Source organism: Granulosicoccus sp. 3-233 (assembly GCF_052681095.1).
The window spans coordinates 1-57,671 of record NZ_JBQYLE010000003.1 but is presented as its reverse complement, the minus strand read 5'-3'; the positions used below and the strand labels follow the sequence as shown (position 1 = coordinate 57,671).

The following is a 57,671-nucleotide window of genomic DNA, read 5'->3' as shown; positions in this document are numbered from 1 at the left end:
AATGCCTCGATCATCCCGCTGCTGGATCTTCCGTGGACGCCGTTGTTCCTGCTATGCCTTGCCTTTCTTCATCCGCTGCTGGGGGTCGTAGGGCTTGTTGGCTGTCTGGTCATGCTGGGATTGGCCTTGTTCAACGAAAGGGCTACGCGTGAGAAGATCAACGACGCGAGCAATGAATCCAGACAATTGATGGATCGTGCTCAATCCTGGATTCGGAATGCTGATACCGTGCAGGCAATGGGGATGCAGAAGACATTGCTGGCTCAATGGAATGAGAACAATGCAAGATCATTGTTGGCAAATTATCAATCGAGTCAGTTGAATTCGCGGCTTGCCTCGGCTTCCAAGATGGTCCGCTTGTTCCTGCAGGTAGCCATCATCTGTACGGCTGCCTGGCTGATCATTTCCAAACAACTGACCCCGGGCATCACCATTGCCAGTGTCTTGTTGTTGCGTCGGGCTATCGACCCTCTGGAGCAGTCCATTCGCTCCTGGAAGTCGGTCATCAAGGCACGCCAGTCCTTCATGAATATCAGTGAATATCTGGATCACTCATCCTCGCTTGAACCTGATTCCTCGATGCCTACCCCGGCGGGACGAATGGTTGCCGAAAAAGTGAGCTATCGTCGGTCCGGACAGAGCAAAAGCCAGTTCAGCCGCATCGATCTATCAGTAGAACCCGGGAAAGTGACGGGACTGGTCGGCCCTACCGCCGCAGGCAAATCGACTCTGTTGCGGGTCATGTGCGGCATCGTTCCGCCCACTTCCGGTCGAGTGACTCTGGATGGCTTCGACCTTGCCCAGTGGGCGCCGGAGTTGCTGGGTCCTCACATCGGCTATCTGCCACAAGACGTCAGCCTGTTCCCGGGCACGGTAAAGGATAATATCTGCCGATTTACCGAAGCCTCCGTGGAAAGTGTCATCGAGGCTGCAAAGCTCGCCAATGCTCATGAAATGATTCAATTGCTACCGAATGGTTACGATACCGAGATTCAGGAAGACGGTGGCAATCTGTCAGGTGGTCAGCGCCAACGAATCGGTTTTGCTCGGGCGGTTTTCGGTTCACCCTGCATCGTGATACTGGATGAGCCCGACGCCAATCTGGACTCTCCCGGTCGGTCCAGATTGAGAAAATCATTGAGAGAGCTGCGAAAACGGAATGTTGCCATATTTGTCACCACGCACCATCGCAGTCTCGAAAAGCTGTGTGACCGGGTCTATCAACTGAAAGATGGCAAGGTGTCCAGGATCACTTCGGAGTCGGACGTGATAGAGAAGAGCACGCTGGTGCGAGTCAGTGAGGCGGCTGAGAAAGAGGCGATCAATGCCGCCACGCTGGCTGTCACGGAGTCCAGAGTGCCTGCCAGCGTTCACCTTATCTCGGCTGGCAACAAGACCCACACGGAAACCGCCATCGATACGACGGCCACTAGCGCTACGGTTGATACAAGCGCTACGGTTGATACGAGCGGTACGAGCGGTACGAGCGGTACCAGCGATACCAGCGATACCAGCGATACCAGCGATTCAGGCAATACCAGCGATACTACAAGCACGCTCGATTCGGATACCGCACCCCTTCGCCGCCTGCAAAGCAGGATGGCTCGTACGCGTCAGTACAAGCGAGGTTGATGAGCATGGCACGGCAATCGCACGCAACGCAAGTTCAGGCCGTGGAATCCGCCTGCGACACACGAGGCATCGTTCGTGGTGGCTATATGGTCATCGGCATGTTCCTGTTGCTGTTTGTGGTTTGGGCCAGCACCATGTCGTTGTCAACGGCCGCCATCGCACCAGGTATGGTTGGCGTCGAGGGGCAGAAGAAGCAGGTGCAACATCTGAACGGTGGTGTGGTCGAGGTCATACACGTCAGAAATGGTGACCAGGTGGAGGAAGGGCAGGTACTGGTCACTCTGGATTCTCTGACCAATCGCTCAAGATTGAACACCCTCGAAAACGAACGCATTCAGCTGGCGGCCGAGCTGGCTCGCTGGCAGGCCGTCTACGATTCCCTGCCGGAAATCGAATACCCGGCGTGGATGGTATCCGAAGCTTCCCAGGAGCGCGTCAGGCACATACAACTGAAGCAGGACGAAATCCTGAAAGCCCGTCGGCGCGTCTTTGAAGAGACCATGCGTGGTCTTGCCTATGTCCAGTCTCAGGCGGCCGAGGAAGGTTCCGCCGCGCAGCAGCGCCAGGAGACACTCACGGAAAAATACGCTCTGGTGCAGCGTGAGATTCGTGAATACCAGCGGCTCGAAAAGCAGGGTCTGGTGACGCGTGTGCAGGTTTTCGACTTGCAGAATGAGCTGACCGATCTGAAACTGGATCTGGACGAGGCGCGGTCGTTGGTGGGCTTGTCCGAACAGCGACGTGAACAGGCCGAATCACAGATCAAGGTGCTCGCCAATACGCTGCTGTCGGAGGCGGCTGAAAACAGCACGGCAATCGGTCTGCGGCTGACTGCCATCGAAGAAGAGCTGGCCACGGTAACGTCGGAAGTGTCACGCTCCGTGGTGCGGTCTCCGATCACGGGACAGATCCTGAATTCCGCCATCAATACGGTGGGTGGTGTGATCAGTCCGGGGCAAACACTGATGGAAGTCATGCCTACCGGTGAGCGATTGCTCATCGAAAGTCTGGTCGATCCGAAGGATCGGGATGCAATACACGTGGGGCAGCGGGCGGAGGTGCGCTTCAGCGCACTGGACAAGCGCACGACACTACCGGTTGAAGGCATCGTGACCATGATTTCCGCGGACAGCCAGGTTGCGCCCAATGCCCTGTTGCCGCGATACACCGCCACCATCGAACTGCAGGATGATGAAGCCTCGCCGCTGCAACAAGGCCAGATTCACCCGGGGATGCAGGCAGAGGTGCTGATCATCACGGGTAAGCAGACATTGCTGGATTATTTCATTTCGCCCATTGCCAATAGTGTCAATCGTGCTTTACGTGAGAGTTGAATAACCGTGGCAAAAACCAGGTCGCGCAGTAAGAGCAGGTCGCGCAGCAAACGTGAATCGGCCGATTACCGAAGGATTGCCCTGACCAGAGCAACCGAATCACTGTTGCAGAAGCAGGTTGTCGGCATCGAGTACCCGGGGGGAAAGTCGCGTGAGTCCTATCGCCTGTTGCTGGAGTGTGGCAGCTCGGTCATTGCGACACGTCGCTCCTCGTTGCAACTGGCTCGCCGGGAGGTCAGCACACTCGGCGCTCTGAATGTGCACGAAGCGCCGGTACCCCGCTTGCTGGGAACCAACCATTCTCAGATCCTGATTCAGGAGGATCTGGTCGGGCAACGATTGTCCGAGGCATTGAAAGGCGCAGATGCCGATCGCTATCGGCAGCTCATTGGTGCGGCTCTGACAGGGCTGGCCGCCATTCAAGTGGCGGCATCGGCGGAAGGTCTGGAGAGCAAGGTCGACGCACTGGGTGATGAGGACAGCTGGATTCATGGTCTGCTTCATCGACCGCAAGTCATCGGTGACTATCTGAAAGCACCGGCACCTGCACTTGATCAGGCGGCCTTGACCGAACTGCTGCGCATTCGGCAGCCGCGGTTCATCAAATGGGATTCACGGCCGGGAAATGCCCTGGTGACCGATGCGGGGACCGTCAAGTGGTTTGATTGGGAGCACGCTGGAAAACGCAATCGGCTGGATGATATGGCCTGGGTGATGGGGGATGAATTTCTGCCGGATCACCCGGCTGCCGAGCGATCGCTGATCGACCAGTTTCTGCCCCTGTACGCCGATGATCTGGATGAAGGTGAGGCCTACCGATATCTGATGGCCTATGGCAGTTTCCATATGGTTGTTCGCCTGGGGCTGATTCTCAAGCACATGACCGATGGTTGGTGGGACCTGGACAAATGCATTCAGGAAGACAAGGTCGGTGTGACACTCGAATGCGCAAACGCGCTCTGTCGTCGTGGTGCGCGCTGGTCTGCCGAGTGTGAACTGACTGCACCGCTGGCAGACTGGTTTGCTGCAGCCGAACGCAAGATCGCTGAGCTCTAGATCATGACTCATGCCTCATGTCATCTGCTGCGGTCACTGCCATGAACATCGAACTCGTCGATACACGCCAGCAGTTCGATGCGCTGGAGAAGGCCTGGACAGCGTTGTATCGGCAGGATCCGTCGGCCAATGTGTTCCTGTCCTGGCGTTGGCTGAAGCAATTGTTCGACAGACGGGCAGAACCCGTGTGCATTCTCGCCGCGCGTTCTGCCAGCGATAATCAGCAGTACCTTGCCTTCTTGCCACTGCGGTCGCGATTGTTCATCCACAAGGAGCGGCAGCGCTTTGTCCGCTCCTACGCTCTCGCCGGTAACGATTGGGCCGATCAAACGGGTTTGCTGTGTGCCCCGGAGTTCGAGCAAGAGGCCATCGAGGCACTGATTACGGCATTGTCCGACATGTGCTGGCAGTCCCTGTCATTCTCGGACATGTCGATGAGTGAAGATCGATATAGAGCGTTGACGGCAATGTTCTCCCGCCTGGATTATTCGGTACATGAACGCTATCAGACGGATAACGACGGCCAGACTCGGCTGGACGTTGCACCCTGTATTGCATTGCCGGACAGCCATGAACAGTATCTGGCGGGCCTGAGTGCCAATACTCGTCAGCGTTTGCGACGCATGGTTCGCGTGCTCGACAGCAGCGACGAACTGCGCATCGAATTTTCCGCCGCTGCCGATCACGAACAGGATCTGACAGCCTTTGTTCATCTGTGGCGCACGCAGTGGCGTGACAGAAAGGGCGCCAGGACGGATCTTCTGGCAGACAAGTATCGGCGAATCCTGCAGCAAGGGCTGGATGATGGAAATCTGGCGCTGCTGGTTCTGTATCAGGCGGACACACCGGTTGGCATGATTGCCTGTTATCTCGACAAGGCAAGCGAGACTGTCTCCTTCTTTGTTTCGGCACGTGATCTGCAGTTCGATGCGCTTGCCGGTGGACTGTTGTTGCACAGTCGCATGATCGAATGGGCCATTGCCAATCATTACCGGCATTATCACCTTCTGCGCGGAGACGAGCCTTACAAATATTCTCTCGGCGGTGTCGATCAGCCGGTTTATTCGATCAAGGTGCGTCGCAGCGCTGATGTGGAGAAAACCCGCTTTCTGTCTGAAGACTGCCGGACCGAGGCGCTGCAAAAACTGCTTCAATATCGTGAAAGACTCGGTACGAGACAGACACATCGCCTGTACGCACAGTTGCTGGAAAGTTGGCCGAATGATGCGCAGACGCTGACGCAGTATGCCCAGTGGCTGAAACAGATCGGTGAACATCAGCACGCCAACAGCATTGAAGCTTCCCTGTGCGCCGCGGACATCGCCAGCGGATTGCCAGAGGCGAGCTTGCGACACTCGGAGTGTCGGATACCCTGAATGGAATGCCACCCGCCGTAGACGACGGATCATCACTGGATTGACGGAATGAACAGCAAGATCAACATGACATCAGAAGCGGAATCAGACGCAAAAGTGGCGACCGATAAGGCGCTGGATTGGGCTGGGCAATTCGTGGATGTTTCCAGGCACACGATCGTCCGCGATTCCCCCTGGGCCACGACCTATCGAATCAGCGGCGAGGAGAGCGACAGCTGGCTGAAGATATTGCCAGCCAGTCTGGCACAGGCACCCGAGCGGCTTGCAAGGCTCGGCGAGCGATTCGGTCAGTATGTACCGACGGCCATCGCCAGTGATTCCGATCGCGGTCTGCTGCTCATGCGTGATTGCAAGGGCAGGGATCTGAGTCGCAAGGCGTCCGAGCAGGAGCGCACACGGTTGCTGCAGACCTATGCCCGTATCCAGGCGGACAGCTGCGGTGATGATGAACTGTTGCAGACCGCGCCGCTGCTTCAGCTTGATGGCATTGTGGATGAACTGCTGGATTTTCTGAGCCCGTCCGACAAGGCTGCGCGGAATCCGGTGCAAGGGGTTCAAGCCGACTTCTACCTGTCCACATCGCAGTGTGCAGCCTACCGCGCCTTGCTGGAAGCACGCGCGCCAGCGCTGCGTGCCTGGATCAAGCAGGCCGATTCGCTACCCGTGACACTCAATCATGGTGATCTGCGAACGGCGAATGCGTCCCGCTCACGTGACGGTAGCATCATGCTGTATGACTGGGACGAAGCGATGTCGGGTCCGGCGGGGCTCTCGTTGCACGGTCTTTTCAGTGGTTGTTCATCACTTGTTCAGTTGCATTTCCCGCAGATCCACCTGCTGGATCTCGAGGGTCTGCGTCAACCGCGTCGCGAATTCAGCGCTTATCGAGAGACACTGGAAAGCGCAGGCTATGCCGGAACATCGGATACCGGAAAGGCGCTGAGTGCGGCGGCCGTGGCTGGCATGATTCATTACATCATCAGTTTTGGCCGTTTCCCCCGGGATGATGAAAAGTATGTCGAAACGGTTGAGACCAATCTGAAGAAGCGTTTGAGTGATCTGCTGGATGTCTGTGATCTGCTCTGCATTGCCGAATCCGATTGCATCGTGGCATTGGCAGATGGTTATGAGCGACAGGGTCGTGCATGGCGTGCAGAACGGCTGCTTGCCCATCGTGTGCAGCTGCAGCCTGATGAGGTCGGCTCGCTGCAGGCGCTGGGACAGCTGCAGCTGCGGCGCAATCGCGTGTCTCAAGCCATCAAGAGCTTCGAAGCCTGCACGGTCATCGATATCAATGACGCCATTGCCCATGAGGGCTTGGGTAGCCTGCATGCACGCAACGGATGTTACAGCCAGTCGCTTCGACATCTGCATCGCGCCCACACGCAGGCCCCGTCTCCGGATCTGCAAGCCCGGATACAGCGCGTTTATGAACTGGAGCGGATGGAACGGGATGCCGATCTGGACGGTATGGTTCCCACGGTCTGGTTCTCCGATGCCGAGCGCGAAACCGGTCAGGTACTGCCGGAAACCCTGGCGCTGTGCGCCACTCTGTTTCGCAAGTATGGTGTCCTGATACTGAAAGGCGTATTCGATCCATCATTGCTTGATCAGTGCCACGGAACCTTCAAGGAACGATACCAGGCCTATCTGACCAATCAACGACACAAGGATGCCTTGCGCATCGGGGACAAGCGTTTCCAGATCACCATCGATATCAGCAAGCCATTCAATGAGCCTGCCTTGTATGGCAATGGGCTGACTCTGCCGTTGATGAAGGACATTCTGGGAGAAGCCTGCATCCTCGGCTGTTTCACCTCGGCAATGTCGCTGCCCGGTTCCATCGATCAGCGTCTGCACAAGGACCACAAGGCCCTGTTTCACGATGATCCCAAGCCGGTCAAGGAACCCAGCTTCGCTGTCACCATGATGGTCCCACTGGTCGATCTGGATGAACGTGTGGGAACGACTCGTGTCAAGAAAGGCTCACACGTGTACACGAGCAGTCGTTCCAAGGGGATGCCCTGGCAGACTCCGCTGACATCCGTCGGCGATTGCTACCTGATGGATTATCGACTCTCACATCATGGACAAGCGAACCAATCGGACAATCCGCGCCCGATACTGAGTCTGGTCTATCAAAGGCCCTGGTTTCGCGATTACATCAACTTCCACAATCAGCCATCCCTGAGGCTCGCTCCGGAAGAGTTCGAAAAGGTGCCCAAGGCGCTGAAATCGCTGTTGTCCTGGACGACCGAGCCAGGCCCTCGCGACTGACTCTGTGGCTGGCAAGCGCCTGTCCTGCAAGGGGGCAGGCAGTCTGTTGGCGGCAGGACCGGGATGATTCGGAAGTCTTCAGGCCTCATCTGTTGGCGATGATCACGTCAATGGCCTTGTCCAGAGCGGTGTCGCTCTCTCCGAGATAATCCGAGATGACCGGGGCTACGCGTATATCCACTTCAATGCCATGCCCGTCGTACAGGCGGCCGTCAGGGCGGTAGGATGCCATTGATGACAATGCAATCCGGATACCGGAGTAGGGTAGCTCGAACCGTTTGGTTGCGCCGCTGCCGCCGGCACTGGGCAAGCCGACAAGGGTGACTTGCGGCAGATCGGCAAAGGCACTCAGGAAGCCGTCGGTAGCACTGAACGAGCCTGCATTGGACAAGACGACGACAGGCCGATCATAGTGGATCCTTTCGTTTCGAGGCTGTTTCTCCAGCAACATGAAATGCCAGTCGCTGAATAGATTGTCGGGAAATCGCCATTGAGGCTCGAATCGCTGCAGTGCTGTCAGAATCGCAGCGCGCTGCTCCGCATTCCAGTCTGGATGATTCAGTCTGTAGGTTGGTCGATAATGCAGATGGTCATCATCAAATTGTTGGCTGCGGCGATACGCGGCAATATTCGACACATAGGGGGCGGCGTTCTCGGGCAGAAAGTAGCCATGGATTGCCTCCAGCATGCCGTAGCGGCCGCCTGAATTGTCTCTGACATCGATGATCAGGCCATCGGTGTCAAGAAAACCTTCCAGTTCGTTCAGTCTGTCGTCAACTCTGGAATTCTTCATCGCATCGATGCGCAGATAGCCGATATTGCCGTCAAGCAGGCGACTGTCACCCAGAGGCACCTTGCCGCTGCGCAGCCGCTCGGTACTCAAGGAAAAGGTCCGCGTGACTTGTTCCTTCGCATCGGCCGATTGCAGTGTGACGCTGATCTGCTGACTGGGTGGTAGGTCCAGCTCGGACCGCAGGATAGAGACCCGGCGTAGCTCTCGCAGCCCGCGGCGTCGCCTGAGCTGCAAGGAGGCCTGACTCACATGCTGATCGGCCGCTGCCAGCCAGTCATCCAATGCCACACCGTCCAGCCCGATCACAAAGGGGTGGTCGGCATCCAGCAGGCGATTGCTCTCGTCATCGATCGCGATCACTCCGGCGTCGCTGTCGGCCAGTACAAAGGGCAGATAACGTGTGTTCGCCTTCAGGGTCTCCAGGGAAACATCCGCGTGGGCATCACCAAGCCTGGCTATCACGCGGCTCAGCTGACGTGCGAACGCGTCGGTGCTCAGGGTCGGACCCGCATTGTCGCGTAATGCAGCGATCTCCTGTCGATAGTCGAATCCGGTCAGGGTCAGATAGGATGACTGGTCCTCCAGTCGCGACTCGAACGTATCCAGATCCGCCAGCAACTGCGCTCTGCTGAGCTGTGGTGGTATGCCGGGGTGATCCAGCTTGCTGGTGGCCAGTACCGGATCGAGAGAGAAGTCACTGCTGTCCAGCGAACGGTTGACACCGGCAATGGCGATGACGTTATTACCCGTTCGCAGCTGCCCCTTGCGCAGCTGAATGGTGAAATGTTCGAATTCATCCGCCTCATGATCGTCAGCAGTCCAATGTCCGGCCACGTCCGCTGCATGTGCCCTGACGACTTCCCGGCCATTGATATAACCGATGAAGCCATCGTCGTAACGAACGTGGAGGTGGAGTTCATCGACACGCTCGGGATGCTCGATGGTGAAGACATGCCGTATCCTGATACCGCGGTAATTGCCTTGCATGTCGGTCAATTCGGTCAGGTCGTCATCATCGCCATAGCCGAACCCGGCGGGTCCGGAAGGCCATGCGGAATCATCGAAATCGATGCGGCTCCAGGCGTTCGACGTGACCTCGGGTACGCCCTTGTCGAACTTCCAGATCGATCGCGCAGGGATCAGTATGTCGCCGGCGTGGCTGTCGGGCATTGCAAGGCCTCCGGCCATGATTGCCACCAGTAGTCCAATCGTTTGTGATTTCATGGCCCTGTACACGATACAGCCTTCCTGCCGATTTTATCCCACGTTCCCGGATTACAGCAGGTTCTGCAAGCGTTGTTGACAGCGCCGGTTCGCCGCTTGGCAGCCTGGACAAGGCGATGATTTCGTCAGGCGACGCTCCATCGTCGCATGCTTGGCGGAACGACGCTGACAGTCGGGGCCGAGGATGCAGTGTCGTACTGCGGTACGACAGGGCTCGGTGCTACTGGTACATGCGAATGGCAACACCACCGTCGATGACAATGTTCTCGCCGATGATGAATCGTGCTTCATCCGATGCCAGCAAGGTGGCCACGGCTGCTACCTCGGAGGGCTGGCACAGGCGTCCCACGGGCTGGCTGGCTTCAACCTGCGCACGAGCGGCGACGGGATCATCCATACCGGCCAGATAGTTGTCCACGATAGGGGTGTCCACATAGCCTGGAGAGATGGCATTGACTGCGATGCCACGATCCGCGTACTCCAGAGCCAAGGAACGAGTCAGGCCGAGCAGGGCATGCTTGGCGACCGGATAGGGGAAGGTCGACTTCATGATGCTGAAGGCATGGTTTGACGCAATATTGACGATGGCCCCCTTTTCCTGTCGCAACATGTCCGGCAGAACCTGCCGACAACACTGCCAGGCGCCTTCCAGATCGATGGACATGCACAATTGCCAGTCTGCCTGAGTGCTCTCGAGCGGCTCTCTGAAGACATTGATGCCGGCGTTGTTGACCAGCACATCGACAGTGCCGAAGGCGGCAACGGCTTGTTCATGCATGCTGGCGATACTGTCCGGATCGGCAATATCGGTGCCGATGTGGCGGATGCGGGGTCCCATGGACTGGCACAGTCGCTTGGCCGTCGCAGTGCCGATCTCGTCATTCAGTTCCGCGATCGTGACATTGGCGCCTTCGCTGGCGAAACGCTCGGCGATGGCCGCTCCGATACCCTGACCACCCCCTGTCACTACCGCATGTTTGCCTACCAGTCGTTCCATTTCGCGTCTGCCTTTGCTGTCTTGTTGACTTTATCTTATAAACAGATAATACTCCAAACACACTTGGAAACGGAAGAGGAAACACGGTATGCACCAATCAAGATCCATAGCTCTGGCCACGGCCATCGTTGCGATGACCGCGGGAGTCACCGGATCAGCACTGGCCGAGGACAAGCTGATCGTTGCTATCTACAAGAGCGGCACGCAGCAATACTTCATCGATCAAGGTGAGGGTTTTTCCCGTGCCGCCGAAGAGCTGGGCTATGAGGCGCGCATCATCAATGTGGAAATGGATTCGAACCTGGCAATCACTGCCGTGTCCGATGCCATCGCGGCAGGTGCCAGGGGCATCGGCATCACGGCGCCGGACCAGTCTCTGGGGCCTGCCATTGCCACCGCTGCGGCCGATGCCGGAGTGGCGCTTATCGCCACTGATGATCCATTGAGCAATGCACAGGGGGATGCCGTGCCATTTGCCGGTTTTGACGGCGTTGCCATGGGCACCAAGGTGGGTGAGCGGGCCGGTCAATTGCTGCAGGAGAGTGATTGGCTGAGTGGAGACAACTACGGCATCATGAGCGTCGAAGTACAGACATTGTCCGTCTGCAATGACCGTACAGGTGCGGCGCAGGCGCAAGTGATAGCGGCAGGCGGCAGTGCTGACAAGGTGGTAGCGGTGACTTACGACGGAACGGCAGATGCCGCTCTGACGGCAGCGGGTCCGGTCATCACGGCCAATCCCGGGGTTGATCACTGGGTGGTCTATGCATGCAATGACGAGGGCGTGCTCGGTGCAAGCAATGCCCTGAAGAATGCCGGATTCAGTGCGAACGATGTCATCGCCGTCGGGCTGGGTGCCTATGAGGCCTGCCGTCCCTGGAAAGCCGGTATCGACACGGGATTCAAGGCAGCACTGTACATCAGCGGCGTCGATGTCGGCGATGCGGCGGCCCGTGCACTCATCAACTCCATCGAAACCGGTGAGCCCCTGCCTGCCATGACGGTCGCGAACACCACGATAGTCGACCCGGATACCTATGCCGACATCATGTCATGTGACTGAAGGCGTCGTGAGTGGGGCTATCAGCCCCACTCTTGTGTTGTTGCGAGGAGACAATACCCATCATGCAAGACTCTGTTCTGGAAATACGCGACGTCGGCAAGTCCTTTCCCGGGGTAAAGGCATTGTCCGGGCTCTCGATGACTGTTCATCGTGGAGAAATCGTGGCCTTCGTCGGCGAGAATGGTGCGGGCAAGTCCACATTGCTGAAGATTCTCAGCGGTGACTACCAGCTGGACGAAGGTTCGGTACTGCTCGATGGCGTCGAAGCCAGTCATGCCAGTCCACTGGAGGCGCGCCTGGCCGGTTTTCGCCTGGTCAGGCAGGAGCCGGAGATCGTGCCCGACATCTCGGTGGCCGAGAATATCTTCATCGGTGAATACCCGAGACTGTCCGGTGGTCGAGTCGATTTTGCAGGCATGCGTCAGACCGTCAGCGACATGTTGCGTCGCTATGGTTTCTGGGGGCTGGTGGATATCGATGCGCACGGTCGCAGCCTGTCGCCGGCGCAGATGCATATCGTGGAAATCATGCGAGCGCTGAAGGAGGGCGTGAAGGTGGTCGCCTTCGATGAACCTACCTCCTCGCTGACACATGGCGAAACCGAGAGGTTGTTCGAATTGATCCGACAACTCAAGGACGATGGCCTGGGTATCATCTATGTCTCACACCGGCTCCACGAGGTCATGGAAATCTCCGATCGCGTGGCGGTGTTGAAGGATGGTGTCCCGACAGGCGACCTGAAGACTGCCGATACCACCGAAGCGGAGATTGTCGGTCTGATGGTCGGCAGGGAGCTGGAGCACGGATACAAGCGCGAAGAGACTACTCGCGAGGAGATCGTGCTGGAAGTCGAGGGTCTGAGCAGTCGCTGGCATGACGACATCAGTTTTCGCATACGTGCCGGTGAAATCGTCGGTTTTGCAGGTCTGGTGGGGGCAGGCCGCACGGAACTTGCCAAGGTGTTGTTCGGCGAATACCAGAAACAGTCTGGTGTGGTCCGCATCTGCGGCAAGGAGACTCGCATCACCAGTCCGGCTGACGCCATTGCCTCCAGCATCGGATTTGCCCCCGAGAATCGCAAGGCTGAAGGACTGATACTGGTTCGTTCGGTGATCGAAAATGCCTCCATGGCCGTGTATTCGGCATTGTCCCGCTGGGGCGTGCTGCGCAATCAGCAGATGATCTCCGCGGTATCGCCCTTCATCGAACGACTGGAAATCAAGACACCGTCGTTGACTCAGGATGTCGGCAAGCTCTCCGGCGGCAATCAGCAGAAAGTGGTATTGGCTCGCTGGCTGGCAGCCAACCCGCGCTTGTTGATTCTGGACGAGCCGACTCGCGCGGTTGATGTCGGCGCCAAGGTGGAGATCTATCGATTGATGGACATGCTGGCACGCGAGGGTATGGCCATCATGATGATTTCCTCCGAGATGCCGGAACTGATCGCGATGTCCGACCGCATCATCGTCATGAACAATCGAAAGATATCGCAGCCTGTCGAGAAGAGCGATGCCACCGAAGAGCGAATCGTGAACATGGCTCTGGGCACTGTCGCTGCGTGAACCAGTCAACGAACAATACACCTATGAGCGCAACCATCCAGGAAATCACAATGGGTCGAACCGACGGCTTGTTCAGGCGAATCACCAAGGCAATCGGGGCCGAGAACCTGTCTCTGATCATTGCCCTGGTGATCATGGTGACTCTGATCGCGTCACAGACAGAATTCTTCTTCTCCCCACGCAATCTGTTCAACATCGCCCAGAACATGGCGGTCGTCGGGCTGATTGCGGTGGGAATGACGCTGGTTATCGTCTCGGCGGGACTGGATATCTCGGTCGGGTCCATCGCCGGATGTGCATCGGTCATGACGGCTCTGGTGGTGGTCAGTACAGGTTCGGTGGTTGCCGGCATCGGCATCAGTCTGCTGGTCGGGCTGGCGCTGGGTCTGGTCAATGCCGGCATCATCAGTTTCCTGCGCGTCAACCCGGTGGTGGCAACCCTGGCGACGTTCTCGGCGTTCAGAGGTATTGCCTTTCTGGTGGCGCCCGGTGGCCGGCCGGTTGGCGTACTGGATCCCACCTTCGCTCAGCTCGGCTCGGGCCGACTGTTCCAGATGGGTGATTTCCCCGGTGTGCCGGTCGCCTTCGTCATTCTGCTGGTGGTGGCGCTCGGCGCGCACTTCGTCATGAGCTCGACAGTGTTCGGTCGTTCCATCTATTCCATGGGCGGCAATCCGGTTGCTGCACGGCTTGCCGGCATCAATCTGACCAGGATGCGTTTCGCCATCTATGCCATATCCGGAGCCTTGTCAGGACTGGCTGGTGCCATCGTGACGGCCCGTACCAGTTCCGGACAGCCGGCTTCAGGCACCCAGGGCCTGGAGCTGGAAGCCATCACGGCCGTTTTTCTCGGTGGCGCCCTGCTGGCCGGTGGCAAGGGTACGATTGTCGGGTCCATGCTTGCGGTACTGTTGTTGGCAACCCTGTCCAATGGCATGAACCTGCTGGGTATTCCCACCTTCTACCAGCTGGTAGCAAAGGGTCTGCTGCTGGTTCTGGCTGTTGCCATCGGTCAATGGCGCATGGCTCATGCGGAGCGAGTGCAGGCTCGCCTGACGGCGGCGGGGGCGAAGTGACCGATCCTGCGCTCATCACGCTTGCCAGCGACAGATTGCAGGTCAGTGTTGCGCCGACATTCGGTGCGCGGGTCACCGAGTTGCGGGACCTGGCAAGCGGACGAAACTGGTTGGTGTCGGGCCCGACCGTGGGTAGTCCCGACAACGATGCGCAGTACCTGGGAGAGCAGGCCCGAGGTTGGGATGAATGTTTTCCGACGGTCGCACCCTGTGTTCATCCCGACTGGCCGGAACCTCTGCGCGATCACGGTGAAATCTGGGGCAGGCGAACCCATTGTGAACTCTCCGATGCGTGCATCCTGTCCAGTAGCCAGGTCGGGGACTGCCTGTTCCAGCGCTGGTTGATAGTGACGGGCAGCACCATCCATCTTCGCTACCGGCTGACCAATGAGGGCAAGACTTCGCTGCCCTGGATGTGGAGCCAGCATTGTCTGCTGCGCAGTCGTACGGGAGATCGCCTGTTCCTGCAAGGGGTCGATGGTGCCTTGCAGCTGTCCGGCGCCACAGGGCAGGCAAGCGAGACGGATTCATCCTTCCACTGGCCTTGCTTCAACGCGGAGCGTCCCGACCTGAGGGACCCACAGGCACAGCCCTCTGCCTGGGCCTGCAAGGCTTACGGCTCAGTGGCTGAATTCTGTGAAGCCGGCATCCGCAACGAGCAGGAATCCATCCGTTTTCGTTGGGAAAGCTCGCAGATGCCTTTTGTCGGCGTCTGGCTCAACCATGGTGCCTGGCCTGCAGACAAGCCCGTTCATCAACTGGCCTTTGAACCCACCACGGCGCCGGCGGATGACTTGAACCACGCTGCTCTGGCTGGCCATGCCCGATGGCTTCCTGCCGGGCAGGAAGACGAGTGGACCTTGACGATTCAACTGAACGAACTACCCGGTAGACCAACGACAGCATGAAAATCACTGCACTCAAGACCTTTCTCGTGGCGCCACGCTGGCTGTTTCTCAAGATAGAGACCGATGAGGGACTCTCGGGCTGGGGCGAGCCGGTGCTCGAAGGGCATGCGCAGACGTTGATGGCAAAGATCGACGAATTGCAGGATTTTCTGCTCGGCCTCGATCCGCTGAATATCGAGGACACCTGGCAGATGCTGTATCGAAATGGTTGCTATCGAGGCGGGCCCGTGTTGATGAGTGCGCTTGCCGGCATCGACATGGCGTTGTGGGATATCAAGGGCAAGTATCACGATGCGCCAGTGCATGCCCTGCTGGGTGGGCCGGTTCGTCAGAAGGTTCGTTCCTATTGCTGGATTGGTGGTGATCGTCCGGAAAATCTGGCGGAAAACGCCAAGGCACTCATGGCCAGAGGCTACGATGCCTGCAAGATGAACGTCTGCAGTGAATTGCAGATCGTGGATCGGCATTCGGCCATCGATGCCATCATCAAACGGATGTTCGACTTGCGCGAGGCTGTCGGACCAGGGTTCGACCTGGCCTTCGATTTCCATGGTCGCGTGCATGCCCCGATGGCGCGCATTCTGTTGAAGGAGCTGGAGCCGCTGCGTCCCCTGTTCGTCGAGGATGCCGTGGTGTCCGCACAGCTGGATACCATGGCAGACCTGTCTCGAAGCACGACCATTCCCCTGTGTATCGGTGAGCGCCTGCATTCTCGATACGATTTCAAACCGGTCTTCGAAAAACGGGCTGCCAGCGTGATCAATCCCGATACGGCGCACGTCGGGGGCATCAGCGAGATGGTACGCATCGGCCACTGGGCCGAGGCCTACGACGTGGCGCTGGCCCCGCATTGCCCTCTGGGACCGATTGCACTGGCAGCCAGTCTGCAGGTCGATGCGGTTTGCCACAATGCCTTCATCCAGGAGCAGAGTCTCGGCATTCACTACAACCAGGGGGGCGATCTCAACGACTATCTGAAAACCGACAGTCGATTCGAATGCAGGAACGGCTATCTGGATATCCCGACAGGACCCGGTCTGGGCATCGAGGTGGATGAGGACTTCGTCATCGAACAGGCGGGCAAGGGCCATCGGTGGCGCGCACCGGTGTGGCGGCATGGCGATGGCTCCATTGCCGAGTGGTAGCGACCATCAGCTCGGAGAGCCTGCTGGCCCATTTGTCCGCGATTGCCTTCATGCCGGATCACCCCTCCGGCATGAAGGTCGAGCGTGGCATTCCAAGCCCCGTTCAGTGCCGGGCAGCTTGTGGCTCGATGGGGAAAACCAGATCATAGGCCCAGTTGAAACCGAGCGAATACACGAGATAAAACAGGGCCAACGCAGCGTCCAGAATGAAGGCCTCCAGCAGGGAGACTTGCAGATACCAGGCGATGAAAGGCAGTAGCACCAGCAACAGGCCGATTTCGAACAACAGCGAATTGAGCAGGCGCTGCCTGAATGATTTGCGCGCATGCCCCTGGAATCGCATCAGAACCCGATCGAACAGGTAGTTGAAGACGTAGACCCAGAGCGTGGCGATGATGGAGCCGGCTATGGCGACGACGCCGATGTCCTGTAGTGACAGGTCGAACAGCAACAGGCCCATCGATACAACGATAAGAAAACCGATGAGTTCAAAGGAAACCGCGTGGCGGATACGATCTGCGACAGTGCGCATGAGACTCTCCTGAATGGAGTGTCGGGTCGTCCCGATGAAAAGTTGACGCAGACTCAGGTCGTCCTGGCTGCTCAGGGAATGGTATGGCGAGTATCGGCAGCTTGCAAGTGGTGAGATGAGGTGAAATCGATGTTCGCCCGCGGCTGTCCAGCTGGTCACAGAACCGAACAGAGCTTGCTCATGGAGTGGCCTGATGCCCTGGTTTCTCCAGACAGTGCCTGTCAGCCGAGCTTGCTTGTTGGTAACATCGAAAGACGCCTTTTCCGTCCGGAGTTCAATGATCATGAGCGAACCAGAGCTGCGCTGTATCGATTCTCGAGTGGTTTACCGAAATCGATGGATGACTGTCAGGGAAGATCGCGTCAGACGTATCAGTGGTGAAGACGGTCTGTTCGGCATCGTGGACAAGCCGGATTTTTCATTGATCGTGCCCTTTGACGGCGAGCGCTTTCATCTGGTGCAGCAGTATCGCTATCCGGTGGATGGGCGTTTCTGGGAGTTTCCGCAAGGTTCTCTGGAAGGCGAACCCGATGCCTCGCCGGAACAGGTGGCAACTGCAGAATTGCAGGAGGAGACCGGCATCCTGGCGGGTAAGCTCGAGCCGCTTGGCAGGCTGTTTCAGGCATACGGGTATTCCAACCAGGGCGTGCATGTGTTCCTGGCGAACGGATTGCAGGCAGGGGAGGCCAGCCCCGAAGCGGAAGAGCATGGCATGATCAGCGGCGCCTTCACTCGACGAGAGTGTGAGGCCATGATCGATGGCGGAAGCATCGCGGATCTGGCGACTCTGGCCGCTTTTCACCTGTTCGATCGCCATGCGAGACGTTGGGGCGGTGACAACGTTGCAGGATTGCAAACAACCTTGTGAAGACTTTGTCACAAGGCGTTGTGGGGAAATGCCTGTGGTAACTTGGCTGTGTCAGCCATGACGGCTGTCAATTCGATTCACATAGCTTGAGAGCCATTCACGATGGGATTATTCGATTTCGCCAAAGACATGGGCAAGAAACTGTTCGATTCCGAAGACGATGCTTCGGACAAGATCAGGCAGACACTGGAGAGCGATAACCCGGGTATCGAAGGTCTGGATGTATCCTTTGCCGATGGCAAGGTCGCTCTCAGTGGCAAGGCTGCATCGGCAGAAGCCATGGAGAAAGCCGTTCTGATGGCCGGCAACGTGCAGGGCGTGACGGATGTCGATGTGTCCGCACTGGACGCACCCGCGGCTGATGCAGGGGTCGTGTACTACGTCGTGCAATCGGGTGATTCACTGTCGAAGATTGCCAAGACCTATCTGGGTGATGCCATGGCCTATCCCACCATCTTCGAAGCCAATCGCGAAGTCATCAAGGATGCAGACCTGATCTATCCGGGTCAGAAGATTCGTATCCCGGGTGGTACCGCACCAGCAGCCTGAGTCTTCACGCAGGCGGGAAACAGTCGAGTGGCATCTGGAAAGGACGATAATCGCGGCGCAAGTGACGTATCTTCTGCGGGAAAGACACCTGCCGGAAAACGTGATGCGTCCGGATCGGAACAGTCGCCGGCAAGGAAACGTGACGACGCTGCGCTCAGTTCGCGCAGTGAGGTCGACGCCTTTCTCGACGCGGTCAAGCAGACGCCGCCTGTTGCCACCGGCGACGGGCGTGGCCGATTGATTTTCTCACTGGACGCCACTGCCAGTCGGCAGCGCACCTGGGATCGCGCCATGGCGCTGCAGAGCGATATGTTCATCCACACACGGGGCATCGGTTCTCTGGATGTGCAACTGGTGTACTACCGTGGGTACGATGAGTGCCGAGCCTCTCCATGGCTGGGCAATGCCGACAAGGTCATTGCGATGATGCGCAAGGTCAGTTGTCTGGCAGGTACCACGCAGATTGCCCGTGTCCTGAAACACTCGCTGGCAGAATGCCGATCCGAGGCGGTTCAGGCTCTGGTCTTCATCGGCGATTGTGTCGAGGAAAACGTCGATGAACTGGGTAATCTGGCCGGCCAGGCGCGCTTGCTGGGTCTGCCGGTGTTCATCTTTCAGGAAGGATATGAACCTCACGCAAGCCGTGTGTTTGCGCAGATGGCGAAGCTGTCCGGTGGGGCACATTGTCGCTTCAATGAATCCTCTGCCAGGCAACTGGGCGAGTTGCTGAATGCCGTGGCAGCGTATGCTGCCGGCGGTCGTGCGGCACTGCAACAACTCGAGCAGCAAGGGTCGCGTCAGGCTGGAAGCTTGCTGGAACAGTTGTCCTGATCGTCTTCGGTGTCAACCCGGCCCGGTAGCTGACCGGGGGGTTCAGGATGCCCGAGAAAGATGCAGCCACTCGAGATGGCAAGATCCCGGGTGCTGAATCGTTCGGGGACATGGTTGTCTTGTTTCCGTGGAAGGGCGAATAATGCAAGCCCCTTGTCTTTGCCGGTGCCTCTGAAACGACTCGCCACAGGCCCGGGTGATTGAGACAATGGCGGCACCGGAACGCAGCAAGGGCTGGCCTCCTGTCTTGCCAGCCCTTCGCAAACTATTCCGCGTTTCTATCGATCATTGCGGATACAGTCCGTTGCTGTCATAGGCATCTCGCTGCCAGGCACGGATATAATCGATTTCGTAGCGCAGAGGGAAGGTACCACCTTCAATGTCTGGGGTAGGAGCCCAGCCACTGCCCGCCACCAGATAGGTCACGATATTCATGCCCTGGCGCGATACTTGCGGACCGCTGAGGCGTTTGATCTCCACGCCGTCGATGTACCAGATCACCAGTTGCGGCTCCCACAGCACACCATAGGTGTGGAATTGATCGGAAAACAGCTCGCCGGTCGGATTCTTGTAGCTCATGGTTGGAGCCGAGCGGGTTTCTCCTGTGTTCACATCGGCAAAGTGATAGGTCTGGAAGGCATCTTCGTCGCCGAAGGGGTTTTCACCCAGGTACTCGACGATATCGATTTCCGGTGCATGCAGGTTGACACCCGTACCAGGATAGCGGTGATACAGGTAGAAGCTGGACAAGGCACCGAAGGTATCGCTGGTCTTCATGCGTCCTTCCACATAACCGTAGGTCATGTTGAACTTGTCGTGGCTGGACAGTGCGCCCGACAGAAACAGACAACGCTCCTTGCCGGCATCGTCGGTGCCATTGCAGATCTCGGGAAGTCTGCTCTGCAATCCTTCCGGCACGGTGGTCGCCTCGATGGTCAGGATCGAGTCGGACAGCTTGAACGGGTTGTAGCTGAAATCCGGTTCGTCCTGCGTGTTGACAAAGTACTGCTGCTCGCCATTGATGATGGTCTCATCACCCCAGACCAGCTGCGTATTCCAGCGTGCGCTGTCGATGCTGTCGCCATCGAAGTCATCTTCGAACACCAGCGAGAACTGGTCCAGGAAGTAGGCGGTATTGCTCAGGTCATGGGACTGGGCGAACCGGCTCTCATCCAGGTAGGGGTCGGCGTACAGGGGGACGGCTGCACCTCGGTCTTGATGGTAGTTGATGGTAATCGGATTGGAAGGTATGGACTCCTGTCCGGTCTCATCGACAGCGGTCACCTCGTAGCTGAAGATGTCGCCAGGCTTCGGACCAAAGCTGGCGCATTCATGCAGGCGCGTTGCAAACCGGGTGTAGTTGCAATCGATGAAGGAGGTTGTGCTCCAGAACTTGTTGATCTCCGCCTGCGCCAGGGCATTGCCATCGGTCTGATCGCGTCCGACGGTATAGACATGACCATCGCTGCGATAGATGTTGTAGGCAACCACCTCGCCATCATCATTCGACGGTGCCCAGCTGAACTCGGCCCAGTCGTTGGAGACCAGATCAATGCGCAGATTCTTCGGTTGCGTGGGCGCGCCGCCGGCAGTGGCAGTTTCCGGATCGATCTCGAGCAGGGAACCGAAGGGGTCGTCCAGCGTTGGGCCGGGTATCGGTGTTGCCAGCAGATCGACGGCCGGAATTGTCGGTGGGGGCAGATCACCGTAGTCAGGTGCATTGCCGGCACCGTTGTCTGCACCATCAGTGGGCGTTTCGGTTGAACCGTCGTTATCTCCATCCGCTGGAGAGTCGGTGTCAACCGCAGGCGTGTCATCAACCGGGGACGTGGGTGTCGTATTGCTGTCTCCGGAGGAACAGGCGGCAAGACTGGCGACTGCCAGGGATAAAAAGGTGTGGCGAAGCAGGGGATTCATGCGCAATTCAGCCGTCATCTGGGTTCGTTAAAGTGGTGACGAGAATAAACAGCTATGGTCTTCAAGCGGCGGAACTACGTCGTAACTTCGCCGTGAACAGACGCACAGATCGCCGATAAGTATCTCCTCTGTTAGAATCTCGGGTTTGGTAGGGCTGCCGCTTTACCGACACATTGGCCTGCAAACAACTGGATAAATTATGAGTGTCAAGACCGCTGGCGGCTTGTCCGTCGCTTCATCCCTGCACGATTTCATTGTCAATGAAGCCCTTCCGGGTACCGGTATCGAGGCGGATGCGTTATTTTCCTCGCTCGCCAGCATCATTTCCGAACTTGCGCCACAGAATCAGGCGGCAATGGAGCGTCGTGATGCGCTGCAGGCAAAGCTGGACGATTGGCACAAGGCGAATCCCGGTCCGATCGACCAGTCGGTCTACAAGGCCTTTCTCGTGGAAATCGGTTATCTGGAGCCCCAGGTGGACGATTTCAGTGTCGATGTGACCCGTGTCGATGATGAAATCGCCAAGACCGCAGGCCCGCAGCTGGTGGTGCCGGTCAACAACGCCCGATATGCCCTGAACGCGGCCAATGCGCGCTGGGGAAGCCTGTACGACGCACTCTACGGTACCGATGCCATCAGCGAGGCCGATGGTGCCGAGCGCTCTCGTGAGTACAATCCGGTGAGAGGGCAGCGTGTCGTGGCTTTCGCCAACCAGCTGCTCGACGAAGCCGTACCACTGGTGCAGGGTAGCCACGCCGACATCAGCGCCTATGCCATCGTCGATGGTGCCTTGAAATTGACACTCACTTCCGGCAGCGAAGTCGGATTGAAGCATCCCCCGCAGTGTGCCGGCTACACCGGCAGTGCGGATGCGCCCAGCTCGGTTCTGCTGAAGAACAACGGCTTGCACATGGAAGTCGTGTTCGATCGCAGCAGTCCGGTGGGCAAGGCCAGTGCGGCTGGTGTCTCCGATATCATCATGGAGTCGGCCCTGAGTACCATTCAGGATTGTGAAGACTCGGTGACAGCGGTCGATGCCGAGGACAAGGTCCTGGTCTATCGCAACTGGCTGGGGCTGATGAAGGGTGATCTGAGTGAGCAGGTCGAAAAGAACGGCAAGCAGATCGAACGCAAGCTGAATCCGGATCGCGATTTCAACGACCTGCAGGGCAATGCCTTCAGTCTGCCCGGCCGCAGTGTGCTGCTGGTGCGCAACGTCGGCACGCACATGATGACCGATGCGGTACTCGATGCGGATGGACAGCAGGTGCCGGAAACCTATCTGGACGCCATGTTCACCAGTCTCATCGCCATGCATGACCTGAAGAAGGGTGAAAACGATGCACGCAATTCACGGACGGGTAGCGTCTATATCGTGAAACCCAAGTTGCACGGAACGGCCGAAGTGGCCTTGTCGGTCAAACTCTTCACGATGGTGGAAGAGGCGCTGGGACTGGAAGCCAACACACTCAAGATGGGCATCATGGATGAGGAGCGTCGCACCTCTGTCAACCTGAAGAACTGCATTGCCGCAGCACGCGAACGCGTCATCTTCATCAATACCGGTTTTCTGGATCGCACCGGCGACGAGATGCACACCAGCATGCATGCCGGTGTCATGATTCCCAAGGGCGAGATGAAGAATGCCACCTGGTTGTCTGCCTATGAGAACAACAATGTCGACGTTGGTCTGGCCAGTGGCCTGCAGGGCAATGGCCAGATCGGCAAGGGTATGTGGGCCATTCCGGATCAGATGGCAGCCATGATCGCGGCCAAGCAGGGTCATCCCGAAGCCGGTGCCAATACCGCCTGGGTGCCGTCCCCCACAGCCGCCACACTGCATGCCATGCATTATCACAAGGTCAGTGTGCAGGCCGTTCAGGACGCGCTGAAGACACGCCAGAAAGCCAGTGCCGATGACATCCTGACCATTCCGCTGAGTGAGGCGGGGCGCAATTATTCGGCCGAGGAAATCCAGCACGAACTGGACAACAATGCGCAAAGCATTCTGGGTTATGTCGTGCGTTGGGTGAATCAGGGGGTGGGTTGTTCCAAGGTGCCTGACATCAACAATGTCGGCCTCATGGAAGATCGTGCCACCTTGCGCATTTCCAGTCAGTTCCTGGCCAACTGGTTGCTGCATGAAATCGTCACTGTCGATCAGGTGCGCGATGCCATGGAGCGTATGGCGCTGGTGGTTGACGGACAGAATGCCGGCGACGCCGACTATGTGGCCATGGCTCCATCGTTCGATGACAGCATTGCCTTTCAGGCAGCGCTCGACTTGGTCCTGAAGGGGCAGGCTCAAGCGAACGGCTACACGGAGTTCGTTCTGACGGCCAGGCGTCGTGAGGTCAAGGCAGCCCAGGCCTGATATTTCATCATTGCCTGAACAGTGTCACCTGTTTCATTCGTGAAGCGGGGCAGGTGGCACTGTACATGCTCGAAATCGGCTACGTTTTCTTCAGGCTCGGGAATTTTTACACGAATCCGGAGTCAACCCTCTGAGCCGTCTGTTCCGGCTTTGCCTTATACCATCCAATACAACAGGGGAAAAATGTGAAAAAAGCCGCCTTCAGAAAAGTCGGAACCGTGCTTGTAACGAGTACTTTGCTTGCCAGTTGCAGTACGCTGACGTCGCCGTTCAGAGACGCCGATCCGCGTTGGGCCGATTACAAGTCATGGACTCGCCTCACGGATACACATGTCAGCACGGGTAATCCGACAGGTTTTCTGGGAGGCGTGCATCAGGGGTTGGATGGGTATCGCGAAGTGTACGTCAACGATATCGGACGTGATGCACTTCTCGGCAGCGCTCCCTACAACCTGCCTGCCGGCACGGTTGTCGTCAAGGAGCAGTTTGCCAGCAAGGAAGACTGGGAAGCCGGTCGCAAGCCCGGTCACACCGTCAGTGTCAAGGTCGCTGCCGGCGATACCGTGAGCAAGGACAACTGGATCTGGGCGGACAGCTACAAGGGCACTGCCGGTGAAAGTGCTTTCTGCTCGGGCTGTCATACCATCGCCGCCAAGAGTGATTTCGTCTTCACAACCGGCGACTTTCAGCGTTCACTGGACTGAGCGTCCACCGAGCGTCAGAACATCTGCAGCTGCGCATCAGTGATGGCTGCAAAGCTCGTATCCAGAAATTGCAGTATGCCGTCAGCCGCCGGAGCCAGTTGCTTGTCCAGATAATGCTGGTAGTCCGGCGCTGACTGCAACAGATCGACAGGCTCCGGTCCATTGCGCGTGATCAGATAGCTGATGGTCCGACCACTGTGTTCCAGCTTGCGAGCCGCCTGTATATGCGGCGGCACGTTACGCTGATAGTCATCCAGCGCACGACGGATGCGTTTGCGATAGACCAGTTGCTCGTCAAGCTGTCCCGCCTGCAGCTGTTCGGCGGTCTCACGAATGAACTCCTCGAAGGGTTCTTCATGGAAGACACGCAGAAACAGCTCGCGCTGGAAATGTCTGGCCAGCGGTGTCCAATCGGTGCGGGCCGCTTCCAGCCCCTTGACCACCAGCCGTGAATCGGGAGCAATCAATCCGGCATAACGTTTCTTGCTACCGGTAGGCATGCCGCGCACTGTTGGCATGAAGAACCGGGAATAGTGCGTTTCGTATTCGACTTCCAGATGCGATTCGATATCCAGGGTCTGTCTGAGCTCATTGCGCCACCAGACATTCAGTTCATGCATCAGCTGATTGCCGATCTCCGCTGAACGCTGTTCGTCTGCATCATCGCCAATGTAGATGAAGACCGAATCCGTATCGCCGTAGATCACCGGGTATCCCTGCTGTTCGATCCAGTCGCGTGAGCGGGTGATGATCTCATGCCCACGCCGGGTGATGCTGGATGCCAGTTGTTGCGAGTAGAAACGACAACCGGTGGTACCCAATACCCCATAGAACGAATTCATGATGATCTTGATGGCCTGGGACAGAGGTGCATTTCTGTCCTGCTTCGCCTTGTCGCGCGCTGCCCAGAGCTCTTCGATCAGCCCCGGAAGAATGTGTTGTTCGCGAGAGAACATGGCTTCCACGAAGCCCGGCAAGGGATTGTCCCCGGGTACAGCCAGCCCCATTGGATCAATGAAGAAGGTACGGATGATGCTGGGGTACAGGCTCTTGAAGTCCAGCACCAGTACGTTCTTGTACAAGCCTGGTACCGAGTCCATGACATAGCCGCCGGGACTGCCCAGGCCATCGTTGCGGTTGTCGACATCAGGTGCCACGTATCCCGCCCGATGCAGTCTCGGCAAGTAGAGGTTGTCGAAGGCGGCGACCGAGCCACCGAGCCTGTCCAGCGCCAGACCGGTCAGATTGGCCCTTTGCACCGCGAAGGCGAGCAGGTCGGCCTTCTGGAAAATCTCGTTCACCAGCGTGCAGTCGCGAATGTTGTAATCGGCCAGCTGCGGCTTGTCATCCCTGAACAGACGATTGATCTCGGCAACCTTGTCCTGCTCCGAACTGATGAGCTTGCCGGTACCCAGCAATTCATGTGAGACATTGTCGAGCGAGAAACTCTCGAAGTTCCAGAAGCCGGCCTTCAGCAGGTCGATGCCATCGAATACCGCACGTCCCGGTACACGGGCAATGCGTGGCGAGCCGGGCTGCGTGGGTTGCAGTACCGTGGCCGTTTCGCCGCCTCGACCAAGGCGGCAGGGCATGCCGAGGGACTGGCATTTGCGGACGATGAAGTTCAGGTCGAAGTTGACGACGGCCCAGCCGGTCAGGGCATCCGGATCGGTTTCCAGTGTCCAGTTGAAAAAGGCGTTGAGCAGGGCCTTCTCATCGGGCTGGTAGATGAGCCGGTAGTGTCCACGTTGTTCATCCTCACCGCTGCCGATCATGAAAACTACATCGCTGGGGCGATCCTGAGTGCTCTCGCTCTCGCTCTCGCTCTCGCTCTCGCTCTCGCTTTCGGGCATGATGGCCGCGGCAATCGAGTACAGTTGGCGACTGTGTCCGCGGGTCTCGATATCGATGGCCAGTGTACGCAGTCGAGGCTGGTAGTCACCCGGCTGCAATCGCGGCTGTTGCACACGCCAGTGATTGCCCACTCGCTGCCACTCACCATCGATGCGTACCGGCGCGCGAATGAAGCGCTCCATCAGATAGCGATCGACGGGCTTGACGTCCGATTCGCACAGTATTGCGCCACTCTGGCGCAGCTGCTGCAGGTCGCGTTGCTGGCGAAAATACAGGCCATCCACGGCTTCACCGTGCAACAGTGTCAGATCAAGGGGCTTGCGAACTGCACCTGCAGGCAGAAAGACGTCACGGGACCGTTCGATGAAGCACACCGGTTTCTGGTCCCTGATCAGCAGATTTACGGGTCCTTCTGCGGAGCAGGCCCACAGCGACAGCTCCAGGCCTTGTGGCGTATCACGCCAGTGGCGGGTCAGCAGGTAGGCGTCGAGGCTCATGAACGATAGTGTACCTGTCTTGTCGCTGCTCCTGCTGTCCGACCGTGCGGGAAACGCTTTGGGCTCGTGTACCATGCAGGCAAGTCCAATGCACCGCGAGCTCTGCTGCCTGTCCATGTTTCGTTATCTACCGGGAATTGTACTGGTACAGCTGGTAACCCTGGCGCTGTTCTGGGTCAACCGCGATGCCGGCGTTGAAGATCTTTTGCTGCGCGCCGGTTTACCGGCCCTGATCATCGCCTTTGTCACGGCGTTGTGGTTGTCAACGCTGGGACGCATGGAGGCAGAGCGACGCAATGCCGAGCTGCGTGAGAGTCACGCCAATGAACGCGAGAAGCTGCATCGGAAAATCGAGCGCACCCGCTCGGAAGTGCTGCAACAGGCCAGTGCCGACAAGGCGCAGATGCAGGAACGTGCCCACGCGGAACGGGAAAGTCTGGTCAGGAAGACGCACAAGCAGCTGATGCAGCGCGAGCGCAGCATCAGTCGGCGCGCCAACATCAAGGTAGGCCTGGCATTCATGGGGGTGACGGGGCTGGGAGTTCTGATGCTGATCACCGAAATGCTGACCCTGGGGCTGCTGACGATCACCACTGCCGGCGGTGCCCTGGGTGGCTATGTGTTCCGCTGGCGCCAGTCCAGAGGTGCACTGGATCGTCTGTCAGGCGCGGTTGTCGAACCGGGTGAGGACTCCGGTGCAGGGCCGGCCACGGCTGAGTCGAACACGGGCAAGTCGCCCGATACTCCGGCCCTGACGATCATCGAAGGCGAGGTGATGCAAAGCACTGGCAAGCGCAAGCCCTGATGACGGAATGACGTCTTTCTGCTGTGAGGAAGCCTGTGGTAACGATATCGTTCATGTTTTCGGCCGTTGTAACGCGCTTTTTCCGCATTGATCCCTCGCTGGGCCTGTTTCTCGCAAGCCGAATAACCGTATTGATCGCGTCATTCGGGGTAGAACATGAGGATGCACAGTCTGTCACTGTTACTGGTGGCATCTTCGATTCTGCTGGGACAAGGGTCGGCACTGGCTGCGGATTATCCGGAACGATCTCCGTCTCTCATGGTGTCCTACGGGGCAGGTGGGGCTACCGACTTTCAGTCACGCATCGTCTTCATGCTGTCTGCCAACGACGACTATCTTGGGCAGTCGGTAAATATCGTCAACCAGGCCGGCGCCGGTGGCAGAATCGGCTGGAACTGGTTCGCCAATGAAGCACCGGCGGATGGCTATTCGCTGGCGGCCTACAATATTCCGCATTTCATCGCGCAGTCTCTGGAAGGCGGCGTGGATTACGACATCGATTCCTTCGAACCGATTGCCAACTGGGGGGCGGATCCCGCCGTCGTGATCGTGTCTGCCGACAGTGAGTACGACACCATCGGACAATTGCTGGATTTTGCGCAAGAGAATCCAGCCAGGTTGACGCTCTCCGGTGCGGGCTTGTTTGTCGGGCATCATATTGCCGCGTTACAGATCGAAAAGGCCATCGACAGCGAGCTGGCCTATATCCCCACCAAGGGGGGGGGTGCGGCCGCGTTGAACGCCGTCATCGTGGGCGACGTCATGGCGGGTATCAACAATCTGTCAGATGCCTATCGTGCTCGTCAGGCGGGCAAGGTGAAGATACTGGCGGTGGCAGACATGATGCGTTCCAGCGAGTTTCTGCCTGATGTGCCAACCTTGAAGGAAGCGGGCTACGATATCGACAATGCCTCGGTCAATTATCGCGGCGTGATGGTACCTGCCGGTACGCCAGACGAGGTGATAGCAACGCTGGCGGACAAGATCCCGGTGATGTTCGCCGATCCGCTCATTGTCAGCCGAATGGCCTCGGGTGGTGCTCCCATGAAAATCATGAGGCGCGAGGAGGTCCAGGCCATGTGGGAAAAACGATTGGACACGCTGAAAGAGCTACTGGTGAAGCTGAAATAGGTTCATCAAAAGGGTCTTCGATCCGGTATCGCTGTCACGAGGCTGTTCGTCAGCTCATCGTGGCGCTATTGCCGTGGATTCTCGCAGGATCAATTCACTGGGCAGTTGCACATCGGGCAAGGTCGCGACGTTCTTCAGGTGGGTCTTGTCTATCAGGGTATCAGCTGCCAGCTGACCGATACGGATGGCAGGCAGGCGTACGGTCGTCAACGGTGGTTCAATGGCTGAAGATCCGCGAAAATCGCCAATGCCGACCACCGACAGCTCGTCCGGTATTCTGATGCCCAGACGAGATGCTGCATGAATGACCCCATGCGCAATGATGTCGTTGCCGCAGATGAATGCTGTGGGTGGATCGTCTTGCAGCAGGTTCATGGCCACCGCCTTGGCCCTGTCAGTATCGTAGGGGCAGGGCTGGTTCCACTTGTCCGGTACCGAAATGCCTGCACTGTGCAGAGACTCCATGACGCCGGTGAGTCGGTCACGTGCCCGGTCATTGAACTGCGTATCGGGGAACAGCAAAGCGATCTTGCGATGCTGTAGATTCACCAGGTGCTGCGTGACTTCCATGGCACTCTTGCGATTGTCCGTCCCGATGCTGGGTATGCCCTCCAGGCCGACTGCATTCCACAGCATCACGACGGGAATGCCGCGCACACGCAGCATCTCCAGAGCCGCCTCGGGGTGATCTCTGCCTACCAGGGCAATGGCATCTATACGGCGTTCCAGCAGTGAGCGCACGATACCGGTTTCCCGATCCAGCTCGTAATTGTGACTGGCAATCAGCATGGTGCGATCGTGCTGATGCAGCCGAGCCGAGAATGCTTCGATAAGCTCGGCGAATATGGCGTGGTCCACGGTAGGGACAATCAACCCCACACTTCCGCTCATCATGCCATGCATGGCCCCGGCCACCCGGTCTCGGATGTAGCCCAGTTCGCGGGCAGCCTTTTCGATTCTCGCTCGTGTGGGCGGTCTGACGATATCCGGGTTGTTGAAGTATCGAGAGACGGTGGCACTGGACACCTCGGCGCGTAGTGCCACGTCGAGAATGCCGGGTGCTCCCTTGCGGGAGCGGCTGCGTTTCTTCTGTGGTTGTTCCCTGATGTTGCTCATGACGACAGCTTGCCTCTTTCTTGTCAGGTTTCAAACCCTCGGTTGCCGAACATTGTGCCGAGAAATGGTGAAAATGAAAACGTTTGCATTTTTATTTTCATTGTTTACAGTGAAATCAGGTCCGAACAGGAACAAGTTCTATGGAGTTTTTGCAACATTTCGGTGGGGTATTCGAACCTCTGTCCTTCATGCTGCTGCTCGGAGGCACGATCGGTGGTCTGATACTGGGGGCAACGCCCGGGCTGTCACCCACCATGGCAGTGGCTCTGTTAATTCCATTCACCTTTCAACTACCGGCAACTCAAGGGCTCATTCTGCTGGGGGCGGCCTACACCGCGACGGTTGCCGGTGGCGCAGTCAGCGCCATACTGCTGAAGATTCCAGGGGCTCCAGCCAATATCGCCACCTCGCTTGATGGGCATGCCATGGCAAGCGCCGGACGGGGAACTCAGGCATTGCACGTGTCCTTTCTGGCCTCAGGTGTGGGCGGGGTGGTTGGTGTACTGCTGCTGATCTTCCTGACACCGGTGCTATCCCGATGGGCGTTGGCTTTCGGGCCTTCACACCTGTTCTGGATGGCCATCCTCGGTGTGACGGTCATCGGCTCGCTGGACTCGCGTTCCTTCGTCAAGGGCTTGTTGTCAGGGTGCCTGGGACTGTGGTTGTCGATGATCGGTTATGACGATATTCAGGGAGCTCAGAGATTCATATTCCACGACTCTCTGACAGGTGGTGTCAATATCATCACGGCATTGATAGGCATTTTTGCAATACCGCAGGTCATCGAAATGCTGGCGCGTGGAAGATGCGAGCACAAGGTGTCCACGGTCAGCGTGCACAAGCAGTCGTTGCTGGATTCCCTGAAACTGTTGTGGGCCAATGGGCGAGCCCTGTCCATCGGCACGGTAATCGGTTCGATCATCGGCCTGATTCCGGGGGTGGGAGGGCAGATAGCCGGGCTGTTGGCTTACGACCAGACCCGCAAGTTCTCCAACGATCCCGACTCATTCGGCAAGGGTAATCCGGCCGGTGTCATAGCGGCAGAATCCGCCAACAATGCGATGGTCGGACCTTCGCTGGTGCCTTTGCTGACCTTGTCCATTCCGGGCAGCCCGACTGCGGCTGTATTGCTGGGAGGTCTGCTCATACACGGCATCTTTCCCGGTTCGGATCTGTTCGACAACTACCCTGACGTAGCATGGACGTTCATCAATTCCATGCTCATCGGCCAGATTCTGATGGTGATCTTCGGCATCTGGGTAGCCAGCCATGCTGCCAGGGTGGCGCATGTGCCACCGCCCATCATGGCTGCAGCGGTCACCATCCTGGCACTGTTCGGCAGCTATTCGGTGCAGCAATCCATGGGCGATGTCTACATCATGCTGGCTCTGGGCGTGGGGATGTACCTGCTGGAAAAAGTCGGCTTCTCGGCAGCCCCGTTGGTGCTGGGACTGATACTCGGACCCATTGCCGAAGCCAATTTCATACAGGGCAGCATGATCGCCAATGCCATGAATGGCCCCGCGGAGTATTTCCTCAGCGGCACTCTCAATCTGTTGCTGCTGACACTGGTGCTGGCGTCAATCGGCTGGAGCTTCTTCAGCACCCATCTGGCCAATCGCAAGGCTCGAATCGTATCCAACAATGCAGAGGTGTCCCTTGAATCCTGATACTGCCGAGACCGCGCCCCTGTCGCGTGTACAACACCTGGTGCCTGCCGCCGCCGTACTGGCGCTGGCCATGATCGTTGCCTGGGTCAGTTTCACCCGAGAGCCATCCGAGGCCTTTCTGTTTCCTCGCATGATCGCCAGCGTGATGTTGTTGCTGGCGCTATGGAATTTCATTCGAGCCTCTCTGGGCCTGGCCAGAGTCGGAGACGGTCTGACGCGTAAAGGGGTTGGTGCCATCGCTCCGGGTCTGTGCGTCATTGTTCTACTGGTGTATTTCGCAGCCAGGTATCTGGGCTTCTACTCGGCCTCCTGGCTGGCTTTCATGAGTATCTACAGTCTGTATGACCCGGCATCGCATGCATCGCTGGCAGTCTGGGTAAAGCGAGTGCTGGTCACCACGGCTTTCATGTCTGTCATCTACGCCCTGTTTTCACTGCTGTTGCAAGTGCAGACTCCTCGCGGCCTGTTCATCTAGCCTTGATGAAACCGGCACTCACGACAGGAAATCGCATGTGGCCCAAAGGCTCGTCGCTTGCGCCTTGCCCGCGCCTGCCGTCGCGTATTCGGCAACCATTCGATGAACAGACCATCGTGGCTGGTACACAAAGGCGTGTTCGTCACGCATCACCATTCATTCAAACAGCATCATTTCGGAGAAGAATCATGAGGAAGCGTTTTATCGGAACCGCATTGTTGGCCGTATCCACGTTGCTCGGTGCAACCCAAACCATGGCCGACGACTATCCTGAAAGGCCGGTGTCGCTGATGGTGTCCTATGGCGCTGGTGGCGCGACGGATTTTCAGGCGCGCCTGGTATCGATGATGGCGAACAACGAGAATTATCTCGGTGAGCCGATCGTGGTCATCAACAAACCCGGTGCCGGAGGACGAGTCGGCTGGAACTGGTTTGCCTCTGACGCCGAAGCCGATGGCTATACCCTGGCGGCCTACAATGTTCCCCACTTTCTCGCACAGTCCATCGAAGGCGGAGTCCGGTATGACGCCGACTCCTTCGAACCGATTGCCAACTGGGGGGCTGACCCTGCGGTCGTTGTCGTGGCAGCCGACAGTGAGTTCAACAGCATTCAGGAGTTACTGGAACATGCGGCGGAGAACCCCGGCAAGGTCACCGTGTCCGGGGCAGGGCTGTATGTCGGACACCACATCGCGGCTCTGCAGATACAGAAAGCCATTGGCGGAAAACTGGCGTATATCCCTACCAAGGGAGGTGGTGCTGCGGCCATGAAGGCCGTCATTGCCGGCAATGTCGTGGCTGGAATCAACAATCTGTCAGATGCCTATCGCGCCCGTGAAGCAGGCAATGTGAAGATTCTGGCGGTCGCGGACACCCAGCGTTCCGAGCAGTTCCTGCCCGATGTGCCGACACTGATGGAAGCAGGTTATGAGGTAGACAACGCGTCAGTGAACTATCGCGGTTTCATGGTACCCGCGGACACGCCGGCGTCGGTGATCGACTTTCTGGCCGCCCGAGTGCCTGACATGTTTTCCGACCCCAAGGTGGCCGAGCAGATGGCTGCAGGTGGTTCAGGTGTGCAAGTCATGAACCGGGAAGAGGTGCAGGCCATGTGGGCGGCTCGGCAAGAGACCCTGAACGACCTGTTGGCAAATCTTTGATCGGGAGACACGACTATGGCCGCTGATTCGACACAAACCATGAACACCATCGCCAACGAGCAGGCGCAGGTTGACGCGCTGATTGCACGTGCTCGTATTGCACAGCAGCGATATGCATTGGGGGCCGATCAGGCCCGTTTCGACATGGCAGCGCTGGCTGCTGCCTGGGCGCTGATGGAGCCAGCGCGTAATGAGGCGCTGTCCCGGCAGGCGGTCGAACAGACCGGGCTGGGCAATGTACAGGACAAGATGACAAAGAATCATCGCAAGACGCTGGGGCTGTTGCGTGATATCGCCGATGTGCCCACGGTTGGTGTCATTCGCGAGCAAGCGGAGCTGGGTCTGACGGAAATTGCGCGGCCCATTGGCGTGGTGGGTGCGGTGGTGCCGTCTACCAATCCGGCCGCCACCCCTGCAAACAATGTCATCAATGCGCTCAAGTGCGGCAATGCCATCATCCTGTCACCTTCGCCCAAGGGTGTGGAAGTCTGTGCTGTCTTGCTTGACCACATCCATGCCGAGTTCGACAAGCTGGGTATCGATCATGACCTGGTACAGATGGTTCCTGCACCCTCGTCGAAGGTCAAGACACAGCGATTGATGGAGGCCGTCGATCTGATCATCGTGACGGGAAGTCAGGACAATGTCCGTCGTGCCTATGAATCCGGCACCCCTGCCATCGGCGTCGGAGCCGGCAATGCCACGGTCATTGTCGACGAGACGGCGGACCTGGCCATGGCCGCGAGCAGGATCGCAGCGTCGAAGACATTCGACAACGCCACGTCCTGCAGCTCTGAAAATGTCGTCATCGTTGTGCGTAGCGTGCTGGAGGACTTTCTCAAGGAGATGCATGCGGTGGGTGGCAGGTGCCTGAATGAGCAGCAAGCCGAGGCCGTCAAGAGTGCTCTGTTCGATCAGGGTCACCTCAATCGCCACATGATTGCCAAGGATATCGACGTTTTTCTCAAGGTTGCCGGCGTCGACGTTGCCGAGCCGGAAACTGCAAGGTTTGTCGTCTTGCCAGGTGATGCGGTGGGGGCGGCAGCGCCGGAGTCCGGAGAAAAGCTGTCACTGGCACTGACCCTGTACGTGGTGGACGACTTCGAAGCTGCGCTCGAGAAAACCGCTGAGGTCTTGCATTTTCAGGGGGCGGGTCACTCGGTGGGATTGCACAGTCGGGATGATGCGCGGGCTCGGCACCTGGGCGAGACGCTGCCTACCTGCCGAATCATCGTCAATCAGGCGCATTGCTTCGCCACGGGTGGTTCGTTTGAAAATGGCCTGCCGTTCTCGCTGTCCATGGGCTGTGGCAGTTGGGGAGGAAACTCCATCGACAGCAATCTGCACTACCGCCATTTCATGAATATTACGCGCATCGTGCGACCCATAGCCGCCCGGGAGCCCACGGTGGATGAGGTGTTCGACCAGTACTGGGCGGTGGCGGGTCGCTGATTCTCGCTGACACCTGACACCTGACACCTGACGGCGACACCGACAACGCCTGCTGTTCCCACGAATCGCCACGCCGTTTCCTGTGGACAGATCCTCGGCAATCGATTGCCTGAATGGCGTTTTGTCGGTGTCCCATCCTCTTTCAAAAAACCTGTCTGATTCTGCTCTCGCTATGAAAAATCATGGATCGGTTCGTGACCTTGTCGAAGCCCGTGCGGCCACTGATGGCGAGGCGACCTACCTGCTCGACGTGGAAAATGGAAAGCAACTCGACTTCAGGGGCTTGCTGCGCGAGGTGCGCGCAGTGGCCGATTTCGTGGCCGCCAGAGGCATAGCCCCTGGGGAGAGTGTGGCCTATGCCATGCAGAATGGTCGCTGCTGCGTAGTCACCTTGCTTGGCTTGTTGTACGGTGGCTACCGCGCAGTGGCGGTCAACCTGGTGGCTGGCCGGGATATCATCGGCTATGTATTATCGCATTCCGAAAGCCGTTTGATTCTGACGCAAGCCGAGCATGAGCCTCTGATTGCTGACGCTCTGCAATGCGAGGCTTATCATGAGCAGTGTGTGGGTCAAGGCCATGATGGCCGACCCGATATCGTCATTGCCAGTGATGCCTGGCTGGATGAGTGCACGCTTGTCGATTCGGCAAGCGATGACTCTGTTGCTTCTGATGTCGCGGCACAGGCTGCAATGGCTAGCGACAGAAAATGCACAGAGACGAACGTGGGACCCACGAGTGACGGGATTCTCATGTACACCAGTGGTACGACGGGGCGTCCCAAGGGGGTGGTCTTGAGCCACAGCAATCTGCTTGCCGGAGGCTACAACGTCAGTCTGGGTCATCAGCTGAATGCTGGCGATCGGGCGCTGTGTGTTCTGCCTCTGTACCACATAAACGGCTTGTGCGTGACGCTCTTCGGACCACTGGTCAGCGGTGGCTCGGTGGTCATGCCTCAGCGGTTCTCTACCCGTGGGTTCTGGGAGTGGGTGGATCACTACCAGTGCAGCTGGTTCAGCGTGGTGCCCACGCAGATCGCCTATCTCTTGCGCGATGCCGGAGCTCCCGTGGAACGTCCGTTCCTGCGTTTCGGACGCTCCGCGTCAGCGCCCTTGTCGCCCGACGTGCACGAAAGCTTCGAAAGGCACTTTGCTGTTCCACTGATAGAGACCATGGGCCTGACTGAAACGGCCGCACAGATCAGCAGCAATCCCATGCCGCCTGGAAAGCGCAAACTGGGTTCGCCGGGCATTGCCGTTGGCGATGAACTGCGAATCGTGAATGCCGACTTGCAGGAACTGACAGCGGGTGAGGAAGGGGAGCTGATGATTCGGGGAAGCAATGTCATGCAGCGTTATTTCAAGAATGAAGAGGCCACCAGCGAAGCATTGCTGCCTGGCGGTTGGTTCCGCAGTGGCGACCTGGGCAAGCTGGATGACGAGGGATTTCTGTTCATCACCGGTCGTCTCAAGGAGCTGATCATCAAGGGGGGAGAGAATATCGCTCCACGGGAAATCGATGACGCTCTGTATCAGCATGCCGACGTGGTGGAGGCCGCCGCCTTTGCCAGAACGTGCAGGGATTTCGGGCAGCGGGTGGAAGCAGCCGTCAGTCTGAAGTCATCGTCTCTGGTGAATGAAGAGCAGTTGCTGGCCTTGTGTTGCGATAGTGTCGGCAAGTTCAAGTGTCCGGATCGCATCCACTTTCTCGATGAGCTGCCCAAGGGGCCTTCCGGCAAGATCCAGCGCAAGAAGCTGGCGGAATTGTTCGATTCGATCTGATGCTTGCGCCGTGTGTGGCGTCAATTGTCGTGCTTCTGCAAACCATGCAGGAAGTGAGGGTGGTGCTCGGAAGTCTCAGTCGAGCAGGCCCTCTCGCTGATAAAGCCGGCTGGCGAGCATCAGCAGCAGGAGCGTCGCTGCCAGCGTGCCACTCACCGACAACAGAACATGCAAGAGCGGGATGCTGTCTCCCAGCACCGCACTTTCCAGCAGTTGATACTGACTGAGCATGGGCATCGGCATGGTCATCATGGTCGATCTGACCGAGAGGAACTGCAACAGGAAGAATGGTGCCATGGGCACCATCATCATGAGCCCCAGATAGGTCTGTGCCTCCTTGGTACTGCGTGTCACGGCGGAGACGGTAATCAGCAGAGCGGAGATGAACGGCAGCAAAGGGCTGGCCAGCAGAAAGGCATGCGCCAGGGTATGGCCGTCAAAGCGAATCTGCCCTCCCATCAATTCAACGGGGAACAGGCGGAACAGTGTGTAGATGCTGACAGCCGTGAGCAAGCCGGACAATGTCACGAAGCACAGCGTTGCCCCGTATTTGCCGAAGACGACTGCACTACGCTTCAGGGGCAGGCTCAACAAGGGCTCCAGTGACTGTCGTTCCCGTTCACCGGCGGTGGTGTCGATGGCGAGATAGAACCCACCCATGACCATGGACATGATGAACAGGAACGGCAGGATGGATGCCAGCAACTGGCCGTTGCTGCCGTCGCTGGAGACGTCGTTCTCCACCAGATTGAGACTGTCGAAGGTCGCGGGATCAATCCCGCGATGTTGCAGTCGGAGGTTGTTCAATGTACGTTCATAGACCGAAAGAATGGCCTGTACACGTCTGGCAGCCTTGCTCGACGCCTTGTCGGCACTGTTCACATGCAGTGTCAACGGGGCGGGTCTGCCTGCTCTGAGCTGTTCGGCAAAGTCATCGGGTATTTCCAATACAACAAGTACGTCCCCACGTCTGACGCTTCTCTGTACCTCGTCAGGTGCGTCGAGTACATCGATATTGTGGCTGTGCAGGAAATCCATCAAGCGAGGGGCACGTTCGGCATGCAGAACGTTCAGTGATGTGACTTCGTCGAAGTCGATGGATAATTGCTTGAAACTGGCCACCAGCGAGCCGCCCAGCAGCAATGGCAGCAGAATGGGACCGAACAGCAGTGCATAGAAGACGGTCTGGCGATCGCGCAGATTATCGACGATCTCCTTGAACATGACGATGAACAGGCTCATCGTTGCGTCTCCGTGGTCAGATTCCGGGTAGCCTTGACAAAGGCATCTTCCAGATCGTTTTCACCGGTGCGTTGCAGAATGCCTGCCAGGGAATCCTGCATGGCAATGCTGCCGTTGGAGATGATGGCGATGTGGTCGCACAGGGCAGCCACCTCCTGCATGATGTGACTCGAAAACACGATGCAATGGCCATCCGCGGCCAGTTGGCGAATGATCTCCCGCAGGCCTCGTGTGGCCATGACGTCCAGCCCGTTGGTGGGTTCATCCAGCATGATGGTTTGTGGTCGGTGCGCCAGTGCTCTGGCCAGGGCGACCTTGGTTTTCTGACCCTGGGAAAAACCGGTGGCTCGTCGGTCGGCGAAGCCGCCCATGTCCAGTTGTTCGATCAGTTGACCGACCCGTTGGGCGGCGTGCTGCCTGTCCAGTCCGCACAGACGCGCATAGTAGCTGATGTTCTCGCGAGCACTGAGCCTCGGGTAGATACCGGCATTGTGCGGCATGAACCCCAGATGCTGTCGGACGGCCAGTACATCGCGAGTCACTTCATGCCCATCGACGCGAGCGCTTCCACGATCCGGTCTGATGAGTGTTGCAAGCATGCGCAGTGTTGTCGATTTGCCGGCACCGTTAGGGCCGAGCAAGCCGGTGATTCTTCCATCATCGGCTGTGAAACTGACCGAGTTGACGGCAACGACGCGGTCAGCCTCAGCCGTGGCCGAGCGCCTGTTCTTGCCGAAGGGCAGTCTGAAGGTGCGACCACCGGGACGTTTGAAGCTCTTGTGCAGATCCTCGACGACGATCATGGTAGCGGTCCATTGGCATCGACGAAAAAAGGCAGTACTCGCTGACGTTCCAGGCAGCTTGTATCGAGAGCCTGCGCATCTGCGGTGTTGACGAACTGCGCCAGCAGAACCGGCATGCAGCCGTAGGGGGCCTGCATATGGCCCTGGTCACGATTGACGAGATGCCGCGATTGGTTCAGGGAAGCTGCGACTTCATCGCCATAGCCTGGCGGCGTGATGGGGTCGGCTTCTCCCGAGAGAATCAGAGCAGGTACGTCTGATTGCACCGCCTGCCTGAAGTCCTCATCCATGATCCCGGCGGGCCAGTGCTTGCAGGTGGCCAACAGGGATGACACGACCTGATTACCCATGTAACTGTCAGCGGCCTCATCAGGCTTGCCGGCATCATTCGCGATGAACGGTGCATCCTCCGTGCAGATGACCGCGTGATGCATGCCCGTCGCCAGGGAGTTGCCGAGAGTTTGCGTTTGCAACATTGCCTGACGTGCCAGAGGTGCAAAATTGTCGTTGGCAATGGCCTCGTGCAGCATGGATGGCAGAATGGAAGCAGTCTGCGAGCTGTAGGACAGTAATCGCAAGGTCACGGCAAGGTGTTGCCAGGTGAATTCCATGGTCCTGAGTTTGCCGCTGGCAACATCCTCATAGGTGATGTTGCGCGGTTGACGCTTCAGTGATGCCAGCAGCTCGGAGGTGGCCGTGCGCAGATTGCCGAAAGCCTCGAAACAGCCCGATGAGTCCTCGCAGCGCTGGATTATGATATCCAGCGAGCGTTGCGCCAGTGGGGCGATGTCCGGACCCAGTGCCATCGTGGGAGGGACAACCGCGTCGAGTATCAAGGTGCGTACCTTGTCCGGGTAGCGACGCAGGTAATGCAGGGCAACCCGAGTCCCATAGGAAATGCCGTAGAGGTTCCACTGTGAGACACCCAGTGCTTCACGGACGTGTTCCAGGTCCCTGACGGCCAGGCTGCTGGTGAACAGACGTGGGTCATGCGCCAGTTGCTCCAGGCAGGCTTGTGCAGCGTCTTCGAGTACCTGCGTGTCGTCATCGAACTCGATGCCCAGCGAATCATCCGCCTGCGGGCAGGAAAGAGGCGATGAGTCGCCGGTGCCACGCTGATCGACGAGAATGACGTCATGATCCTGCATGATGTGACGGAAAGCGAAAGCCACTGCCGGAAACGACTCGATTGCCGATTGGCCCGGCCCTCCTGCCAGCAACGTGAAAGCGTCGGTAGATGCGGATTGTCTGCGAGCTGGTATACGAGCGATGGATAGCGCCAGGCTGCCGGAGTCGGCGGCTTCGGGGTTCAATGGCACAGACAAGGTCGTGCATTGGGCGACCAGCTTTGCAGCCCCATTACCGATGGAGCAATCGCTGAAGCCGAGTGTCGAGTCCAGGGTCTTGGCACCGGCTGCGTATGCCGTCGGATGTCCGGCAAGGCCAGCAAGCAACAGGCAACTGATTGCCAGCACACTCTGGACTCTGGTGCCGAGTGGGTTCCTGCACCGGGAGGGACACGGTGGCAATGCGTTTATCCGGTTCAATGAGCTGATTCTAGAAAGCGCAGGTGAATGGTGTCGCGAACATCATGAAGTCTCGTGACACAGATGGCACAAAAGACGTCGGAAGATGGTCAATACCTGCAAGGCACAAGCCAATATGGCAGTCCGGCAGCGTTCGATTCAACCGGTCAGCTACGTGGCGAGCCCGATGTCAGAGCTCCTCGAGAACATCCTCGAGTTGACGCCTGGCGTTACCCACCCAGTCATCACGTTCGATGCGGTCAGGCACGATCTGCAGGGCGTTGGCGATGGTTTCGATCTCGTGATGCTTGAGTTTGGCCAGCTGCGCATAGCTGGTGATACCCAGGTCGTTCAGGGCCTTCTCGGTCGATGGGCCGATACCGACTATTTGCTGCAGATCATCCTGTTGCTCGACCGGTTCGAACGAACTCGCGTCGTCCTCGTCCGAATCCTGACGGGATACCGCATCATCGAGACCGTTCAGGAATTCATCTTCCTCCAGCTCCGAGTCGATCTCTTCCAGTAGTTGCTCATCCACTTCGATGACCTGGTCAAACGGATCGATGACGCTGTCGTCTCCGGCGATGTTGTCCGGGGATTTCGTTGCTGTGGATTTCGGGGTTCGAGGCGGTGGGGCATCAGCGTTCAGGAAGATGACTGACGAGTTGCCCGGCCCTTGAGTGGGCAGGGGGGCGCTGGCAGGGTTGACGGACGTATCTTCGGCAGCACCGAATCTGACCGCATCCGCATCCGCATCCGCATCCGCATCCGCATCCGCATCCGCATCCGCATCCGCATCCGCATCCGCATCCGCATCCGCTTTCCCCTGGGCATCCGAATTCGTCTCTGCACCGGCATCTGCAGGGTTTTTGGCATCCTCTGCCACAAGAGGCGCGGATGCCCAGCTGCTGACATTGCGAGCGCTCGTGATGACCGCCTGTCGTGCGGCGTTCTCCTTTACGGCTGAGTCAGCTGGTCGGTCGGTCTCGACAGCCGCATCGGACTGGGCGTCGAATTCATCGTCGGCACTCGGATCCTTGCCGACCACCGCATCGTCGGCATCGTCCACTTCAGTATCCGACTTGCCGTCGGCCTGCGAGATTCTGGTGGTGTTTTCCAACTCGGCATTGCTGCCTTCGGTGGACTTGGACAGCAAGGGGTCGGCGATACCCATTTCCCGGCGGGCATTGTCCAGTTCGGCGTGCTGACGCTTTAAAGTCTGTTCCTGGTCTTCCAGATCCTTCAGTTTCTGTGTGAGCGTCTGGTTCTGGGTAGTCAGATCGCGAATCTGGGATTCATGCCGCTTGATCATCTGGCTGACCAGCAGCTGTGATTTTTCCAGATTGGAGTTCAAGCGGGGAATCTGCTGATTCGCTTCGCGAAGCTCCGAAATCTCGTCGTGTGATTGGCGCTGCAGTTCGTCGTAGTCATCCGTCAGCATGGCGATTTCGGAATTCAGATGGGCCACTTGCTGCCGTTGCCTCTGGATGGCGTTACGCAACTGGCCAGCTTCCCTGACCTGAGTGGCCCGATGCAGCAGCCAGCCCAGCGCCCCGCCGACAACGGCTGCGAGGAGCAGTGCCACGATGATTTGCGACAATAAATAGATCACGATCGTTTCCGCATGGCTTGGTTGCTAGTCAACATAACTGATTTCGATCCGGCGATTACGAGCGCGACCGGTTTCCGAAGCGTTATCGGCGATCGGTTGCGTGGCGCCGTAGCCTTTGGCAATCAGCTGATTGGGAGAGACATTCCGGGCTTCCAGATAGCGCACCACAGCCTCCGCACGTTCCTGGCTCAGGCGCAGATTGACCGAGTCCGGTCCGGTGTTGTCCGTATGACCTTCTATGCGCAGGCGCTTTTCCGGATTGCTGCGCAGCAGTTCGGCCACCTGATTCAGGGCGATATCACTGCCCGGTGTGACGGTATTGCTGCCCTGCTGAAACGCAACGGAGGAGGTGTCTATACGTGCCAGTGCCTGCAGAAACAGGCGAGTCTGCTGGAGTTCGGTTTCGACCGGATCGAAGCGCGTCATGTTGTCGCGCACGATACGCACACCCTGGATCTCTCTGAGTTGCTCCAGCAGCAGGGCAACGGACAGGCGCTGGTCGATGCTGCCGGTCAGCTCCAGGTCTCGACCATTGATAGCCACGTTCATGTCACTGAATCCGGCGGCGCTGATTTTCTCCTGCGCCTGATGGAGCAGGGAGGCGGGAATGGTTGTCATCGAGCGGGCAATCAGCACCACCAGGCAGACGCTACCGAGCAGCACGACAAGCCAGGGCCAGATGCTGGGACGCTCGGCGTCAGGAAGATTGAAATGTAATGTGTGCGCCGACATGGCGCGGATAATAACACCCTGCGTCCGTCAACAGAATACGTGCGTGGCACGGGTGTGTAACGGTGTGTCGTTCATGCGGTGAGCTGGTGACGTCTGCCCCATCCTGCAGTCAGTCCGTATGCGCTGATGTCCTGCGGGCTCGGAACAGGCTTGAACTTCAGGCCGTGGGTGCGCTGGCTTCGTTGCTGCTGCGCAAGCGGGTCAACCTGGCCGAGTCTCGATTCGATACGGGGGCAACCGCATCATCCGGGGCATCGGAACGCGCCTGATCAACCACGCTGACGGTGACCGGATCGCCGGTGCCGTAGGACTTGGGTTCGGGGGCCTTGATGGTCTGGACGGTCGGGCAGGCTTGCTCCAGCCGTTCAAGGTGAGCGTTTGCCTTGCGGGCAATCTCGGTTGCCATGACAGCGGCCTCGTGCGCCTTGACGGCATCCAGACGCAACCGTGAGGTTTCCGAATAATGTTGCCTCTTCTGGACAGTGAGCAGATCGTCTGCCGCCTTGCAGCGCGCGTTGGCTTCCTGCAGCTTCTGCAGCGTCATCTTCAGGAGTTTGTCCTTTCGTTCCTGCTGCGAGGCATAATGCTCCAGTGTTTGGAGTGATGCTCTGGCGTCCAGCAGTTCCAGCGCCTGCGCGTTTCTGTCACGCAGGGCCTGACGCTTGATCGTGCGGGCACGGCGAGCGCCGATCGCATAGCCGACAAGCAGGCAGGCACATCCGACAAGTATGCTGGGTATCAAGTCTATCCACTCCATGGGAATATTGGTCCGCATCGCTTCGGGAATACGTTGTTCATGCTTCTACAGCGTCAATGCATCATACAAAATCAAGTGTTACATGGTAGATATCGACGCAAAAAACATGAAGTGAGTCACTTTTATTTTGCCGTTTATCCAGAGCCGCTGATCGAGCGGATGCCGATATCTGTTTGTGAAACAGTCGAGTAGGCAACGAATACAATGTTCTTCCTCATCGAGCAGACGATGAGCCTGGGTTGCCGTTCATGACGGACAGACAGCCATTCATCCACCTTTTCAGTTACCGGGGCAGACACCAGTGGACAATAACGAATTCAATCGGCGCATTCGCTACGCCTTGCGACTTGACGATGCAGAGACCCGTCGTCTGATGTCCCTGGGCGAACTCTCTGTCAGCGAGGAAGAGGTTGCCGGTTTCCGCTGCAAGGAAGAAGAGGCCGGCTATCAGGCATGTCCGGATGCCGCCTTGCTGGCCTTGCTCGATGGACTGATTCTGGATCGTCGCGGACCACCACCCGCCAGTGCCGGTGGCAGTGAAGGTGCAGCTGCCGGGGCAGCATCGAATACGGGCGATGCCTCGCCAGAGATCGTCGTCAACAACAATCTGGTGCTGAAGCAATTGCGTATTGCCCTGTCACTGCGGTCGGATGATATTCATGCGCTGATCACCGCAGGCGGCGGCAAGATCGGCAAGACAGAGGTGGGTGCATTCTTCCGCAGCCCGCAGGCACGCAATTACCGACGATGCGGAGACCAGAGTGTGCGCTGGTTCCTCAATGGCCTGGCAGCCAGGCGAGACGAGTAGCAAGGTAGTTCATGATGCGCCGAGTCAACCTGACAGACAGCGCAATCGGCTCAGCAATTTGTTACATTTAACCAAGCCTTGTCAGGTTCGTCTGACCTACCGGCTTGATCTTGTCGTTTCACGTTCAGCCGGCCGGTTGGCGGCTACGTGAAAACAAATTCCAATGAATAGGATCCTCTCATGAAAATTAGCATAGCAATCAGCAGTTGCCTGCTGGCCGCTGGGCTGTTCGCAGGCGCCGCCCAGGCTCAGCAGCAGTTCATCTCCATCGGTACCGGCGGTGTCACAGGCGTCTATTACCCCACTGGAGGTGCCATCTGCCGCCTGGTGAACAAGGGTCGCAAGGATCACGGTATTCGCTGCTCTGCGGAATCCACTGGCGGTTCCATCTACAACATCAACACTGTCAAGGCAGGTGAACTGGAGTTCGGTGTTGCTCAGTCCGACTGGCAGTATCACGCTTACAACGGAACTTCCCAGTTCGAAGATCAGGGCAAGTTCGACAAGCTGCGGGCCGTGTTCTCCGTGCATCCCGAACCCTTCTCGGTATTGGCGCGAGGCGGCAGTGGCATCGAATCCTTCGAAGATCTCAAGGGCAAGCGGGTCAACGTCGGCAACGCGGGCTCCGGTCTGCGGGCGACGGCAGAAGTGGTCATGGCTGCCTATGGCATGACCATGGACGATTTTGCCGTTGCCTCCGAGCTGAAAGGTGCGGAGATGTCTCAGGCACTGTGTGATGACAAGATCGACGTCATGATCTATGCCGTGGGCCACCCGGCTGCCGCCATCACCGAAGTCACCAACACCTGTGATGTGGATTTTGTCGACGTCACCGGTCCGGTCATCGACAAGCTGATCGATGAGAACCCCTTCTACCGTAATGCCTCCATCCCTGCCGGCATGTACAAGGGTCAGACAGAAGACAACCAGACCTTCGGTGTCGGTGCCACCTTCATTTCCTCGGCCGATGTGTCTGAGGACGTGGTCTATGTGGTCGTCAAGGCGGTCTTCGACAACTTCGAGGACTTCAGGAAATTGCACCCTGCGTTTGCCAATCTGAAGGAAGAGGAAATGATCAAGGACGGTCTGTCGGCTCCTCTGCACGATGGCGCCGTGAAATACTACAAGGAACGTGGCTGGATGTAAGCTGCGCAGTCTGATCCTTGACTGAAAGGGGTCTGGCAGGCAGCTCGAGCTGCCTGCCGGGCAATGTCCCTGTCAGAATCCCTTGCAACACATTGACAGCAGCAGAATCCAGCCGATGAATGCAACAGCCACGAAAGACGGCGATTCGGGCAGTACGCCGGATCTAGACTCCTTTACCGCCATCGATACCGGCGGCAGAAATCCCGCCGGTGGTGTCGGTCTGTTCATTGCCATCGTTGCATTTTCCTGGAGCGCCTTTCAGCTCTACGTCTCTTCCAGTCTGCCGTTCTGGTTGTCCGAAGAATACGGCATCAATCTGGTCTTCAACGGCAGTGAGGTGCGAGTCATCCATCTGGCCTTTGCCATGGCACTGGCCTGTCTGTCCTATCCCTTGTTCAAGTCCAGCCCGGCGCATCGTGTGCCAGCCTATGATTGGGCGCTGGCGGCCGGTAGTGTCATCTGCTGCCTGTATCTGGTCGTCTTCAAGGACGATATCGCCACGCGTGCCGGCTTGCCGACCACAGGCGATCTGCTGGCTTCAGCGTTCGGACTGGTGCTGCTGGCCACCGCGGTCTTCCGCTCGCTGGGCCTGCCCATGCTGATCGTGGCCGGTGTCTTCGTGCTCTATGTGTTCTTCGGTGACGCGCAGTTCCTGCCCGATGTGGTGCAGTGGAAGGGCGCCTCGTTCGGCAAGGCCATGTGGCATTACTGGATGCAGAGCGAGGGCGTGTTCGGTGTCGCCCTGGGGGTGGCCTCCTCCATGATCTTTCTGTTCGTCCTGTTTGGTGCGCTGCTGGAGCAGGCCGGGGCGGGCAACTATTTCATTCAGCTCGCCTTCGGCGCGCTGGGACATTTTCGAGGCGGTCCTGCCAAGGCGGCCGTCGTGGCCTCGGCGCTGAGTGGCATCTACTCGGGCTCCTCGATTGCCAATGTCGTGACCACGGGTACCTTCACCATCCCGCTGATGAAGCGCACCGGGTTCTCTGCAGAGAAGGCGGGTGCGGTGGAAGTGGCTTCATCCACCAACGGCCAGTTGACGCCGCCAGTAATGGGGGCAGCTGCCTTCCTGATTGCCGAATTCACCGGCATTTCCTATCCCGAAGTCATCAAGCACGCTTTGCTGCCGGCACTGATCTCCTATATCGCACTGGTCTACATCGTCCATCTGGAAGCGCTGAAGCTGGACCTGACCGGTCTGGAAAAACCGCCAAGCCACGTAACCGCCATGCAGAAGCTCATCGGTTTCCTGTTCGGCTTTCTGGCCTTTGTCGCCCTGGGAGGCATCGTCTACTACGGCCTCGGCTGGATCGGCCGGGCTTTTCCCGGCATGACCTTCGTCGGAGCGGTTGCCATTTTCCTGCTGGCGTATCTGATTCTGATCGTCATCAGTGCGCGTCGGCAAGACCTGCACATGGACGATCCATCAGCGCCACTGATCACCTTGCCCAAGACCGGCGAGGTTGCACTGACCGGCCTGTATTTCCTGCTGCCGATCATCATCCTGTTGTGGTGCATTCTCATCGAGCGATTGTCGCCGGCGCTCTCCGCCTTCTGGGCGTCCATGGCCATGATCTTCATCGTACTGACGCAGCACCCGCTGAAGTCCCTGATCCGTGGCCGTTCGCATCCTGACAGAATCAGTCTGGCGTCATCGGTAAAGCTCGGTTTCGCCGACTTCTGGGCAGGCATGATCGGCGGTGCGCGCAGCATGGTGCCCATCGGTGTGGCTACCGGTGTTGCCGGCATCATCATCGGTACCGTCTCGCTCACAGGTGCACATCAGGTGGTTGGTGAGTTCGTCGAATTTCTCTCCGGTGGCAGCCTGATCGTCATGCTGCTGCTGGTCGCGGTCATGAGTCTGTTGCTGGGCATGGGGTTGCCCACCACGGCCAACTACATCGTGGTGTCGTCATTGATGGCGCCGGTCATCGTGTCCGTAGGCGCGCAGCAGGGGCTGGTGGTACCCTTGGTGGCGGTGCACATGTTCGTGTTCTATTTCGGCATTCTGGCCGACGATACACCGCCGGTGGGACTGGCCGCCTTTGCTGCCAGTGCCATTTCCGGTGGTGATCCGATCAAGACCGGTCTGCAGGGTTTTGCCTACGACATCCGTACGGCCTTGCTGCCATTCCTGTTCATCTTCAACACCGAGCTGCTGCTCATCGATGTGACACTGGGCAAGGCGATTTTCGTCTTCATCGTTGGCGTCATTGCCATGATGCTGTTCGCGGCGGGCACCCAGGGCTATTTCATGGCGCGCAGCAAGATCTGGGAATCCGTGCTGCTGATGCTGGTGGCCTTCACGCTGTTCCGTCCCGGTTTCTGGCTGGATCAGGTGCAACCACCGTACGAGAATCTGCCCGGTACCGAGCTGGTGCAACTGGCGGAGGAACAACCCGTGGGTGAGCCGCTGCGGCTGCGCATCGTCGGCCCCGATTTCGATTATCCCGACAAGATGGCGAGTCTGACGGTTCTGGCCGATCTGGGCGAGGCCGGTGATGGTGAAACCCGCCTGGAGAATGCCGGGCTGGTGGTAGTGATGGATGAGGAAGGGGCGACACTGGAAGAACCCTTCCCTGGCACGCCGTTTTTCCAGACCTTGCAGATGTTCGATTTCTACGGTGACACATTGGTGCGAGTCGAGACGGTGCAGATCCCGGCCGAGCGCCTGTACAAGGAAGTGTTCTACATTCCTGCGCTGTTGGTGCTCGGACTGGTGGTCTGGCTGCAGCGACGCCGGCAGACCAAGCCTGCCTTTTTCGGAAATTTCTGACGTCCTTTACCATGCCCGAATCCGATCTGATCATCGACGACAATCGCGTCGTCTCCATGCACTACCAGCTGACCAACGGCTTTGGTGAGCTGATAGACAGCTCCCAGGGCGATCTGCCATTGGTGTACATGCACAATACCAATGCCCTGTTGCCGGCGCTGGAGCGTGAGCTGACTGGCAAGCGGGCGGGTGATCCGGTGGCGGTGACCATCTACCCGGAAGACGCCTACGGCTATCCGGACGAATCCCTGATTGCCGAATGGCCCAGAGAGCCAATCGAGAAAGTACAGGAGCTGGTGGTCGGCATGCGTTTCAAGGCCCTGGGCAAGAACGAGGGCGAATCACAGATGGTGACCGTGGTGGAAATCCGTGACGATACCGTGGTGCTCGATGCCAATCACCCTCTGGCCGGTCAAGTCCTGAATTTCACGGTTGCCGTGGTGAGTGTGCGTGAACCGACTCCGGAAGAGCTGCAGGCAGGCTTTGCCACCAGCACGAATCCGCCCGCGGGAGACGCTGGCGATTCGCTTGCTCAGTCCTGACGTCAGGCTGGTCGTCGTTCGTCAGGATGCCTTGCGAAAGGGGATGGCGGGCAGGCTTGTCGCTGGCGTCTTGTCGGCTATATCCACGTCTTCATCGCTGCGTACCTCCAGCTCGTCCGCCAGTTGCGTCAAGGGTGTCGGCATGCGCAGGCCATAGCCCTGGGCAAAGTCTACCTTCATCTCTCTCAGGCATTGCAGCGCGGCATCATCCTCGACGAATTCGGCGATGGTTCGCGCCCCCACGGTATGTCCGATCTGATTGATGGCAGCCACCATGTCCCGGTCAACCGTGTCGTCTGCAATATTGCGAACCAGCGAGCCATCTATCTTCAGGTAATCGAAAGACAGCTCCTTCAGGTAGGTGAAGCTGGAAAAACCGGCGCCGAAGTCATCCAGTGCCAGCTCGCAGCCCAGGGCACGGATGCGTTCGATGAAGACTCTGACCTTTTCGAAATTGCGTACGGTAGCGCTTTCCGACACCTCGAAGGCAATGTGCGAGGGGTCGATGTCACCGCGACTGAGTCGTTCCACGATGAAGCTGCTGAAATCGTCGTCGGTAAAGGACAGTCCGGAGAGATTGACCAGCAGGCGAGGGATGACGTGCCTGTCCTGGTGTTCGGCCAGCCAGTCGATCACCTGGGTGAATACCCACTGATCGATCTCGGTCATGATGTTGTATTTCTCGGCAATCGGAATGAACCGCGCTGGCGAATACAGTTCACCGTTTTCACTGCGGATACGCAACAGGATCTCGCAGTGCGCCATCTTCATCGAGCGCTCTTCGATCTCGAACACCGGCTGGTAGAACAGTGACAGGCGATCGTCGGCCAGTGCCTTGCGAATGGCCTGGATGCCGGCAAGGTTGCTGCGGTACTTGACCATTTCGGCGTCGTCATCCTGTGTCACATGCACCCGGTTCCGACCGGACTGCTTGGCGACATAACAGGCCGAGTCGACGTCAGCCAGTACCCGTTCCATGTTCTGTATCTGACCATCGATGGGAGTGACACCCACGCTCAAGCTGACCTTGAAGCTTTGCTCCTCGTACATGAAGGTGAATTCGCTGACGATGACTCGCAGGTCTTCAGCCAGACTCTGGATATCCGGGAAACTGCGCCCCTGGGCAATGATCGCGAATTCATCGCCACCGACCCTGGCAAACAGATCGCCACGGCGCAGTCGCTTCTGCATCATCTGCGTCAGCTGGATCAGCAACTGGTCGCCGGCATGATGGCCACAGGTATCATTGACGATCTTGAAACGGTCCAGATCGATGTACAGCAGGCCATGGGCATCGTCGCTGCGCCCGGCATTGTCGATGGTGTACTGCAGATGCTGTTCGAACGATCGCCGATTGTGCAGACCGGTGAGGTCGTCATGGTTGGCCAGGTGGGCGATGCGCTTGTTGGCTCGCGCCACGCGCGCAATGACCGTGCCCGAGATGATCATCGACAAGGCGAAGGCGGCGCTCACCAGATAGATCATCAGGCGCTGGGTTCGCTGATAGGTTGTCTGGTTGTTCTCCAGCGCCTCTTCAGCCAGTACCTTCTCCAGCTGCACCAGGTCGTTCAGATGGTTGAGCAGGACCAGTTCGTGCAGTTGCACCTCGTTGAGGACGCTCTTCTGGGCAGCCAGGTTTTGCTCATTGGAATGAATCTCCGAATTGGCGCGCTCGTAGGCATTGGCCACCCGCGCATCCGCCTCGTTGATTTCCTTCAATATGGCCTGCTCCCGGGCATTGGCAGACAGTTCGGTCAGTTCCTTGCGGGTGGTCTGGTAGCTGTCGGTATGCTGAATCAGCTTGTCGAAGATGCGCTGGCGTTCAACCGTGTCATCGGTCTGCACCAGCGAACGCACGGCAGCAGAGCGCATGCGAATGACGTTGCGCATGTGATAGGCCCGGCTGGTCTTCTGCTCGGTGTCGAGGATCACATTGGACATGCCGACATTGACGCCCTGCAGGGTGGTCATCGACAGCCAGGTCGCCAGGATCATCAGCGAGAACACAAGCAGGAAACCGGCACCTATCAGCAACTTGGTGTGGTCTTTGTTGGAGTTCTGTATGGACATCAGTGTTGTTTTCGTCCTTGAACTGCAACAGATTCCACGGGCGTGCTCTGAGTCATCTGTCTGGCAACGGGCATTGGCATGGTGACTGGAGAGTGGTCCTGGTATCGGAGGTTGGAAGTTGGATCGCAGGGGTTTGTGCTATCGTCAGTGAGGTATCGGCATGTTCGGGGTTCGGTTGACTGTGGTTGCAGGGTTATTTCGGAACTGCGTCACGGAGAATCCCGCTTTCGTTGTGGGCGTGGGCCTGGTGGAGACGCATTGCATGGTGTGCTTCACGAAAAGAGGCCATGCAGCCAGAGTCGCTTGTCGGTTGTGCGCCGCTGGCGGTATACCCAGTAGTAGGCCCCCTCACGAGTTGTGGCAATGAAATAGTCCCGCCGCACATCGGTCTCATCCCACCAACCATTCTCGATACGCTCCGGCAGGGTCCGTATCGTGACGTTCTGCTCCAGAGGGGTGGGTTCACGCAGTAACCATAATGGCCGGGCAGGCCAGTGCTCCGGAGGTGTCTGCTGGTCGAGCAGGGCTGTCAGCCAGGCCTTTTCCGGCCGATGATCATCACCGGTCATCGGGGTATACAGAGCGTCTCTGCCGAGACGCGCCGAGAGCCGGTCCATCAGCTGTTCGATGGTGCTGCCAGCGGCCTGACTCTTCTGGAAGAGATCGTGGCCTTCGCGTTGCAGGCTGGCCAGTTCAGTGGACTCCAGCCCCAGGCGAATGACCGGGGATGCCAGGACCAGATTGCCCAGACGTTCGCTGGCCATGCGGAACAGGTGACGGGTGTCGGCCGTGGCATCGAGAAACTTCAGATCCACACAGGTGGTCGGACCACGGTGGTGATCAAGCTGCAATTGCAGGTGCCGAACGCCCAGGTCACGTGACTTCAGATAACCACCCAGCGCATTCATGAGCCGGTTCAGTGGAAAGGCCAGGGCTTGAGTGTCGGGTGCTTCCAGCGGCAGATCGAGCGCCGACAGGAAGGTGTCCGCCGGCTGATAGGCCGTACGGGGATCCGGCAGTCGCCCATCGAGCTTGTACAACAGATCGGTGCAGCTGCTGCCGAAGCGCCGCGTCAGGGACGCCGGTGGCAAGGCGGTGAGTTCAGCCACTGTCTGCAGGCCCGACTGGCGAAGACCCTTGAGGGTGAAGTCATTCAAGGGCAGCCAGCTGACGGGTACGCTGGCCAGTGTCTCGATCAGCGATGGCCGATCGAGAAGCTGTCGGTGTACGCCTGCCCGGGCAAACAGCATGGCCGCTGTCGGTGTCGGTGCAACGGCTGTCGACAGGCTCAGCCGTTGCTGCCGGACATCCTCGTGGATGTGCTCCAGCAAGACCTCCATACCGCCGAACAGGGTCAGGCTCGCTTCGATTTCCAGCACGATGGTATCGGGCGGCTCGGGGGAGACCAGGGAGGAGTAGTGCAGAGCCCAGAGCGTGAGCTGCTCCAGATGAGCGAGCTGCTGCTGCTCGTCATGATCACTGGTGATCAGGGCCGGGACCATGTCGTAGGCGTTCTTCAAGGCCTGTCCCGGACGAATGCCGCTGGCTGCGGCCATCGCATTGCAGGCAAGAATGCGACGTCTGCTGCCTTCGTGCAGAACAACCGCGCGAGGTTTGTCGGTTCCGCCATGGTTCTGCCGTTCAATCGGCAGTTGCGGAAAATGCAGCGCCAGCCAGAGCATCGGTCAGACGCCCGGATTGCTTGTTGAATGGTTTGCCGGGTTGCCTGTTGGAGTGGGCGTGGCGAAGGGGCGCGGTACAGAGGGCGGAATGGGCCACTCAACGCCCTGTGAGGCATCGAACTCGGCTGGTTCGATGGTGATCGTGCTGGGGCTGCCACCGCGCAACTTGAAGATATCCAGTTGCAGGCGGGCCTCAACGATGGACAGGCGCAGGCGTGCTGCCACGGGTGAATGTTCCTGATCAGTCTGCCAGGGGCGATACACGGTCGCCCAGGTTCTGCCGGTTTCGGCTGCCAGTTGCAGTCGGCGTTGTTTCTGCGCGCTGCTGCGACTGACCCAGGTCGCCACGCTGGCAAACAGTCCCGAACGCAGTATCTGCTCGGTGGCCCAGAGCGTATTGGCATCATCGCGACTGTCGACGATCAGTAATCGGTCCAGCCGGATACCGGCGTTGCCCAGAGCTGGTGCATAGGGAATGTAAGGTGGGTTGATGAAGGCGGCCCATTGGCCTTCGGCAGTGACTCTGCGCAGTGCCGGTAACAGCAGGCTGAGCTCGCCGATGCCCTGATGTCTGCTCAGCAACTCGGTGACCCCGCCAATGCACCAGCCCCGTGCCGGCAGGGCCTGGTCCAGTAATTCGAATCCGGTCGATACCGATTCATCTTCGTTGTATCGATCACTGCCGCGCCAGAGCGTCGGCTGGGATTTCAACAGGGCATCAAGAGCGGAATCCATGGCACACCGGCAGTGTCAACAAGGCAGGATTGATGGTGTACCGCGTGTTGCGGGGTCGGGCGTGATGTCTGTCAATCGGCTTGGCAGACATTGGCAGGATACTCGGCCGACAGGGCTGATCAGGAGTCGCGACGCAGTACGCCGACATAGACACCTTCGATATGAAACTCCTGCTCGCGCAGATCGATGCGTATGGGTTCGAATTCGTCGTTCTCGGGCAACAGGGTGACGATGTTGCCGCGCCGGCGGAATCGTTTGACCGTCACTTCATCGTTGACCCGGGCTACCACGATCTGATTGTTCTGCACGTGTTCGGTGGCATGCACCGCCAGCAGATCGCCATTGAGAATGCCGACGTTCTGCATGCTGGTACCATTGACTCGCAACAGGTAGTCGGCATGTGGATAGAACAGATCGGGATCGACCGGCAGGTATTCCTCGACGTTCGATTCTGACATGATAGGCTCACCGGCAGCGACTCGGCCAACCAGCGGAATGCCGTCCTCTTCCATTTCGCTGAGTACCCGAATGCCGCGCGAGGTGCCCGGAATCAGTTCGATGGCGCCCTTGCGTTCCAGGGCACGCAGATGATCATCTGCCGCCGTGGGAGAACGAAAACCGAAATGCTCACAGATATCGGTGCGGGTGGGCGGGAAGCCGGTACGATCGATATGTGACTGGATCATCCGCAGAATTTCCTGTTGCCGCTTGGTAAGATCCTGCATGCTCAATCACTCGTTCATTGTCAGAGACCTGAGTATATTTACAGTTGTCGGTCAATGCAACAGAAAATGAAGTGGGCGGCGACTTCCAGTTCATGTAGCAGGTAAAGTGCTCCGTGCTCCGTGCTCCGTGCTCCGTGCTCCGTGCTCCGTGCTCCGTACTCCGTACCCTCCCTTACGCAGTCGGGCAGAGGTGCCGTTCAGCGTCGTTCAGCAAGGCCGGCATCTCGCGAGCAGGCGCTGAACTTCCCGGCAGGCAGACATGCCGGTGAGAGGGCGGCTGACGCCCGAGCTGACAGGCGCGGCCAACAGCGGCACAATAGTGTGACATTCATCACCACGGCCAGCCCTCATGAGCACACCTCGATCACGCTTCCCGGTTCCGCCAGTTGATACCTTGCCGGACGATATGCGTTCGCGCATCGAGGAAGTGGGTGAAAAGTCCGGTTTCGTGCCGAATGTGTTTCGCGTACTGGCTCATCGGCCGGATGAATTCCGGGCCTTCTTCGCCTATCACGATGCCCTTATGGAGAAAGACAGTGGCCTGAGCAAGGGCGAACGCGAGATGATCGTGGTCGTGACCTCTGCCATGAACAGTTGCCTGTACTGCGTGGTAGCGCATGGTGCCATCGTGCGCATCCGGGAAAAGAATCCGCGTCTGGCCGAGCAGCTGACCACCGACTATACTCGTGCCGATATCAGCGAACGACAGATGGCCATGCTCGACTTTGCCTGTCTGGTATCCGATCATGCGGCGGAGGTGTCCGACGATGACCTGGATGAACTGCGTGAACACGGATTCAGTACCGAGGATATCTGGGATATTGGTGCCATAGCTGCATTCTTTGCCCTGTCCAATCGCATGGCCGGTCTGACCGACATGATGCCCAATGACGAGTTCTACCAGCTGGGGAGAAATCAGCCTCAGAACCCTGACAAGCCGAAACCTCGATTGGTGAAATAGTACGGCTCCTTGATTTCCCGTTTTCGACAGCCGACAAGGTTGCAACAGGCCTCTGGCCGGGCCGGTTCGGCCTCATTCCACGGATAAACTGCTATGGCTATCAACGACAAGCTGGACCAATGGGACCGGCAACATTTCTTTCATCCATCGACCCACCTGGCGCAGCACGCCCGTGGCGAAAGCCCCAACCGCATCATCTCCACGGCTTCCGGCGTCTACATAGAGGATCGTGACGGTACCCGCCTGCTGGATGCCTTTGCCGGCCTGTATTGCGTGAACGTCGGCTATGGCCGTTCGGAAATCACCGATGCCATTGCCGAGCAGGCGAAGGAGCTGGCCTACTACCATTCCTATGTGGGCCATGGTACCGAGGCGTCCATCACGCTGGCCAGGATGGTGCTGGAGCGAGCGCCGGACAACATGTCGAAGGTGTATTTCGGGCTTGGTGGTTCGGATGCCAACGAGACCAATATCAAACTCGTCTGGTACTACAACAATATACTCGGCAGGCCACAGAAGAAGAAAATCATCTCGCGCTGGCGCGGTTATCACGGCTCGGGCCTGATGACCGGCTCGCTCACCGGGCTGGAGCTGTTCCACAAGAAGTTCGACCTGCCTCTGGAGCAGGTGCTGCACACCGAAGCGCCTTACTATCTGCGCCGCAGCGACCCATCCATGAGCGAAGAGGCATTCTCCGCAGATTGCGCGACCCGACTCGAACAGATGATCGAGGCAGAAGGCGCTGACACCATCGCTGCCTTCATTGCCGAGCCGATTCTGGGGACTGGTGGCATTGTGCCTCCCCCCAAAGGCTATTGGGAAGCCATTCAGCCGGTGCTGAAAAAGCACGACATCCTGCTGATTGCCGATGAAGTGGTGACCGGATTCGGGCGTCTGGGCACCATGTTCGGGTCGGAGCACTACGGGCTGGAGAGCGACATCATCACGATTGCCAAGGGACTGACATCAGCCTACGCGCCGTTGTCCGGGTCGATCGTGTCACAGCGTGTATGGGAGGTGCTGGAGAAGGGCACCGATGAGCTGGGACCAATCGGACACGGCTGGACCTATTCTGCACACCCGATCGGTGCTGCGGCGGGTGTTGCCAATCTGCAGCTGATCGACAAGCTGGGACTGGTCGGGAACGCAGGCAAGACTGGCGCCTATCTGGTCGAGCAACTACGCGAACGCTTTGCGGATCATCCGAAGGTGGCGGAAGTGCGAGGTGAGGGCATGCTGGCCGCCATCGAGTTTGCCGAGTCCCGCTCGCCTCTGACGCTGTTCGATCCGGCCAGGAAGATCGGCCCGGCGGTTGCCACTGCATTGCTCAAGCACAACATCATCGCGCGAGCCATGCCGCAGGGCGATATCCTGGGTTTTGCGCCTCCGCTGAGTATCACCACGGATGAGGTGGATATCGTGCTGGATGGTGTGAGCAAGGCCATCGGGGAGGTGTTGGGTTAGCCGCTCACCGTGGTCGGCTGGCGATTATTTGCAAGCACGGTCATTTTCACGGAGCGGGGAGAAGGCCAACTTCGGAGTCGTCAGCTGTGCCGCACCCTCAAGGTATTTCGTACCGGTTATCATGCCCCCTGCAAGCAGGCATGAGCTCTACGATAAAGTGGTGATGGCGAACATGTGAACTGTCAAGCTGCAGGGACAGTGGTGTGACGGGCAGTTTCACGCGATATCGAGTATAGAAAAATTCAGAGCTATGCTCGGATCTGGAAGTAAAAAAGAGGAGCGTTCACGTAGATCCAGAGACAAGGCTGGATTCAAGTCAGCTGTTGTCTACATCCACCTGACCTGACCTGAGTTGTATCCAGAAGGACACTTCCCACGCGATCGCTGGTAGACCTCATTTGTTTGTCTGAAAGATGCCGCCGTGCTCTCTTGCTTTCCGACTTTTTCATATGACACCTCTGAACTCCATTATCGCTCCAAGAGGGTGTCCACCAACTGGCCGCAACGAACGGTGAACACTGCTGGGCAAGCCTCGAAAAGACTGGCGCGGAAGCCGGTTTCTCCAAATGGGAGGATGGTTGCCATTCGAGAAAGAGAGTGTCTGATGAACCCACTGGTTCCTCCGGGCTAGTGGCGATGGCATATTGACAAATCGAGAAGAACGCTGCTAGAAGCCGAGGTGGTTGTGGGGCAAGTGAACAGGCTGGTGCCAATACTTCAGTCTAGGCCCTGTAGCAAGTCACGCCGGGCGGCAGATCCCCAAACCGCGCGTCGGCTGCGTCAATGGCCACGTCGGAAACACGAAGTCAAAAGTGTGAGGGATCAAACGCCGCCCCTGGGCGCTCCCGTACGATTCTCTACTTGGCACTCCGCCAGCGATTCCCGGTGAGTTTGAAGCATAGGTCGTGATTGTAGCTACGTTAGCTGAAGGCACGCGCAAGGCTCGACGCTGATGGCGGTCGATGCCGTGTTCCTGTTTTCTGGTTGTGGTGGAAGTTATCGCGGGTTTGTTCATCGGAGTCGTTCTGTTTACCCCGTATCTGGTGAGCTTGCAATCACCAGCTTGGGACCGAGTTTCGCTATCAAACGAAAAAGCGTTTCCCAGTCCGGTACGTCCACATCCTGTAGATACGTTTGCATCTTGGCCCACAGGTTGGTCTTGATTCGACACTTCTCCCGTGCAGCCTTGAATACTGGGCAAGCGTGCTCTTGAACCTGATCGGTCAGAAATGCCAATAGCATGAGCCCTGCCAGTGTGCTCGACAAGTATTTCTTGCCATGCCCGTAGTTGTGCTCCAGGTTATAGCCTTGATTCTTGAGTGTGTTGAAGGTTTGATTTTCGATACCCCAACGCGAACGCCCGATGGCTGCTATCTCCAAGGCGTTCTCTGGCGTGATGGGTAAGCTGCTGATCCAGCTCCATTGTTTCTGCTTTCCTTTGGCGTCCACCTCCCAGAATTCGATCAAGTTCACTCGTATATCCGGATGCGAATTGTTGATAGGCAAATCGTTGGCAAACCGACAGCCTTTGAGAACGTTCTTCTCGTCGGTCTGCTCGAATTCGACGACAGCACCATCGGGATGATTGCGACGCTCATCGAAAGCGGCAAATAACGACACCGAACCCGTTGGTTTGACGCCGATGACAAAGTCCATACCGTGTTCCTGCAGCAGGGAGACGTGTGGGCCATTTGCCGCCAACGCGTCTTCCACGATAATGAACTTGCGTTTTGGATACTGCTCTGCGATCGACGGAATGAGCCGTTTGACTGCGTTTCGCTCGCTGCAATCTTTCGTGTCGCCATCACTGCGGATGATGGGTTCAAAATCCTGTGGCAGCACGATTTTCTGCTCCGGACTGACGATGACGGCCACATGCAATTGGTGATAGAACTCCTCGGTTCCATTCTTGCGCTTCTTCACACCACATTGAGG

General features: G+C 58.1%; 45 protein-coding genes (1 of these 45 running past the window's edge). 28 read left to right on the top strand and 17 right to left on the bottom strand.

Translation table 11 applies throughout. The annotated features are described in order from the left end of the window. The 5 genes in view from ACUNV4_RS09740 to ACUNV4_RS09720 are tightly spaced (at most 48 nt apart) and all read left to right on the top strand, a layout consistent with a single transcriptional unit that may run on beyond the window. Window positions 1–1,632, top strand: the 3' portion of a protein-coding gene (locus ACUNV4_RS09740; protein WP_430878348.1) for a type I secretion system permease/ATPase. The gene continues 420 nt to the left of window position 1, outside the view; only the last 1,632 of its 2,052 coding nucleotides appear in the window; the start codon falls outside the window, past its left edge; it ends in the stop codon at window positions 1,630–1,632. 5 nt (window positions 1,633–1,637) lie between these two features. Continuing rightward, the gene (locus tag ACUNV4_RS09735) at window positions 1,638–2,966 is read left to right on the top strand and encodes an HlyD family type I secretion periplasmic adaptor subunit (RefSeq protein WP_430878347.1); all 1,329 of its coding nucleotides are present in this window, start codon (window positions 1,638–1,640) and stop codon (window positions 2,964–2,966) included. Window positions 2,967–2,972: 6 nt separating this feature from the next. Beyond that, a complete protein-coding gene (locus ACUNV4_RS09730) occupies window positions 2,973–4,022 on the top strand; it encodes a hypothetical protein (protein WP_430878346.1) in 1,050 nt (349 codons plus the stop codon). A 41-nt stretch (window positions 4,023–4,063) separates the two neighbouring features. Then, on the top strand, window positions 4,064–5,398 hold the full coding sequence (locus tag ACUNV4_RS09725; protein ID WP_430878345.1) for a GNAT family N-acetyltransferase: 1,335 nt from the start codon (window positions 4,064–4,066) through the stop codon (window positions 5,396–5,398). A gap of 48 nt (window positions 5,399–5,446) precedes the next feature. Then, window positions 5,447–7,675, top strand: a complete 2,229-nt coding sequence (locus ACUNV4_RS09720; RefSeq protein ID WP_430878344.1) for a phytanoyl-CoA dioxygenase family protein — start codon at window positions 5,447–5,449, stop codon at window positions 7,673–7,675. Between the two features lie 85 nt (window positions 7,676–7,760). On the opposite strand, the gene ACUNV4_RS09715 is transcribed toward ACUNV4_RS09720, so the two are convergent. Both ACUNV4_RS09715 and ACUNV4_RS09710 read right to left on the bottom strand, forming a co-directional pair. Beyond that, a complete protein-coding gene (locus tag ACUNV4_RS09715) occupies window positions 7,761–9,692 on the bottom strand; it encodes a S41 family peptidase (protein WP_430878343.1) in 1,932 nt (643 codons plus the stop codon). A gap of 220 nt (window positions 9,693–9,912) precedes the next feature. After that, a complete protein-coding gene (locus ACUNV4_RS09710; protein WP_430878342.1) occupies window positions 9,913–10,689 on the bottom strand; it encodes an SDR family oxidoreductase in 777 nt (258 codons plus the stop codon). A gap of 88 nt (window positions 10,690–10,777) precedes the next feature. Here ACUNV4_RS09710 and ACUNV4_RS09705 point away from each other — a divergent pair, with 88 nt between their 5' ends. The 5 genes from ACUNV4_RS09705 to dgoD all read left to right on the top strand — a co-directional run bounded on the left by ACUNV4_RS09705 (window position 10,778) and on the right by dgoD (window position 16,443). Then, the gene (locus tag ACUNV4_RS09705; protein ID WP_430878341.1) at window positions 10,778–11,752 is read left to right on the top strand and encodes a substrate-binding domain-containing protein; all 975 of its coding nucleotides are present in this window, start codon (window positions 10,778–10,780) and stop codon (window positions 11,750–11,752) included. 62 nt (window positions 11,753–11,814) lie between these two features. Further along, window positions 11,815–13,314, top strand: coding sequence for a sugar ABC transporter ATP-binding protein (locus ACUNV4_RS09700; RefSeq protein WP_430878340.1), 1,500 nt, complete (start codon window positions 11,815–11,817; stop codon window positions 13,312–13,314). Window positions 13,315–13,364: 50 nt separating this feature from the next. Then, window positions 13,365–14,390, top strand: coding sequence for an ABC transporter permease (locus ACUNV4_RS09695; RefSeq protein WP_430878339.1), 1,026 nt, complete (start codon window positions 13,365–13,367; stop codon window positions 14,388–14,390). Next, window positions 14,387–15,298 carry a hypothetical protein gene (locus tag ACUNV4_RS09690; RefSeq protein WP_430878338.1) on the top strand — a complete coding sequence of 304 codons (912 nt, stop codon included), beginning with the start codon at window positions 14,387–14,389 and terminating at the stop codon, window positions 15,296–15,298. Before ACUNV4_RS09695 ends, ACUNV4_RS09690 begins: the two co-directional genes overlap by 4 nt. Next, a complete protein-coding gene (gene dgoD / locus ACUNV4_RS09685; protein WP_430878337.1) occupies window positions 15,295–16,443 on the top strand; it encodes a galactonate dehydratase in 1,149 nt (382 codons plus the stop codon). Before ACUNV4_RS09690 ends, dgoD begins: the two co-directional genes overlap by 4 nt. Before the next feature lie 103 nt (window positions 16,444–16,546). Here dgoD and ACUNV4_RS09680 read toward each other — a convergent pair whose 3' ends face one another. Further along, complete coding sequence (locus ACUNV4_RS09680) at window positions 16,547–16,975, bottom strand: PACE efflux transporter (protein ID WP_430878336.1); 429 nt, start codon at window positions 16,973–16,975, stop codon at window positions 16,547–16,549. Between the two features lie 283 nt (window positions 16,976–17,258). Here ACUNV4_RS09680 and ACUNV4_RS09675 point away from each other — a divergent pair, with 283 nt between their 5' ends. From ACUNV4_RS09675 to ACUNV4_RS09665, 3 genes are all read left to right on the top strand, one after another. Further along, window positions 17,259–17,843: an NUDIX domain-containing protein gene (locus ACUNV4_RS09675; protein ID WP_430878335.1), complete on the top strand. Its 585-nt coding sequence runs from the start codon at window positions 17,259–17,261 to the stop codon at window positions 17,841–17,843. Window positions 17,844–17,945: 102 nt separating this feature from the next. Then, on the top strand, window positions 17,946–18,392 hold the full coding sequence (gene lysM, locus ACUNV4_RS09670) for a peptidoglycan-binding protein LysM (protein ID WP_430878334.1): 447 nt from the start codon (window positions 17,946–17,948) through the stop codon (window positions 18,390–18,392). A gap of 27 nt (window positions 18,393–18,419) precedes the next feature. Further along, window positions 18,420–19,223: a VWA domain-containing protein gene (locus ACUNV4_RS09665; protein WP_430878333.1), complete on the top strand. Its 804-nt coding sequence runs from the start codon at window positions 18,420–18,422 to the stop codon at window positions 19,221–19,223. A gap of 285 nt (window positions 19,224–19,508) precedes the next feature. On the opposite strand, the gene ACUNV4_RS09660 is transcribed toward ACUNV4_RS09665, so the two are convergent. After that, the gene (locus ACUNV4_RS09660) at window positions 19,509–21,140 is read right to left on the bottom strand and encodes a glycoside hydrolase family 16 protein (RefSeq protein WP_430878332.1); all 1,632 of its coding nucleotides are present in this window, start codon (window positions 21,138–21,140) and stop codon (window positions 19,509–19,511) included. 199 nt (window positions 21,141–21,339) lie between these two features. On the opposite strand from ACUNV4_RS09660, the gene ACUNV4_RS09655 reads away from it, so the two are divergent. Both ACUNV4_RS09655 and ACUNV4_RS09650 read left to right on the top strand, forming a co-directional pair. Then, a complete protein-coding gene (locus ACUNV4_RS09655; RefSeq protein WP_430878331.1) occupies window positions 21,340–23,514 on the top strand; it encodes a malate synthase G in 2,175 nt (724 codons plus the stop codon). A 185-nt stretch (window positions 23,515–23,699) separates the two neighbouring features. Then, the gene (locus tag ACUNV4_RS09650; RefSeq protein WP_430878330.1) at window positions 23,700–24,218 is read left to right on the top strand and encodes a cytochrome P460 family protein; all 519 of its coding nucleotides are present in this window, start codon (window positions 23,700–23,702) and stop codon (window positions 24,216–24,218) included. A 14-nt stretch (window positions 24,219–24,232) separates the two neighbouring features. Here ACUNV4_RS09650 and ACUNV4_RS09645 read toward each other — a convergent pair whose 3' ends face one another. Continuing rightward, the gene (locus ACUNV4_RS09645) at window positions 24,233–26,569 is read right to left on the bottom strand and encodes a DNA polymerase II (RefSeq protein ID WP_430878329.1); all 2,337 of its coding nucleotides are present in this window, start codon (window positions 26,567–26,569) and stop codon (window positions 24,233–24,235) included. On the opposite strand from ACUNV4_RS09645, the gene ACUNV4_RS09640 reads away from it, so the two are divergent. Both ACUNV4_RS09640 and ACUNV4_RS09635 read left to right on the top strand, forming a co-directional pair. After that, a complete protein-coding gene (locus tag ACUNV4_RS09640) occupies window positions 26,568–27,374 on the top strand; it encodes a hypothetical protein (RefSeq protein ID WP_430878328.1) in 807 nt (268 codons plus the stop codon). The genes ACUNV4_RS09645 and ACUNV4_RS09640 overlap by 2 nt on opposite strands. A gap of 156 nt (window positions 27,375–27,530) precedes the next feature. Then, a complete protein-coding gene (locus ACUNV4_RS09635; protein ID WP_430878327.1) occupies window positions 27,531–28,505 on the top strand; it encodes a Bug family tripartite tricarboxylate transporter substrate binding protein in 975 nt (324 codons plus the stop codon). A gap of 54 nt (window positions 28,506–28,559) precedes the next feature. On the opposite strand, the gene ACUNV4_RS09630 is transcribed toward ACUNV4_RS09635, so the two are convergent. Continuing rightward, window positions 28,560–29,621: a LacI family DNA-binding transcriptional regulator gene (locus ACUNV4_RS09630; protein ID WP_430878326.1), complete on the bottom strand. Its 1,062-nt coding sequence runs from the start codon at window positions 29,619–29,621 to the stop codon at window positions 28,560–28,562. Between the two features lie 140 nt (window positions 29,622–29,761). On the opposite strand from ACUNV4_RS09630, the gene ACUNV4_RS09625 reads away from it, so the two are divergent. The 5 genes from ACUNV4_RS09625 (at window position 29,762) to ACUNV4_RS09605 (ending at window position 36,158) form a co-directional block, all read left to right on the top strand. Next, window positions 29,762–31,291: a tripartite tricarboxylate transporter permease gene (locus tag ACUNV4_RS09625; RefSeq protein ID WP_430878325.1), complete on the top strand. Its 1,530-nt coding sequence runs from the start codon at window positions 29,762–29,764 to the stop codon at window positions 31,289–31,291. Continuing rightward, window positions 31,281–31,766: a tripartite tricarboxylate transporter TctB family protein gene (locus ACUNV4_RS09620; RefSeq protein WP_430878324.1), complete on the top strand. Its 486-nt coding sequence runs from the start codon at window positions 31,281–31,283 to the stop codon at window positions 31,764–31,766. Before ACUNV4_RS09625 ends, ACUNV4_RS09620 begins: the two co-directional genes overlap by 11 nt. Before the next feature lie 188 nt (window positions 31,767–31,954). Further along, on the top strand, window positions 31,955–32,926 hold the full coding sequence (locus tag ACUNV4_RS09615) for a Bug family tripartite tricarboxylate transporter substrate binding protein (protein WP_430878323.1): 972 nt from the start codon (window positions 31,955–31,957) through the stop codon (window positions 32,924–32,926). 15 nt (window positions 32,927–32,941) lie between these two features. Beyond that, entirely contained in the window at window positions 32,942–34,378 is a 1,437-nt protein-coding gene (gene sauS / locus ACUNV4_RS09610) for an acylating sulfoacetaldehyde dehydrogenase (RefSeq protein WP_430878322.1), read from the top strand. 172 nt (window positions 34,379–34,550) lie between these two features. Beyond that, window positions 34,551–36,158, top strand: coding sequence for an AMP-binding protein (locus ACUNV4_RS09605; RefSeq protein ID WP_430878321.1), 1,608 nt, complete (start codon window positions 34,551–34,553; stop codon window positions 36,156–36,158). A 75-nt stretch (window positions 36,159–36,233) separates the two neighbouring features. On the opposite strand, the gene ACUNV4_RS09600 is transcribed toward ACUNV4_RS09605, so the two are convergent. The 6 genes from ACUNV4_RS09600 to ACUNV4_RS09575 form a co-directional block, all read right to left on the bottom strand. Further along, window positions 36,234–37,400, bottom strand: coding sequence for an ABC transporter permease (locus tag ACUNV4_RS09600; RefSeq protein WP_430878320.1), 1,167 nt, complete (start codon window positions 37,398–37,400; stop codon window positions 36,234–36,236). Then, window positions 37,397–38,203, bottom strand: a complete 807-nt coding sequence (locus tag ACUNV4_RS09595; protein ID WP_430878319.1) for an ABC transporter ATP-binding protein — start codon at window positions 38,201–38,203, stop codon at window positions 37,397–37,399. The genes ACUNV4_RS09600 and ACUNV4_RS09595 overlap by 4 nt, the downstream gene beginning before the upstream one ends. Then, window positions 38,200–39,678, bottom strand: a complete 1,479-nt coding sequence (locus tag ACUNV4_RS09590; protein ID WP_430878318.1) for an alpha/beta fold hydrolase — start codon at window positions 39,676–39,678, stop codon at window positions 38,200–38,202. The genes ACUNV4_RS09595 and ACUNV4_RS09590 overlap by 4 nt, the downstream gene beginning before the upstream one ends. Window positions 39,679–39,919: 241 nt before the next feature. Beyond that, window positions 39,920–41,341 (bottom strand): hypothetical protein, encoded by a 1,422-nt coding sequence (locus ACUNV4_RS09585; RefSeq protein WP_430878317.1) that lies wholly within the window; start codon window positions 41,339–41,341, stop codon window positions 39,920–39,922. Window positions 41,342–41,365: 24 nt separating this feature from the next. Continuing rightward, a complete protein-coding gene (locus ACUNV4_RS09580) occupies window positions 41,366–42,073 on the bottom strand; it encodes an OmpA family protein (RefSeq protein ID WP_430878316.1) in 708 nt (235 codons plus the stop codon). Window positions 42,074–42,230: 157 nt separating this feature from the next. Further along, window positions 42,231–42,848, bottom strand: a complete 618-nt coding sequence (locus ACUNV4_RS09575; RefSeq protein ID WP_430878315.1) for a hypothetical protein — start codon at window positions 42,846–42,848, stop codon at window positions 42,231–42,233. A 283-nt stretch (window positions 42,849–43,131) separates the two neighbouring features. Between ACUNV4_RS09575 and ACUNV4_RS09570 the strand changes: the two genes are divergently transcribed. The 4 genes from ACUNV4_RS09570 (at window position 43,132) to ACUNV4_RS09555 (ending at window position 48,099) form a co-directional block, all read left to right on the top strand. After that, window positions 43,132–43,638 carry a YehS family protein gene (locus tag ACUNV4_RS09570; RefSeq protein WP_430878314.1) on the top strand — a complete coding sequence of 169 codons (507 nt, stop codon included), beginning with the start codon at window positions 43,132–43,134 and terminating at the stop codon, window positions 43,636–43,638. 180 nt (window positions 43,639–43,818) lie between these two features. Beyond that, entirely contained in the window at window positions 43,819–44,784 is a 966-nt protein-coding gene (locus ACUNV4_RS09565) for a TAXI family TRAP transporter solute-binding subunit (RefSeq protein WP_430878313.1), read from the top strand. Between the two features lie 115 nt (window positions 44,785–44,899). Then, on the top strand, window positions 44,900–47,557 hold the full coding sequence (locus ACUNV4_RS09560) for a TRAP transporter permease (RefSeq protein ID WP_430878312.1): 2,658 nt from the start codon (window positions 44,900–44,902) through the stop codon (window positions 47,555–47,557). Window positions 47,558–47,568: 11 nt separating this feature from the next. Next, entirely contained in the window at window positions 47,569–48,099 is a 531-nt protein-coding gene (locus tag ACUNV4_RS09555; RefSeq protein WP_430878311.1) for an FKBP-type peptidyl-prolyl cis-trans isomerase, read from the top strand. A 21-nt stretch (window positions 48,100–48,120) separates the two neighbouring features. Here the strand turns inward: ACUNV4_RS09555 and ACUNV4_RS09550 are convergent, their stop codons facing one another. The 4 genes from ACUNV4_RS09550 to lexA all read right to left on the bottom strand — a co-directional run bounded on the left by ACUNV4_RS09550 (window position 48,121) and on the right by lexA (window position 53,311). Beyond that, complete coding sequence (locus tag ACUNV4_RS09550; protein WP_430878310.1) at window positions 48,121–50,169, bottom strand: putative bifunctional diguanylate cyclase/phosphodiesterase; 2,049 nt, start codon at window positions 50,167–50,169, stop codon at window positions 48,121–48,123. A gap of 272 nt (window positions 50,170–50,441) precedes the next feature. After that, window positions 50,442–51,851, bottom strand: a complete 1,410-nt coding sequence (locus ACUNV4_RS09545; RefSeq protein ID WP_430878309.1) for a Y-family DNA polymerase — start codon at window positions 51,849–51,851, stop codon at window positions 50,442–50,444. Between the two features lie 3 nt (window positions 51,852–51,854). Further along, entirely contained in the window at window positions 51,855–52,586 is a 732-nt protein-coding gene (gene imuA, locus ACUNV4_RS09540) for a translesion DNA synthesis-associated protein ImuA (protein ID WP_430878308.1), read from the bottom strand. 119 nt (window positions 52,587–52,705) lie between these two features. Continuing rightward, window positions 52,706–53,311 (bottom strand): transcriptional repressor LexA, encoded by a 606-nt coding sequence (gene lexA / locus ACUNV4_RS09535; protein ID WP_430878307.1) that lies wholly within the window; start codon window positions 53,309–53,311, stop codon window positions 52,706–52,708. A 349-nt stretch (window positions 53,312–53,660) separates the two neighbouring features. Between lexA and ACUNV4_RS09530 the strand changes: the two genes are divergently transcribed. After that, window positions 53,661–54,272: a peroxidase-related enzyme gene (locus ACUNV4_RS09530; RefSeq protein WP_430878306.1), complete on the top strand. Its 612-nt coding sequence runs from the start codon at window positions 53,661–53,663 to the stop codon at window positions 54,270–54,272. Between the two features lie 93 nt (window positions 54,273–54,365). Then, a complete protein-coding gene (locus tag ACUNV4_RS09525; protein ID WP_430878305.1) occupies window positions 54,366–55,736 on the top strand; it encodes an aspartate aminotransferase family protein in 1,371 nt (456 codons plus the stop codon). A gap of 1,029 nt (window positions 55,737–56,765) precedes the next feature. Here the strand turns inward: ACUNV4_RS09525 and ACUNV4_RS09520 are convergent. Further along, the coding region (locus ACUNV4_RS09520) for a transposase (RefSeq protein ID WP_430878304.1) at window positions 56,766–57,671 on the bottom strand (906 nt) is incomplete at its 5' end.

What these genes read in the sequence shown, in the direction of transcription:
- ACUNV4_RS09605 (WP_430878321.1), top strand. Translation starts at nt 34,551, where the DNA reads ATGAAAAATCATGGATCGGTTCGTGACCTTGTCGAAGCCCGTGCGGCC.
- ACUNV4_RS09525 (WP_430878305.1), top strand. Translation starts at nt 54,366, where the DNA reads ATGGCTATCAACGACAAGCTGGACCAATGGGACCGGCAACATTTCTTT.
- ACUNV4_RS09705 (WP_430878341.1), top strand. Translation starts at nt 10,778, where the DNA reads ATGCACCAATCAAGATCCATAGCTCTGGCCACGGCCATCGTTGCGATG.
- ACUNV4_RS09710 (WP_430878342.1), bottom strand. Translation starts at nt 10,689, where the DNA reads ATGGAACGACTGGTAGGCAAACATGCGGTAGTGACAGGGGGTGGTCAG.
- ACUNV4_RS09640 (WP_430878328.1), top strand. Translation starts at nt 26,568, where the DNA reads ATGAACGATAGTGTACCTGTCTTGTCGCTGCTCCTGCTGTCCGACCGT.
- ACUNV4_RS09645 (WP_430878329.1), bottom strand. Translation starts at nt 26,569, where the DNA reads ATGAGCCTCGACGCCTACCTGCTGACCCGCCACTGGCGTGATACGCCA.
- sauS (WP_430878322.1), top strand. Translation starts at nt 32,942, where the DNA reads ATGGCCGCTGATTCGACACAAACCATGAACACCATCGCCAACGAGCAG.
- imuA (WP_430878308.1), bottom strand. Translation starts at nt 52,586, where the DNA reads ATGGATTCCGCTCTTGATGCCCTGTTGAAATCCCAGCCGACGCTCTGG.
- ACUNV4_RS09635 (WP_430878327.1), top strand. Translation starts at nt 27,531, where the DNA reads ATGAGGATGCACAGTCTGTCACTGTTACTGGTGGCATCTTCGATTCTG.
- ACUNV4_RS09675 (WP_430878335.1), top strand. Translation starts at nt 17,259, where the DNA reads ATGAGCGAACCAGAGCTGCGCTGTATCGATTCTCGAGTGGTTTACCGA.
- lexA (WP_430878307.1), bottom strand. Translation starts at nt 53,311, where the DNA reads ATGCAGGATCTTACCAAGCGGCAACAGGAAATTCTGCGGATGATCCAG.
- ACUNV4_RS09655 (WP_430878331.1), top strand. Translation starts at nt 21,340, where the DNA reads ATGAGTGTCAAGACCGCTGGCGGCTTGTCCGTCGCTTCATCCCTGCAC.
- dgoD (WP_430878337.1), top strand. Translation starts at nt 15,295, where the DNA reads ATGAAAATCACTGCACTCAAGACCTTTCTCGTGGCGCCACGCTGGCTG.
- ACUNV4_RS09555 (WP_430878311.1), top strand. Translation starts at nt 47,569, where the DNA reads ATGCCCGAATCCGATCTGATCATCGACGACAATCGCGTCGTCTCCATG.
- ACUNV4_RS09615 (WP_430878323.1), top strand. Translation starts at nt 31,955, where the DNA reads ATGAGGAAGCGTTTTATCGGAACCGCATTGTTGGCCGTATCCACGTTG.
- ACUNV4_RS09545 (WP_430878309.1), bottom strand. Translation starts at nt 51,851, where the DNA reads ATGCTCTGGCTGGCGCTGCATTTTCCGCAACTGCCGATTGAACGGCAG.
- ACUNV4_RS09580 (WP_430878316.1), bottom strand. Translation starts at nt 42,073, where the DNA reads ATGTCGGCGCACACATTACATTTCAATCTTCCTGACGCCGAGCGTCCC.
- ACUNV4_RS09715 (WP_430878343.1), bottom strand. Translation starts at nt 9,692, where the DNA reads ATGAAATCACAAACGATTGGACTACTGGTGGCAATCATGGCCGGAGGC.
- ACUNV4_RS09630 (WP_430878326.1), bottom strand. Translation starts at nt 29,621, where the DNA reads ATGAGCAACATCAGGGAACAACCACAGAAGAAACGCAGCCGCTCCCGC.
- ACUNV4_RS09530 (WP_430878306.1), top strand. Translation starts at nt 53,661, where the DNA reads ATGAGCACACCTCGATCACGCTTCCCGGTTCCGCCAGTTGATACCTTG.
- ACUNV4_RS09550 (WP_430878310.1), bottom strand. Translation starts at nt 50,169, where the DNA reads ATGTCCATACAGAACTCCAACAAAGACCACACCAAGTTGCTGATAGGT.
- ACUNV4_RS09735 (WP_430878347.1), top strand. Translation starts at nt 1,638, where the DNA reads ATGGCACGGCAATCGCACGCAACGCAAGTTCAGGCCGTGGAATCCGCC.
- ACUNV4_RS09680 (WP_430878336.1), bottom strand. Translation starts at nt 16,975, where the DNA reads ATGCGCACTGTCGCAGATCGTATCCGCCACGCGGTTTCCTTTGAACTC.
- ACUNV4_RS09695 (WP_430878339.1), top strand. Translation starts at nt 13,365, where the DNA reads ATGGGTCGAACCGACGGCTTGTTCAGGCGAATCACCAAGGCAATCGGG.
- lysM (WP_430878334.1), top strand. Translation starts at nt 17,946, where the DNA reads ATGGGATTATTCGATTTCGCCAAAGACATGGGCAAGAAACTGTTCGAT.
- ACUNV4_RS09725 (WP_430878345.1), top strand. Translation starts at nt 4,064, where the DNA reads ATGAACATCGAACTCGTCGATACACGCCAGCAGTTCGATGCGCTGGAG.
- ACUNV4_RS09625 (WP_430878325.1), top strand. Translation starts at nt 29,762, where the DNA reads ATGGAGTTTTTGCAACATTTCGGTGGGGTATTCGAACCTCTGTCCTTC.
- ACUNV4_RS09700 (WP_430878340.1), top strand. Translation starts at nt 11,815, where the DNA reads ATGCAAGACTCTGTTCTGGAAATACGCGACGTCGGCAAGTCCTTTCCC.
- ACUNV4_RS09595 (WP_430878319.1), bottom strand. Translation starts at nt 38,203, where the DNA reads ATGATCGTCGTCGAGGATCTGCACAAGAGCTTCAAACGTCCCGGTGGT.
- ACUNV4_RS09560 (WP_430878312.1), top strand. Translation starts at nt 44,900, where the DNA reads ATGAATGCAACAGCCACGAAAGACGGCGATTCGGGCAGTACGCCGGAT.
- ACUNV4_RS09565 (WP_430878313.1), top strand. Translation starts at nt 43,819, where the DNA reads ATGAAAATTAGCATAGCAATCAGCAGTTGCCTGCTGGCCGCTGGGCTG.
- ACUNV4_RS09600 (WP_430878320.1), bottom strand. Translation starts at nt 37,400, where the DNA reads ATGAGCCTGTTCATCGTCATGTTCAAGGAGATCGTCGATAATCTGCGC.
- ACUNV4_RS09660 (WP_430878332.1), bottom strand. Translation starts at nt 21,140, where the DNA reads ATGAATCCCCTGCTTCGCCACACCTTTTTATCCCTGGCAGTCGCCAGT.
- ACUNV4_RS09575 (WP_430878315.1), bottom strand. Translation starts at nt 42,848, where the DNA reads ATGCGGACCAATATTCCCATGGAGTGGATAGACTTGATACCCAGCATA.
- ACUNV4_RS09720 (WP_430878344.1), top strand. Translation starts at nt 5,447, where the DNA reads ATGAACAGCAAGATCAACATGACATCAGAAGCGGAATCAGACGCAAAA.